This window comes from Actinoplanes sp. NPDC051388 (assembly GCF_055586225.1).
This window is the reverse complement of sequence record NZ_JBVJIP010000009.1, coordinates 150,394-207,253: the sequence shown is the minus strand read 5'-3', so window position 1 is coordinate 207,253 and position 56,860 is coordinate 150,394. Positions and strand designations below refer to the sequence as shown.

The window sequence follows — 56,860 nt, the reverse complement described above, 5'->3', positions numbered from 1 at the left end:
CGGCCGAGCAGGTCGTTGAGGTCGCCGAGCATCTCGGAGATGCGCGCCTCGGCCGCCGGGTCGTTGCCCTGCAGTGCCTGCTTCATGCCGGCGAACCGCTGCTCGACCACCTCGCGCCGCAGCCCGTCGAGGATCTGCTGATAGGTCTGCCGCGCCTCGTCACTCGCCCACTGGTATTCGGACAGCTCCTGCACGGCCTGGGCGGTCGACCGGGGCAGGTTGTCGAGGACCGCCTCCTGGAACCGGGCCTCCTCGTCGTCTCGCCCGCGCAACTCGTCGCGCTCGGCCGCGAGCGCCTGGTCGAGCAGCTGCTGCGCCCGGGTCACCGCGCCGTCGAGGTTGCCCCGGCGCAGCGCCTCCCGCCGCATCCGCCGTGCCCTCGCATAGAGGTCGTCCAGCCCCCGGCCCTCGCGCGGCCCCTGGCGGAGCAGGTCGCGCAGCGCGTCGCGCAGGCTCTCGCCGCCGAGCACCCGCTCGCCCACCTCGTCCACGGCGGCGCGCACGTCGTATGGCGGGGCGAGCGGGTCGGGACCGTCGCGCCACGCGCCGTAACGGAATCGATTGCCCGCCATGATCAGCTCCCGTAGAGGGTGCGGCCGTCGTCGGTCAGCTCCTTGGCCATCCGGCGGGTGAGGTGCAGCCCTTCGAGCACGAACTCGACCCCCGAGGCGGCCTCGCCCTTGCCGGGTGAATCGCCCAGTCCGAGCCGGTCGAGGACCTTGGCCAGGCCGGGCACCGTGCCGATCTGGGCCAGCAGCTCCTCGGCGGAGACCAGGTCGCCGGTCTCGATGATCGCGCCCTCGGACACCAGGTCGGTGAAGCCGGACAGGTCGAGGCCGGCCAGCCGGGCCCGGAACGTCTCGGCCGTGGCGACGCGCAGCAGGTGGGCCAGCACCTCGGTCTCCCGGCCCTCCTCGCCACTGTCGAACTCGACCTTGCCGCGCAGCGTGGACGTGACCGACACGGTGTCGCAGATGCGGGCGACCGCCTCGCGCTCGCCGCGCAGCCCGGAGCGGCGCAGCGCGGACGCGGCGACCGTCTCGGCGGCGGCGATCGCGAACCGGGCCGAGACCCCCGAGCGGGAGTCCACCGCCGGCGACTCACGGACGCCGCGGGCATAGCGCGCGAGCACCTCGATCAAGTGGTCGGGCACCGCCGCGGCCAGCGCCGCCTCCTGCCGGACCAGCGCGGTCTCCAGCTCGACCTCGAGCGGGTAGTGCGTGCGGATCTCGGCGCCGAAGCGGTCCTTCAGCGGCGTGATGATGCGGCCGCGGTTCGTGTAGTCCTCCGGGTTGGCGCTGGCCACCAGGAGCAGGTCGAGCGGCAGCCGCAACTGGTAGCCGCGCACCTGGATGTCGCGCTCCTCGAGCACGTTGAGCAGCGACACCTGGATGCGCTCGGCCAGGTCGGGCAGCTCGTTGACCGCGAAGATGCCGCGGTTGGTGCGCGGCACGAGGCCGAAGTGAATCGTGTCCGGGTCGCCCAGCGCCCGGCCCTCGGCCACCTTGATCGGGTCGACGTCGCCGATCAGGTCGCCGACGCTGGTGTCCGGGGTGGCGAGCTTTTCGCCATAACGCTCCGAGCGGTGCAGCCAGGCCACCGGCAGCAGGTCGCCCATCTCGGCGGCCTGCCGGCGGGACGCCGGAGTGAGCGGCAGATAGGGGTGCTCGCGCAGCTCGGAGCCCTCGATCATCGGGGTCCACTCGTCGAGCAGGTCGATCAGGCCGCGGAGCAGCCGGGTCTTGCCCTGGCCCCGCTCGCCGAGCAGGACCATGTCGTGGCCGGCGAGCAGCGCCCGCTCGACCTCGGGGAGCACGGTGTCGTCATAGCCGACGATGCCGGGAAAGCGGGGCGCGCCGGAGCGCAGCCGGTCGAGCAGGTTCTCGCGCAGCTCTTCCTTGACCGTCTTGAATTCGTGGCCGGCGGAGCGCAGCTCGCCGAGGGTGCGCGGAAGATCGGAGGGTGTTTCCGGGGTGATCGTGGTGTGCGGGTCTGTCACGTGATCGAAGCTACCCCCGCTTTGTGACGGGCAACGACTTGTCCACAGGCCGGAGGTTTTCCACAGGCCGGAGATTGGCCCTTTCGGGCTCGGGCGCCGGCACGGCAGGCTCTGCGGCATGGCGGAGATTCAGAGATGGGCGGCCTTCACGGCAGACCCGGCGGGCGGCAACCCGGCCGGGGTGGTCCTCGACGGCGCCGGGCTCGGCGACGCGGAGATGCTCGCGATCGCGGCCGACGTGGGTTATTCGGAGACCGCGTTCATCACCGAGGACCGCGGTGGCGGCGAGGTCCGGGTGCGTTATTTCAGCCCGCTCGCCGAGGTGCCGTTCTGCGGTCACGCGACGGTGGCGACCGCGGTGGCGCTGGGCCCGGGGCTGCACCGGTTCGTGACCAACGCCGGCGAGGTGCCGGTGACCGTCGACGACCGGGGGCGGGCCACCCTGGTCAGCGTCCCGACCAGCACCGCCGACCTGTCCGCGGAGGACCTGATCGCGTTGCTGGCGGCGCTGCGCTGGGAGGAGAAGGAGCTGGACCCCGACCTGCCGCCGCGGGTGGCCTACGGCGGAGCCCGTCATCCGGTGATCGCGGCGGGCACGCGCGAGCGGCTGGCGGAGCTGGATTACGACGTGCCCGCGCTGACCGAGCTGATGACCGCCCGCGACTGGACCACGATCCAGCTGGTGTGGCGCGAGTCGGCGGACACGTTCCACGTGCGCGACCCGTTCCCGGTGGGCGGGGTCTATGAGGATCCGGCCACCGGGGCGGCGGCCGCGGCGCTGGGCGGCTACCTGCGCGAACGCGGTGTCGAGGGTGTGCTGCACCTGCACCAGGGTGACGACCTGGGCCGCCCGGGCCGCCTGACGGTGACCCTGGTCCCCGGCGAGCCCGGCACCCAGGTCAGCGGAGAGGCGGTCCCGATCGAGCGTGGAGCCGGCCTGAGCTTTGTCAGGCCCTGATCGGGGGTGGAGTCAGCCGGGTGGTGAGGTCGTCGAGGCAGCCCGCGAGTTCGGCGGCGTCGGTCATTTCGTAGACGGTGGTGGCGACGTCTCCGGTCGCGATGTCGCCGACGATCAGCTCGGCCTCGCCGCTGGTCCAGACGATCAGCTGGGCCAGGTGGTGGACGGTGGTGCAGTCGACCCAGGCGGACGACTTGCCGCGGACGGGGCTGCGATGCAGCTGCCATTCGACCCCGGCTTCCCGCCACCCGGTGGCTCTGACGGCCACCGCGGCGGCGAAATCGTCGAGGTCCAGGTCCATCACGCTGGTGATGGTAGGACGGGAACGCGCGGTGAGGTGCCCGGGGAGAGCGGCGAGGCGCCCGGGAATGGCGGGTGAGGTGCCCGGGAAGGCGGTGAGGTGCCCCGGGGAAAGCGGTTGAGACCCCGGTTAGGCTTTTCAGCGCGATGAGCGCCACGATGATCGCCCGTAATCTCGCCGCTGGGCACGGCGACCGTCCTCTCTTCAGCGGCCTCGACCTGGTGGTCTCCCCGGGTGCCGTGATCGGCCTGGTCGGTGCCAACGGCGCCGGCAAGACCACCCTGCTGCGCACGCTCGCCGGGGTGATCCCGATCGAGGCGGGCACGGTCTCGCTGAGCCCGCCGACCGCGACGGTGGGCTACCTGCCGCAGGAGCGCGACCGGCGCGAGGGCGAGACGGTCCGCGACTTCCTCGGCCGCCGCACCGGCGTCGGCCCGGCGCAGCGGACCATGGACGTGGCCGCCGAGCGCCTGGCCGCGGGCGAGGCCGGAGCCGACGACGCCTATGCGACGGCGCTGGAGCGGTGGCTCGACCTGGGCGGCGCCGACCTCGAGGAGCGCGCCGAGCAGGTGGCCGCCGACCTGGGTCTCGCGGTCGACCTGGACCATCCGATGACCGCGCTCTCCGGCGGCCAGGCGGCCCGCGCCGGGATGGCGTCGTTGCTGCTCAGCCGCTACGACGTGTTCCTGCTGGACGAACCGACCAACGACCTCGACCTGGACGGCCTGCGCCGGCTGGAGGAGTTCGTCTCGGGCCTGCGGGCCGGCGTGGTGCTGGTCAGCCACGACCGGGAGTTCCTCACCCGCACGGTCACCGAGGTGCTCGAGCTCGACCTGGCGCAGCAGCGGGTGACCCTGTTCGGCGGTGGCTACGGGTCATATCTGGAGGAGCGCGAGCGGGCCCGGCGGCACGCCCGCGAAAACTACGAGGAGTTCTCCGACAAGCGCGAGGACCTGCTGGAACGCGCCCGCATGCAGCGCGCCTGGATGGAGAAGGGCGTGCGCAACGCCCGGCGCAAGGCCACCGACGGCGACAAGCACGTCAAGCACCACCGCGGCGAGACCAGCGAGAAGCAGGCCGCCAAGGCTCGCCAGACCGAGAAGCTGATCGAGCGGCTGGACGTGGTCGAGGAGCCGCGCAAGGAGTGGGAGCTGCGGATGGAGATCGCCGCCGCGCCCCGGGCCGGCGCGGTGGTGGCGACGCTGCGGGACGCGGTGGTGCGCCGCGGCGCCTTCACGCTCGGGCCGGTGACGCTGCAGATCGACTGGGCCGACCGGGTGGCGATCACCGGGGCGAACGGCTCGGGCAAAACCACGCTGCTGGGCGCGCTGCTCGGCCGGGTGCCGCTGGACGAGGGCACCGCGAGACTCGGGCCGGGCGTGGTGGTCGGCGAGGTGGATCAGGCGCGCGGGCTGTTCCTCGGCGACGAGCCGCTGATGCGGGCGTTCGGGGCGGCGGTGCCGGAGTTCGCCGACGCCGAGGTGCGCACGCTGCTGGCGAAGTTCGGGCTGCGCGCCGATCACGTGCGGCGGGCGGCCGGCACCCTGTCGCCGGGCGAACGCACCCGGGCCGCGCTCGCGCTGCTGCAGGCCCGCGGGGTCAACCTGCTGGTCCTCGACGAGCCGACCAACCACCTCGACCTGCCCGCGATCGAGCAGCTGGAGCAGGCCCTGTCGAGCTACCCGGGCACGCTGCTGCTGGTCACCCACGACCGGCGGATGCTCGGCGCGGTGCACACCGCCCGCCACCTGGAGGTGGTGGACGGCAAGGTCACGGGTTGACGGTGAGCGGCGGGCCGACGGCGCCCTCGTTGCCGCTGCGGTCCAGCCCGCTCAGGCAGTAGGTGCCCGGACCGGGCGCGACCACCTTCGTGCCGGCGCTGCCGGTCGCCAGCAGCGGCGCGGCGGCGCCGTCCACGCGATAGAGCGCCCAGGACGCCGGTTTCGACTCCCCCGGCTGCCAGTCGATGGTCACGCCGTTGCCGGCGGCGCGCGCCGCGACCAGCAGCGGCGCGGACGGCGGGTCGGCGGGCAACTGGCGCATCGGCGGCAGCAGCGCGGGACCGGCGTAGTGCGTCTTGCGGTAGCGGGTCACCGCGCCCAGCCGGTCGGCCCGGATCTGCTTGGCGCTGAAGTGCACGCTGCCGAGCACCGCGTACTTGTCGTTGAGCTGCAGCTGTTTCTCGATCTGGGCCGGGTCCCGCCACGGGCCCTTCTCGCCGACGCGGTAGTCGCCCTGCCCGATGTAGAGCTGCACGTCGGTGCCCTTGACCAGCTTCGCCCACCAGGGCAGCACCTTGACGTAGTCGGCCTTGTCGAAGCCGATCGCCCAGTACAGCTGCGGCACGATGTAGTCGAGCCAGCCCTCGCGGACCCAGGTGCGGGTGTCGGCATAGATGGCGTCGAAGCTCTCCAGCCCCTTCGAGTCGGAGCCGGCCGGGTCGGTGCGCGCGTTCCGCCAGATGCCGAACGGGCTGATCCCGAACTTGACCCACGGCTTGAGTTGCTTGATCCGCTGGTCCATCTCGCGCACCAGGGTGTTCACGTTGTCCCGCCGCCAGGCCGCGCGGCTCTGCCCCGGCTTCGCATATTTCTGGTACGACGCCGAGTCCGGGAAGTCCTCGCCCTCCTCGGGATAGGGGTAGAAGAAGTCGTCGAAGTGCACACCGTCCACGTCGTACTTCTGGACCGCCTCCAGCATCGAGTCCTCGACGAACCTGCGCGCCTCGGGGATGCCCGGATCGAAGTACAGGCGGGCCTTCTCGCCCTTCGGGTAGGAGATCGACCAGTCGCGGTGCTTGATCAGCGGGTGGTTCGGCGCAAGCTTCTTGAAGTCGGCGCCGGGTCCGTTCGGCCCGGGCTGGGTCCCCCGGTACGGGTTGAACCAGGCGTGGAACTCCAGATTTCGCGCATGCGCCTCGTCGACCATGAACTTCATCGGGTCCCAGCCGGGTGATTTCCCGTCCCGGCGCCCGGTCAGCCACTCGGACCAGGGCGCATAGGCGGACTGCCAGAACGCGTCCCCGCTCGGCCGCACGTGCACGAAGATCGCGTTGTGGTTCTGGGTCCGGGCCAGCTCGAGCCAGTCCAGATATTCCTTCTTCACCTGCGCCTCGGGCAGGCCCGGCCGCGACGGCCAGTCGATGTTGTTGACCGTGGTCAGCCACATGCCCCGCAGCTCGTGCGGCGCCCGCACCGGCACCGCGCCGCACCGGCCGGGTGTGCCACCGATCGGGCCGGCCGCCGCGGGGGCGACCGGCGCCACCGCCGGCGGGTCGTAGGTGGCCGCCCGGATCAGGCCGAAACCGATCGCGGCCACCGCGATCACCGCGACGACGACGATCGCGACGATGCGAACGGGAGGACGGCGCATGGCACCAGTGTGCCCTGCTGAGCTGAACGGCTCCGCGGCGCCCGTAGAGTCCACCGGGTGACCGTGATCGTGGTGGGTGCCGGCATCGCGGGCCTGGCCTGCGCCCGTGAGCTGCTGGATGCCGGCGTTCCGGCGCGAGTGCTGGAGCGGGGCCGGGTGGTCGGCGGCCGGCTGGCGAGCAAGCGCTTCGACGACCGGTACGCGGACATCGGCGCCGCGTACATCACCGCCGACGACCCGGCCTTCCAGGGCCGCCTGGACGGCTGGCGGGTGGCCGGGCTGGCGCACCCGTGGACGGACACCTTCGCCGTGCTCGAGGAGGGCCGCCGCGACCAGGCGACCGGCCCGATGCGCTGGGCGGCGCCGGGCGGGCTGCGCAGCCTGGCCGAGGACCTGGCCGCCGAGCTGGACGTGACGCTGGAGCACGAGGTCAGCACGCTGCCCGAGGCGGACGCGGTGGTGCTGGCGATGCCCGGACCGCAGGCCGCGCGGATCGCCGCTGTGGGCGTACCGCAGGAATGGTCTCCGGTGTTGACGGCCGTCCTCACCTATCCGGACCGGGCGTGGGCGGACTTCCACGGCATGTTCGTCAACGGTCACCCGACGATCGCCACGGTCTGTGACGACGGCGACCGGCGTGGCGACCGGGCGCCGGTGCTGGTGGCGCACTCGACCGGCGAGTTCGCGCGGCCGCGGCTGGACGGTCCGGCGGCCGCCGCGGCCGACCTCGAGCGGGCCGTCCGCGAGCTGCTGGACCTGCCGAAGGCCGGGTCGACGCGAGTGCACCGCTGGACCTTCGCCACGCCCGAAAAACAGGACGGGCCTTTCCACCGGCAGGGCAACGTCTATCTGGCGGGCGACGCCTTCGGGAAACCCCGCGTGCAGACCGCCTGGCTGTCCGGCCGGGCGGTCGCGAGGGAGATCATTCAGAGCACGGAGCGGTAGACCGAGAGCGTGTCCTGAGCGATCGTCGACCAGGAGAACTTTTCCACCGCGCGGCGCCGCCCGGCCAGGCCCATCTCCCGGGCCCGCGCCGGATCGGTGACCAGCTCGGTCATCGCCGCGGCCAGGTCGGATACGAACTTGTCCGGGTTGACCGGGGTGCCGGTGCCGTCGCCGACCTGCTCGATCGGCACGAGCAAGCCGGTCTCGCCGTCCGCCACCACCTCGGGGATGCCGCCGGTCGCGGTCGCCACCACGGCCGTCTCGCAGGCCATCGCCTCGAGGTTGACGATGCCCATCGGCTCGTAGATCGACGGGCAGACGAACACCGTGCCGTGCGTGAGCACCTGCACCACCTCGTGCTTGGGCAGCATCTCCTGCACCCAGATCACGCTGTCCGCGTCGCGGGCGTTGCGCAGCTGGATGGACAGGCCCTCGACCTCGGCGGCGATCTCCTTGGTGTCCGGCGCGCCGGCCAGCAGCACGATCTGCACCTCGGGCGGCAGGTCGTGGCAGGCCCGCATCAGGTAGGGCAGGCCCTTCTGGCGGGTGATCCGGCCGACGAACACCACGCTGGGCCGGTTCAGGTCGATGCCCAGCCGCTCGATCACGTCGGTGCCGCGGTCGGGCTGGTATTGCGTGGTGTCGATCCCGTTGTAGACGACCTTGATCTTCGACTCGTCCACGCTCGGATAGGCCGTCAGCACGTCGCGTTTCATGCCGCCGGACACGGCGATGACCGCGTCGGCGTTCTCGATCGCCACCCGCTCGCAGAACGACGACAGCGCATAGCCCCCGCCGAGTTGCTCCGCCTTCCACGGGCGCAGCGGCTCCAGGCTGTGCGTGGTGACCACGTGCGGCACGCCGTGCAGCAGCTTTGCGGTGTGGCCGGCGAAGTTCGCGTACCACGTGTGCGAGTGCACGATGTCGGTGCCCGCGCACCCGGAGGCCATCGCCAGGTCGACTCCCATCACCCGCAGCGCCGCGTTGGCGTCCGCGAGCTCGGCCGGCTCGGGGTAGGCCGTGACGCCCGGCTCGGAGCGTGGCGCGCCGAAACAGTGCACCCGGACGTCGGCGAGCGGATGCAGGTCGCGGGCCAGATATTCCAGGTGAACGCCCGCGCCGCCGTAGACCTCCGGTGGATACTCACGGGTGAGCAGGTCGACACGGAGAGATTTCGAACCGGGTTCGTTCACGTCTCTGAACTTAGCCCTTTCGGCTGGCGTTCGCGCAGCGAGAAAGTTAGCGTCCTTTCATGGCTGTCAAGGTGCTCGCGATCGTTCTGGCCGGTGGCGAAGGCAAGCGCCTGATGCCCCTCACCGCCGACCGGGCCAAGCCCGGTGTCCCGTTCGGCGGCATCTACCGCATGATCGACTTCGTGCTCTCGAACCTCGCCAACGGCGGGTTCCTGAAGATCGTCGTGCTGACGCAGTACAAGTCCCACTCGCTCGACCGGCACATCACCAAGACCTGGCGGATGTCGACGCTGCTCGGCAACTACGTGACGCCGGTGCCCGCGCAGCAGCGCCTGGGCCCGCGCTGGTTCGCCGGCTCGGCCGACGCCATCTACCAGAGCCTCAACCTGATCAACGACGAGAATCCGGACTACGTCATCGTCTTCGGCGCGGACCACATCTACCGGATGGACCCGAAGCAGATGCTGGACCAGCACATCGCCTCGGGGGCGGCGGTCACGGTGGCCGGCATCCGCCAGCCCAAGACGATGTCCGACCAGTTCGGCGTGATCGACGTGGCCGAGGACGGCCGCAAGATCAAGGCGTTCCGCGAGAAGCCCAAGGAGGTCGACGGGCTGCCGGACGCGCCGGACGAGATCTATGCGTCGATGGGCAACTACATCTTCAGCACCCGGGCGCTCTGCGAGGCGGTCACCCGCGACGCGCAGGACCCGGACAGCAAGCACGACATGGGCGGCAACATCATCCCGATGCTGGTGGCCAGGGGCGAGGCGAACGTCTACGACTTCCGCGACAACGCGGTCCCGGGCAGCACCGAGCGCGACCGCGGCTACTGGCGCGACGTGGGCACGCTCGACTCGTTCTACGAGGCCCACATGGACCTGATCGCCACGCTGCCGGTGTTCAACCTCTACAACATGGAGTGGCCGATCTTCACGAACTACGGCTCCTGGCCGCCGGCCAAGTTCGTGCACGGGTACGACGACCGTCAGGGCCGCGCCGTCGAGTCGATGATCTCCCCCGGCGTGGTGGTCTCCGGCGCCCTGGTCGAGCGGTCGGTGATCTCCCCCAACGTGCGGGTCAACTCGTGGGCGCACGTCGAGGGCTCGGTGCTGATGGAGGGCGTCCAGGTGGGCCGCCGCGCAGTGATCAAGAACGCCATCCTGGACAAGAACGTGATCGTGCCCGAGGGCGCCCAGATCGGCGTCGACCTCGATCGCGACCGCAAGTTCTACACGGTGTCCGACAACGGCGTGGTGGTCATCGGCAAGGGCCAGCAGGTGGAGCTCTAGCTAGCGTCGATCGCGCAGGGTCTGCGAGGGCGAGACCCCGAAACGCGACCGGTACGCGCCCGCGAACCGCCCGAGGTGGGTGAATCCCCACCGGGCGGCCACCTCGCTGACGCTCACCTGCCACGGATCCGCGCGGGTCAGCTCGTGGTGCACCCCGTCCAGCCGCAGCCGGCGCAGATAGGTCAGCGGCGACATGCCCAGGTGCTGCTTGAACGACTCCTGCAGCACCCGCACCCCGACCCCGGCAATCCCGGCCAGCTCGGCGGCGGTGAACTGGTGCCCGGGCTCGGCGTGCATCGCGTCGAGGGTGCGTTTCACGGTGCGCGGGCGGCGCGCCGCCGGCTCGTTCGAATAGGGGTGCTCGACCGTCAGCGCCAGCCCGCTGATCAGCAGGTCCTGCCAGATCCGGGCCATGTGCGGGTGGTCGATCAGGCTTTCCTTGCCGCGCATCTCCTCGAGCATCAGCCGCACCAGCGCGGCCCAGCTGCGCCCGGCGCCACTGCCGGTGGGGAAGCTCGCGCCCAGCGGCATCGGGGACGCCACCTGCCGGTCCAGGGCGGCGTCCACCTCGCGCTCCAGCACCGCCCGGTCCACCTTGACGCTGAGCAGCCGGCAGTCCCCCGACCAGGTCAGTTCGACCTCGCCGACCGGCTGCAGCACCACCGCGCAGGACGGATCGGCGGCCACCACGTGCCCGAGCTGGCGGGACTGCACCGCGCCGGTGAGCGGGGCGAGCACGTGATAGGCGGTCTCCAGATCGTTGGCGGTGACGTAGACGTCCCTGCCGTACCGGACCTCGCCGACGGTCAGCGGACCCAGGCGGATGCCGTCCGCAACGAAATCGAGCGTCCGGTCCGCCCCGAGCGGGCGGACCCGGACGCTCTCGTAGAACAAGCGGCGGCAGAACCGACCGGCCTCTTCCAGGTCGGTGGTCCGTAACGACGTGCGTAAGGGCACGCCGGCATCGTCGTCAGAGGACGCCATCAGCCGACTGTAGTACCGGTGTGACGCTCAGGCAGCCACCGCGATGGGCCATTCATATTCGGTCACCGCGCCCCCGGACACCTCGACCTCGTCGAGCACCGTCACCGGGTCCCGCCAGACCGAGTACCGGCCGGCCGGCAGGCTCTCGATGACCACGCTCCACCGCACCCCGCCGCGCACATAGCGGGCCCGGACCGCGGCGTGCGTGCGGATCGTCGGGTCGTCGACCGGGCTGACCTCGATCTCGTGCCCGTGCAGGCTGCCCGGCGTGTGGATGATCATGGCGCCGATGTCGCCGCCGATGTTCAGCACGACGGTGCCCTGGCCGCTTGGGGCCATTGTGTGGTGGTGGTGCACGCCCACGGTCATTATTGGGCTACTCCTTCTTCGGAGGCGTCGGGTTGTTGAACCCGTCGAACGGCGTCGGCAGATAGGGGAACTTGTCCAGCAGGTCGGCGCTGACGTCCTTGATGCTCAGCCCCTGCTCCACCAGGGCGGCCGCCTCGTCCGGCTCGAACTCGGCGTTGACCAGCGGCACGGTGACCCCGGCGATGGCGCGCAGCGAGATCGAGACCACGTCGTCGGCGATCCGGCGCCCGTTCGGGAAGCCGGCCAGGTCCGCGCCGAGCAACCCGAAGGGATTCTCCTTCTTGGACGGCGGGATCGCGGTGTTCAGCCGCAGCATGTCCGCCTGGACCTCGCCGGTGTTGTTCTGGAAGTCCTCGATCAGACCGTCCGGGATGCCGGTGAGCAGGATCGCCAGCAGGTCCGCGCGGGGCTCGCCGGCCTTGTTCAGCTCGGCCAGCTTGTCGAACACTCCGGGGTAGAGCACCGGCAGCAGCCCGCCCAGCTCCGGGGTGGCGACGAACTCGGCGAACCGCTTGTCCTCGCTCGGCGGCAGGCTGTTGAACAGGTCCTTCTGCGCCATCGGCACGATGACCTCGTTGAACAGCGGGTTGCCGAGGCGGGAGACCTGGGTCTGCGGGCCCACGTACACGTCGTCGTGGTCCTTGCCGCCCTGGCGCACCTGCACCTGCCGGCGGCTGGCCGAGGTCCACACGCCGATCACGGCGCCGGCGTCGCGCCCGCGCACCTTCTTCTTGCCGTCCTTGCGGACCATGTGCAGCGGGACCTGCAGCGCGATCGAGTGCACATTGGTCTTGTCGGTCGCGTTCACCGCCTTGCCGGCATAGTTGAACAGCTTCTGCCCGACCAGGTGCGCGTTCTGGAAGGGGCGCAGCGTGCCGAGGTCGAAGATCGAGCCGAGGTCCACGAAGAACGCGTCGGCGCGCTGGCCGGCGAACACCTTCTCGCCGGACTTGAGCTTGTGCACCGCGTCCTCGGCCAGGCCCTCGTAGTCGGCGATGGACAGAGTGCCGACGTTGCAGGGCGGGCACGGCAGCTTCTCGGCCAGCACAGTGTGCTTGCCGTGTGCGTCCACTTTGGTCACCGAGAAGAACTGCCGCCGGTTCCAGTTCTCACTGTCCAGCGACTCGATCGGGCCGGTGTTGTAGAGGAAGGTCTTGTCGTTGCGCAGCTCGGTGCGGAACCGGAACTGGTACGTGAGGTCCGGCCGGGCGTCACCGTTGGAGTCGATGTGGATCTCATAGAGCACGTCGTCGCCGAACTCGAAGAAGTTCGGTCCGCTGGCGGGCAACTGCAGCGGGACGTAATTGGCGATCAGCGTCACGGTGTCCGGGTCGTCGGGGCTGACGAACGCGTACAGGTCGGAGCTGTCCGCCACCGGATCCTTGCTGATCTCCGGCGCTTCACGATGGGAAGACACGTTGGGGGGTCCTTTGGGGGGAGAAGGGGAAAGGGGCCGCGGGCTCAGCCGCGCTTGGCGACCTTGAGCAGCTGCGCGGCCAGCTTGCGGTCGGTCAGGGTGAGCCGCGATCCGCCGGAGAACACGTCGAACGTGCCCTTCTTCGCGTCACGCAGGGAGATCACCAGAGGCTGACCGTCGCCGTCGCTGCCCTCTTTCTCACCGGCGATGCTCAGCCCGGCTACACCGGCAACTGAGGCGCCGACCCCCACGGTGGCGGCGACGGTGAGAACCCGGCGGCGGGACAGGCGGGTGCCGGTCCGGCTGCCGTACTGTGCACGACTCATGCTCGGCCTTTCGGTTGGGAAGGGGCGTGGCCTACGTCGTCGACGCCCATCAGTACGAAGCCCGAAGCGTTGTGGTTCAACGGTTCTGCGGTCGCCTGGGAATTTGCTGAGTACGCCGTCCGCGACGTAGCCGGAGGACCCCGAGGGTGCCCGTTACCGCCGCCAGCACCAGCAGGGCGCCGACCATGATGTGCCGTCCCAGGTCAGCGTCCTGCTCGGCGGTTTGCGGAGCCGCGACCGGCGCGGCATTGATCGTCTTCTCGGCAGCCGGTTCCTCGGCGGCCGGCGACGGCTCGGCCTTCTTCGTCGCGGCCGGCTTCGCCTTCTTGGTCGGCGCCGCCGCGGCCTTCCGCACGGCCGGCGCGGCGATGACCAGATCCGAGCACGAGTAGTAGGTGTCCGGCGTCGAGGAGTTCTCCCAGACCACGAAGAGCACGTGCCGCCCGCTGCGGTCGTTGGGCAACTTCGCGGTCATCCGATAGGCGCCGTCCCGCAGCGGCGGATCCTTGTCCACCAGGATCGCCTTGTCGGCCAGATCGTCCCAGCGCAGCTTCTTCCCGGGGTCGTAGCCCTGGGTGGTCAGATAGAGCCGGAACGTGCCCTGATGCGGGATCGTCGTCGCATACCGCACGGCGAGCGTCTCCCCCGCGTCCACTTTCGTGGCCGGCCAGTCGTCCCGGGCGACGTTCAGCCCGTCGTAGGCGTCCAGCCCGCCGCTGCACAGCTCGCCGTCCGGGATCAGCTCGCGGTCCCGGCCGTTGACGTTCGGCACGCGCAGGTTGTCGAAGCTGCCAAAGGGTCCGCCGTTCGCCTTCCGCGCCGCCTTGCAGGCAGCGGAGTCGGCGTCCGCGCCGCCCGCCTTGCAGGCGGCGGTCCGGCTGATCGGCTGGGTGGTGGCGCCGTGTGCGGAGGCGGGCAGGGCGGGCGCGAGCGCGGCCAGGGCGGTGAGGCCGGTGGCTGCCGCGAGCGCGCCGATGCGGGTGACGACGGACATGCCCGGGGGTACGCACGCAGCACGCCGGTCGTTCACCGGCCCGGGTGGTAATGCCGGAAATCCTGGGCGGCTGTGATTGCATGGCTTGCGTAATCGACAACAGGAGGACGCATGGACAAGCCCGACGTCGGCCCGATCACCGGTGAGCCGCCCGCCGAGCTCGTGATCGAGGACATCACCGTGGGTGACGGCGACGAGGCCAAGGACGGCCGGTACGTCAGCGTGCACTACGTGGGTGTCGCACACTCGTCCGGCAAGGAGTTCGACGCTTCCTACAACCGCGGCGAGCCGTTCCAGTTCCCGCTCGGCGGTGGCCAGGTCATCGCCGGCTGGGACAAGGGCGTGGCCGGCATGCGCGTCGGCGGCCGCCGCAAGCTGACCGTCCCGCCGGACCTGGGCTACGGCTCGCGCGGTGCGGGCGGCGTGATCAAGCCGGGCGAGACCCTCATCTTCGTGGTGGACCTGCTCGGCGTGCAGTGATCGGACGGCAGGCCGGCCGGGCCGGGGCGGGAGTGATCCGTCCCGGCCCGTCGCCGTTTCCGGACTCGTCACCCTGCGTGCTCCGGGGCAGTACCTCGTCCGGGTCGAACGGATCCCCGATCGGCATCATCGCGCCCTCTTCAGGTCGGCACAGCCGGTTTCGTCCGGCAGCAGCGGTCGGAACGTCACGGTCCACTGTTTGCCGCCGGAGGTCCAGGGCGTGTTCTGGCTCGCCCTGGCGGCGACGTCGAGGAGCTTGACCGCCTCGGCGCCCTCCGCGGTGACGCAGCCGATCGGCACGTTCGGGTTGAGATTGTCCCCCGGCAGGGCCGGCCCGGGCCAGGCCGCCGCGGGCGGCTGCGAGGGCAGTCCGTCGTCCGGCGCCGAATAGGGCTGGGCCAGCGCCGCCACCCGCTCCGGCCGATAGGCGGTGGACTGCGCGCCGCCGCCGAGCGCCCGCAGCCCCTCGGCGAACTTCACCAGCTTGGCCCGCGCTTCACGCTGGGCCGGGGTCAGCCGCGGGTCGTCCGGCGTCGCCTCACCCAGGGCGGCCACGCTGGCGCTGTACATCTGACCGTCGACGTAGGCGTCGATCCGGGTGTTCGGCGCGTCCGCCACGCTGGGCTGCCCGAAGTCGGCGTTGCCGCTCACCCCGGCCGAGCGGGCCTGCTGGACCAGGTCGAGCACCTTGGCCTCGTCGACCCGGGTGACCTGCAGATTGGGCAGGGCCGGGCCGGGATAGATGGCGATCTGCGGCCCCTCGGTGATGACCCGGCCGTCCCGGTAGACGCTGATCTCCGGGAGCCGGCCGACGATCCGGTCCGGCGGCACGAAGCCGCCCTCCTGACTCAGTCGCAACGCCAGTTCGCCTCCGCCGGGCCCGGCTGCGGCGGGCATCGGAGAGTTCACGTCGGGATCGTCGGCGGTGCGGGCACAGGCGGAGACGATCATCAGGGCGGCGAAGGACACCCACAGACTGCGGCGAACGGTCATGACCGGTACGACGATCGTGACCATGGCGGGGTTCCGGGTCAGTCGAAAACAATCGCGACTTTTCCGGACGTCCCGGCGTCCGCCAGCTGGTATGCCGCACCCGCCTCGGCCAGCGAGAAGCGATCGGTGACGGTGACGTCCGGGCGCAGCTGCCAGCGCACCAGATTTTGCAGCAGCTCGGACATGTTGCGCAGCGAGGTGACCCAGGAGCCGTGCAGGGTGATCTGCCGGTGGATCAGCTCCTGCGACACGTCCAGGGTGACCTCGCCGCCCTCCCCCACGAACGCGCACCGCCCCCACGTGCGGGTGCTGCGCAGCGCGAGCAGGCGGGCCGGGGCGCTGCCCGAGCAGTCCACGGTCGCCTCGCAGCCCTGGCCGCCGGTGAGCTCGGCGATCCGGCCGGCCGCGTCCGCGTCCGCCATCACGGCGTGGTCGACCAGGCCCAGGCGCCCGGCGATGGCCAGCCGCTCGGGCGAGATGTCGGTGCCGATGATCGGGCCCGCGCCGAGTGCCCGGCCCAGCATGCCGGCCGCCAGTCCGACCGGTCCCAGGCCGGTGACCAGCAGCGTGTCCCGCCCGGAGACGGCCAGCCGGAGCAGCGCCTGATAAGCGGTGCCGAACCCGCAGGACACCAGCGCGCCGTCCAGGAACGACAGCTCGTCCGGCAGCGGCAGGCAGGTGCGCTCCTCGGCCAGCAGGTATTCCGCGTGGCCGCCGTCGCGCTGCCAGCCGTACGCGGCGCGGTGCGGCGAGGTGCAGCCGATCAGGTATCCGCCGCGGCACTCGTCGCAGACGCCGCAGCCGGAGATGTGGTAGACCGCGACCCGGTCCCCCACCCGCAGGCGTTTGCAGTCCGGGCCGACGGCGACCACCTGGCCGGCCGGCTCGTGCCCGGCCACCACGTTCTGATAGGCCTCCGGCCCGTGCCCGAGGTGTTCCCGGTAGATCGCCCGGATGTCGCTGCCACAGATCGACGACGCCTTCATAGCCAGCAGCACCTGCCCGGACCCCGGCTCCGGCACCTCCTTCGCGATGTGCTCGACGGTGCTGTTTCCGGGCAGGCGAACGCCGTTCATGCTGGTCATGAGGTGGATCTTATTTCACCGAACCGAGGGAGAGGCCCTGGACGAGCTTGTCCTGGGCGGCGAACCCGGCCACCAGCACCGGCAGCGAGACCACGAACGCGGCCGCGCACAGTTGCGCCAGGAACAGGCCCTGGCTCGTCACGAAGCTGGTCAGGAAGACCGGCGCGGTCTCCGCCACGGTGGCGGTCAGCACCCGGGCGAAGAGCAGCTCGTTCCAGCTGAAGATGAAGCAGATCAGCGCGGTCGCGGCGATGCCGGGCATGACCACGGGCGCGATCACCGAGCGCATCGTCTTGACCAGGTTGGCGCCGTCCATCTGCGCCGCCTCGAGCATCTCCACCGGCACCTCGGAGAGGAACGAGCGCATCATCCACACCGCGATCGGCAGGTTCATCGAGGTGTAGAAGACGATCAGCAGCCAGATGTTGTCCAGCAGGCCGGTGTTCTGCGCGAACAGATACAGCGGCAGCAGGCCGGCCACGACCGGCAGCATCTTGGTGGACAGGAAGAAGAACAGCGTGTCGGTCCACTTCTTGACCGGCTTGATGGACAGCGCGTAGGCCGCCGGGATGGAGAGGATCAGCACCAGCGCGGTGGACAGGACGCTGGCGGTCAGCGAGTTGAGCAGCGGCGGCCACGGGCTCGCGCCGCCGGTGAAGAACTCCCGGTAGCCCTCCAGTGTGATCGGCACGAACACGGCGGGCGGGTTGGTCGCGGCGTCGGCCTCGCTGTGGAACGAGGTCAGCACCATCCACACCACCGGCAGCACGAACAGGATGCCGACCACCCAGGCGAGCAGGCTCAGCCACGCCCCGCCGCGGTCCTTCTTCTTGGGTACGGCGTCCGCCGGCGCCGTCGTCGCAACTGTGCTCATCGGCCCGAGTCCTCCTTGAACAGCGACGAGACGGTCCGCAGCGCGAACGTCGCGATGATGATCGTGCCGATCACGACGACCACCGCGGCGGCCGAGGCGCGCCCGTAGTCGTGGGCGTTGTAGAAGATCGTGTAGATCGTGTACGGCAGGTTCGCCGTGCCGAGCCCGCCGGAGGTGATCGTGAAGACGGCGTCGAAGTTCTGCACGATGTAGATCGAGCCGAGCAGCGCACCCAGCTCCAGGTATTGCCGCAGGTGCGGGAGGGTCATGCTGCGGAAGATCTGCCAGCTGCTGGCGCCGTCGATGCGGGCCGCCTCGATCACGTCCAGCGGCCGCCCCTGCAGACCGGCCAGCAGGATCAGCATCATGAACGGGGTCCACTGCCAGACCAGCGCGAAGATCACCGACCAGAGCGGCATGTTGCTGATCCAGTCGGGCTGCGGCGGGTCCGCGCCGAAGATCCCCCAGATCCAGGTGAGCGCGCCGTTGAACAGGCCGTACTCCGGGTTGTAGAGCGCGTGCTTCCAGAGCAGCGCGGCGGCCACCGGCACCACCAGGAACGGCGCGATGATCATGGTCCGCACCGCGCCCCGGCCGCGGAACTTACGGTCCAGCAGCAGCGCGATGCCCAGCCCGAGCAGCAGGCTGACCAGCACCACGCCCACGGTCAGCAGGATCGTGGTCCACACCGCGTCGCGCATGTTCACGTCGGTGAAGACCCGGGCGAAGTTGTCGAACCCGGCGAAGCCCCGCTCCTCCGGGTAGTACGCGTTCCAGTCCATGAACGAGATGACCAGCGTGGCGACGAACGGCAGCTGGGTCACGACGATCATGAAGATCAGGGCGGGCAGCAGCGGCGCGCGGCGGGCCCAGGCGGACGCGCGGCGGGCGGCGCCCTGGGGTCGGGGGGATTCGGCGGCGCCGACCTCGGTCTTCTCGGCCACGGATGTCATGTCCGGCCCCTCTCAGCCTTGCTCGCGCGACTTGTAGCGTTCCGCGACGTCCTCGGCGAGGCGTTGACCGCGATCCAGAGCCTCGTCGACGCTCATCTGGCCGGCGATCGCCGAGCTGACGTACTGGGAGACCTGGGTGCCCAGGTCGGTGAACTCGGGGATGTCGACGAACTGGATGCCGATCGCGGGCCGCGGCTGCACGCCCGGGTTGCGCGGGTCGGCGCTGGAGATGGCCGCCTCGGTGGGCTCGGCGAACGCGGACGCGACCTTCAGATAGTCCTGGTTCTCATAGGTCGAGGCGCGCTTGCCGGCCGGCACGCTGGACCAGCCGACCTGCTGGCCGACCAGTTCCTCGTATTCCTTGCTGGACGCCCAGGAGATGAACTTCCAGGCGTTGTCCTTCTTCTCGCTGGCCTGCTGGATGCTCCACGACCAGGCGTACAGCCAGCCGGCACTCTTGGTCTGCATCACCGGCGCGGCGACGTAGCCCATCTTGCCCTTGACCGGGGAGTCGTCGGCCTCCAGCGAGCCGGCCGCGCTGGTCGCGTCGTACCACATCGCGGCGTTGCCCTGGACCAGGTTGTTCAGGCACTCGGTGAAGCCGGCCTGGGGTGCGCCGACCTCGCCGTGCTCGCGCACCAGGTTGACGTAGAACTCGGTGGCGGCCTTGAACTCGGGGGCGTTCACCCGCGGGGTCCAGTCCTCGTCGAACCAGGTGCCGCCGAACGTGTTGACCACCGTGGTGAGCGGGGCGAACACCTGGCCCCAGCCGGGCTGCCCGCGCAGGCAGATGCCGGCCATCCCGGGTTGCTTGCCGTCCACCTGCGCCGCGATGTCCGCGACCTGGGTCCAGGTCGGCGCGGCCGGCATCTGGATGCCCTGCGCGTCCAGCACGTCCTTGCGGTACATCAGGAACGAGGACTCGCCGTAGAACGGCTCGCCGTAGACCTTGCCGTCGTCCGCGGTCAGCGACTGGGTCATCGGCGGCAGGATGTCGGCCTGGTTGAAGGCGGTGTCCGCGGCGATGTAGTCGTCCAGCGGCGCGATCCACTTCGACTTGGCGTAGATCGGGATCTCGAAGTTGGACAGCGAGGCCACGTCGTACTGCCCGGCCTGGCTGGAGAACTCCTGGCTGATCTTGTCGCGGACGTCGTTCTCCGGCAGCACGGTGAAGTTCACCTGGATGCCGGTCTCGCGGGTGAAGTTGTCCGTGGTCAGCCGCTGCAGGTCGATCATCTGCGGGTTGTTGACCATCAGCACGTCGATGCTGTTCGGGTTGTCCGATCCGCCCCCGCCGCCACCCCACCCGGCGCAGCCGGAGGTGACGATCAGGATCAGGGTGGTGGCCGCGGCGAGAACCGCGCGGACGCGTGCACGAGACATGAAGCCTCCCCAGCGTGGCGGACATCATCGTCACCGGCCGTTGAGGACTCGGTAACACACCGGTCATCAGTACATGCCTGTGATCCAGAGCGTGTCAACGGTCTGCGTCAATGGATGTCTAAATGATCCATTGACGTTCTTCGACGCGTTCAGACCACCCGCGCGGTCCGGCCGCGGACGTCCACCACGTCGCCCCGATGCAGCTGACGGCCGCGGCGCACATCGACCTCGCCGTTGACGAGCACGTCCCCGGAGGTGATCAGGATCTTGCCCTCGCCGCCGGTGTCCACCAGGTCGGCGAGCTTGACGAACTGTCCGAGCCTGATCATGTCTCCGTCGATTGCCACGTCGCGCATGACAGCCATCCTCCCGTACCGGAAAAAAGAAATGCGAACGGCGTTGAACCTTCCGCGACCGAGATCCGAACTACCCCTCGTGAGCCGAAACCTCATCACCACCCGCCGAGCGGGCGTGCTGGCCGCCACCACCGTGGCAGGCGTTCTCACCATGGCCTGCCCGGCCCTGGCGGACGTCAAGGTCGACCCGCCGAGCGCGCCCCAGGGCAGCGGGCAGAACGTCCACTTCACCGTCACCAACACCGGGCAGAGCGCGATCACCAAGGTGAAGCTCGTGATCCCGCCGCAGAACGCGATCGCCGAGGTCTATCCGCTGTCGGTGGACGACTGGGCGCCGCAGATCACCCCGCTGAAGCTGGCCACCCCACTGACCAGCATCCACAACGGCACGCCGGTGACCGAGACGGCGGGCGCGATCACCTGGATCGCGATGCCGGGCAAGGCACTGCCCCCGGGCCGGGCGGCCGATCTGGCCGTGGCGCTCGGGCCGCTGCCACTGACCAGTTCGATCACGTTCGGCATGGAGGCGACGTACGCGTCCGGCACCGGACCGGCACTGCCCTCGGCGACGCTGACGCTGACCCCGGCCGAGGCGGGCGCGGCCACCGGCCACCACGGCGGCGGGACCGGCGCCACCGGCACGGACACCGGCGCCGAGGACGCGGCCATGCTCGCCGCGCTGGCCGAGCAGACCGATGACGGGCCGGGATTCTGGTCCATCGCCGGGTGGGTGCTCGCCGGGCTGGCGCTCGTCGCGGCCGCGTACCTGATGATCCGCCGGCGGCCCGTCGAGGCCGAGGCCTCCGACGAGGCCGCGGAATCCTCAGATGCGGAGACCGACGAAGACAAGGAACCGGTCGCCGCGGGCGCGCCGCGGGTGACGTCCTGGAGTTATCGGGACAACTGAAGCTCCCCGCACAGGTGGGTGCGGGTGTGTCGTGCAATGCGCGTGGGGCGCGGGACACGACCGGCGGGTGGGGCCCAGGGCAAGGCCCACGACTCGCAGCCCTCGGGGCGGGAAGGTTCGGCTTCCCGCCCCGAGGCATGTCTTCCCGAGCTGAGCTTCGTCAGGTGGGCTTCCGCAGGTGGCTTCCTCAGGGGGCTTTCTCAGCTGACGGACACGTTTCGCAGGGTCTGCAGGGCGGTGATGATCTCGCGCTCGACCCGGCCCGATTCCTCGTGGCTGACCTGGCAGGTGCCGGCCGCCACGTGCCCGCCGCCGCCGTAGCGCAGCATCACCTCGCCGATGTCCACCGGCGAGGTGCGGTCGAGGATCGACTTGCCGCAGGCGAATACGGTGTTGAGCTTCTGCCGCCCCCAGATGATGTGCACCGACACCCGGGCCTCGGGGAACAGCGCGTAGATCATGAACCGGTTGCCGGCGTGGATGGTCTCCTCGTCGCGCAGGTCGACCACCACCACATCGCCTTCGACGTGGCTGATCCGGTGCAGCTGCTCGACGAACATCGCCGAGCAGTCCCGGTAGAGGTCGGCGCGCTCGGCCACATCCGGCAGCGCCAGGATGTCCTGCACGTCCTGGTGGTGGATGCAGGCGTCGATCAGCAGCATCATCAGCTGGTAGTTGGAGATCCGGAACTCGCGGAAGCGGCCCAGCCCGGTGCGGCTGTCCATCAGGAAGTTGAGCAGGGTCCAGCCCTCGGGACGCAGGATGTCGTCCAGCGAGTAGTCCGCCGAGTCGGCCTGGTCCACCGCCCGCATCAGGTCGTCGGAGATCTCCGGGAACCGCTCCCGGCCACCGAAGTGGGTGTAGATGACCCGCGCGGCGGATGGCGCGTCGGCGTCGATGACGTGGTTCGCCAGCCCGGCCTTGTTACGCAGCGTCTCCGAGTGGTGGTGGTCGAACACGAGGTGAGCGCGTGGGTCGAACGGCAGGTTCGTGAGGATGTCACGGTCGGTTATATCGACGTTCCCATCCTGGACGTCCTTGGGGTGCACGAAGGTGATGTCGTCGATCATGTCCAGGACGCGCAGCAGCACGGCGCAGACGAGGCCGTCGAAGTCGCTGCGGGTGACCAACCGGTACTTCACGTGATGCTCCCTATGCTTCCCTCGGCGTTACACCCCAATATGCCACTTTTGCGGCTATGGGCCTGGTCGCATTCCAAGGACGGGCCTGAACCGTGCAGGTCGATCGCTGCGTAAGGTTCAGTCAGACGCTTCAACCGGCCGGAGGACGATCAACAGCCATGGACACCGCCCCTCAGCTCACGCAGGAGCGCAGCGCCCCACCCGCCACTCTGGTGATCTTCGGAGCCTCCGGTGACCTGACCCGGCGCAAGCTGCTGCCGGCCGTCGAGAGCCTCGCCCGCCACAACCGCCTGCCCGGTGAGTTCGCCCTGGTCGGCGTGGCCCGCACGCCGATGACCGACGAGGAGTTCGGCAAGAGCGCGCTCGGTGGCAAGAGCCTGGCCGACAAGACGCAGCTGCTGGGCGGCATCCGCTATGTGTCGGGTGGTTACGACAACCCGGAGACCTACAAACGGCTCGGCGAGGTGCTCGACGAGCTCGACGCGACCCGGGGCACGGCCGGCAACCGGATCTTCTATCTGTCGACGCCCGCCGAGGCCTTCGAGCCGGTGATCAACGGGCTGGCGCTGGCCGGACTCAACCAAGCCAAGGAGGGGTCCTTCGCGCGGCTGGTGATCGAGAAGCCGTACGGGAAGAATCTGGCCACCGCCCATGAGCTGGACGGCATCGTGCACGCCGCGTTCGACGAGCACCAGGTGTTCAGAATTGATCACTACCTGGGCAAGGACACCGTGCAGAACGTGCTGGCGCTGCGCTTCGCCAACGCGATCTTCCAGCCCATCTGGAACCGCTCCTGGGTCGACCACGTGCAGATCACCGTGGCCGAGACGCTGGGCGTCGGCACCCGCGGCGGCTTCTACGAGCACGCCGGCGCGATGCGCGACATCGTGCAGAACCACGTGCTGCAGGTGCTCGCGCTGGCCCTGATGGAGCCGCCCGCGTCGTTCGACGCCGAGGGCCTGCGCAACGAGAAGGTGAAGCTGCTCCAGGCGATCCGGCTGCCCAGCAACCGGGACATCGCCGAGCTGGCGGTGCGCGGCCAATACACCCGCGGCGGCACCCGCGAGGACCTGATGGCGGGCTACCGCGACGAGACCGGCGTCGACCCGCTCTCGCGCACCGAGACCTATGCCGCGATGCGGCTGAACGTGGACAACTGGCGCTGGGCCGGAGTGCCGTTCTATGTGCGCACCGGCAAGCGGCTGCCCGCCCGCCTGACCGAGGTCGCGCTGCAGTTCCAGCGGCCGCCGCACCTGCCGATCCCGACGACACAGCTGACCGATCTCGAGGCGGACGCGCTGATCCTGCGGATCCAGCCCAATGAAGGCATCTCGCTGCGCTTCGGCGCCAAGGTGCCCGGTCACTCCTTCCGGGTGCGCACGGCGAGCATGGATTTCTCGTACGACAAGACGTTCCGCGAGGAGTCTCCGGAGGCGTACGAGCGTCTGCTTCTGGACGCGCTGCTGGGCGACCCGACGCTGTTCATCCGCACCGACGAGGTCGAGCAGTGCTGGCGCATCGTCGACCCGATCATCGAGCACTGGGGCAACGACCAGTCCCCGATCCCGACGTACGAGGCGGCGTCGTGGGGCCCGACGGACGCCGACCGCCTGATCGGCCGAAGCGGCCGCAAGTGGCGCAACGAGGTCTGACACCGGTGGGACTCCGGTTGCGCCGGCGGTCGATGATGCCGTGATGCGCAAGCAACGCTGGGTGATCATCGCGCTGGGAGTGGTGGTGGCCGCCGGGCTGGCGGTGGCGGCGTGGCTGTTCGGGTTGCAGGGCGTCGAAGTCGCGAGCTGGCTGGCCGGTGTGGCGGGCCTGGTGGTCGCTGTCGCGGCGATTCTGCTGTCGCGCCCGGCGGCCGGGCCGCCGCCGGCTTCCCCGCCGGCGTCATCCGCTGGGGTGACTGCCTTGGGCACGCGGTCGCTCGCGATCGGCGGTGACAACAGCGGAATCATCTCGACCGGCGACAACGCGGCAGACACCCAGCAGAAGTGACCCCGCCGCCTTGGCGTCATAAGCCGACGTCTCCTTCCGATCCGGTCCCGGTCGCACCCGACACCGAGTCGGCGACCGTCCAGATCGGTCACGACAACGCGGGCATCATCTCCATCGGCGCGGACGCGACCTGCAGCAGCGGATCGCCAACGCCACAGTGGTGCCGGCCGCGACCGGACGGGCCGGGTGCTGGTCACCAGCCGCCGAGCGACCGGATGGCCCGGCCAGATCCGGCCGCTGCGGCTGGACGTGCTCGACCCACCCGCGGCCGTGACCCTGCTGACCGGGTTGGCCGCGCGCGGCGTCCTGGCCTGGTATGCCCCCGAGGCAATCCCGCGCGCCCTGGTCCACGCCCTCGAGGACGACGAACCGGCGATCCGGCGCGCAGTAGGAGCTGAATTTCACCAATCGCTGCCGCGTCCTCGGCGACGACCATCCGCACACCCTGGTCTCGGCCAACAACCTCGCCAGCGTCTATCAGTCGGCCGGCGAGCTGGACCAGGCAATCCGGCTGTTCGACCAAGCCCTCTCCGACTGCCGCGAAGTCTTGGGCGAGGATCACCCAACCACCCGATTGGTTGAGCGCAACCGGGAGGCGGCCGTCACGCAAAGGGAAAACTAACGGCCGAGTCTGACTGGTTCCGCCGCGTTTCGGGCGGGAGTGGGCACGGGCGTGGCCGGGTGGGCGCATTGCCTTGGACGCGCAGCGGCCTTGATGTGGTCGCCCGGCACCTCGGCGTGAGCTGCGGTCCGCACCACCCACCCCGCTACGACCGGAATTCGATCTTCAGGAAGTTCTGGCCTGGAGGGTGAGAAGCGCCTGGTTGGCGTGTTCCTGCATGTTGGACTCGCTGTGGATGACGTCCAGGACTCGGCGGTCCGTGTCGATCACGAAGGTCATCCGGCGGGTGCTCAGCGGGCCCAATGGCAGCTTGCGGCGCACGCCCAGGGACTTGGCCACCGCGCCGTCGGGGTCCGAGAGCAGGGGGTAGTCGAAGTTGTTGAGGTCGGAGAACTGGCGCTGCTTGGCGACCGAGTCGCGGCTGATGCCGACGCGCTGGGCGCCGGCCTCGCGGAACTCCGTCGCCAGGTCGCGGAAATAGCAGCTCTCTGCCGTGCAACCGCTGGTCATGGCGGCGGGGTAGAAGAACAGCACCACCGGGCCGTCCTTCAGGAGCTCGGTGAGGCGACGCGGCTTGCCGTCCTGGTCCGCCAGCTCGAAGTCTTCGACGAGATCACCTTTGTCGGTCACGTCGAGCAAGGTTACTCGCGCGTTCGGTGGAACGTCGATCAAGGTCGGGCTTCGGCGCGCGAGGATTGCTCGCATAGGCTGTTAACCAGCCGTTGACCCTGCGACCCACTGTCCCCCGTCCGCACCATCGAAAGCGACACCGCCATGCAGGTCTCGGTCGCGCACCATCCACCGAACACGGCCGTTCTGACACTGCGCGGCTCACTCGACATCGACACCGCGCCCGCGCTCAAGGCGAACCTCGCCCGGCTTGTCGAACGGCCCGCGCCCCGGGTCGTCGTGGACCTGTCGGGGCTCGACTTCTGCGACTCGATGGGTGTCGGGGTGCTGGTCACCGCCCACGGCCGCGCGATGGAGCGCGGCGGGTGGGTGCGGCTGGCGGCGCCGACCGGGTTTCTCCGGCGGCTGCTCGACACGCTCGGGCTGACCGAGTATCTGTCGCTGCACCCGGACGTCGAGACCGCGCTGAAAGATTAGCCCGCGCGCACCTTCTCCAGGGCGGCCACCGCGGCGCCTCTGGCCCCGGCCATGTCCAGGTCGGGGACCAGCGCGAACTTCGCCGCGGCGGCCTGCTCCTGGCGCAGGTCGGTGTGCTCGCGCACGGTGTTGAGGAACCACTGCCGGAAGTGCGGCGCGGCTTCGACCACGCCGCCGCCCAGGAAGTACGCGTGCGGGTCGGTGAAGTTCGCAGCGATGGTGAACAGCTTGCCGATCGCCCTCGCCTGCTGCCCGAACACGGCCAGCGCCAGCGGGTCCTCCTTCTCGCCGTAGCCGCGCAGCAGCTTGGCCGCCTTCCCCAGCGGCACCTGGGCGAGCGGGTGGTCCGGGAACTTCGTCAGCCAGAACGGCAGCAGGTTCTTCTTGATGCCGGTCAGCGACGCGATGCTCTCCACGTCGCCCTCGAAGCCGCAGTTGCATTGCGGCACCGGCTGGCCGTCCTCGAGCACGCCGTGCAGCGGGATCTGCACGTGGCCCAGCTCGCCGGCCATCCCGGCGGCGCCGCCGACCACCTTGCCGGCCTCGACCACGCCGCCGCCCAGCCCGGTGCCGACGATCGCGGAGACCGAGCCGCGGTCCAGGGCGTCCGCGCCGAAGTGCCGGTGGTGCGCGTAGAGCGCGGCCGCGTTCGCGTCGTTGTTGTAGATCACCGGCAGGCCGATGCGCGCCTCCAGGGCGCCGCGGATATCGAAGCCGTGCCAGGAGACCTGGTTGAAGTTCGTCGAGCCCTTGGACGAGATCACGCCGTCGGCGCTGGCCGGGCCCGGTGTGTCCAGCCCGACCGCGCGCACCAGGGTGCGCGGGGTGCTGGTCATCGTGAGGATGCCGCCGAGCGCCTCGGCCAGTTGCTCGACCGCGGACTCCGGCCCGTCGGTCACCAGGCTCGGGTTCTCCACCAGGTGATCGACGAGGAACTGTCCCGTGGCGTCGAGGACGGTGGCGTTGTTGCAGGTCCCGCCGTTGTCCAGACCGACGACGACCCATGATGCGGGGGTGCGTACCGCTTCCATGTGATCCACACCACCGAGCGTACGTCCGGCGTGCCGTGCCCGGAACGGGTGCCCACGGATTGCGCATCGGTTGCCTCATCACGGAACCGCGATTCGCTGCTCAGCGCCGGTCGAACGTGCTGGCATGCAGATGCCGAAGACCTCGCGCCGGACCGTTCTCGCCACCGCCGCTGCCGCCGCCGGCGGCATCGCACTGGGCACCGGGAACAGCGAAGCCGCCTACGCCGCCGGGCCGGCCAACCTGCTGCACGACGACCAGATCGCGCACCTGCTGCGGCGGGCCACCTTCGGCGCCACCCCGGCCACCCTCGCCGAGGCCACCAAGCTCGGCGTGGCCGGCTGGCTCGAGCAGCAGCTCAAGCCGGCGGCGATCGCCGACTCCGTCTGCGACGGCGTGCTGGCCAAGCTGCCGATGGCCGGCGCGGACATCGCGACCGTGCGGGCCACGCTCAAGGTGCACTCGTACGAGTCGTTCCAGCAGCTCGGCCGGGCCACCGTGGCGCGGGCGATCTGGAGCAACCGGCAGCTGTTCGAGTCGACGGTCAACTTCTTCTCCAACGTGCTGCACATCGCGGCGCCGTCCTCCGGTGTCTGGGACAGCCGCGCCGACTACGACCAGAAGGTGATCCGCAAGCACGCGTTCGGCACCTTCGCCGACATGCTCAAGGCGTCCGCGAAGCACCCGGCGATGCTGACCTACCTGGACAACCGTTCGTCCACCAAGGCGCAACCGAACGAGAACTACGCCCGCGAGCTGATGGAGCTGCACACCGTCGGGATGATCTACAGCGAGGCGGACGTGAAGGCGGCCGCGCGGCTGCTCAGCGGGATGACGGTCAACAGCGCCGGACAGTACGCGTACACGTCGTCGAAGCACGCCACCGGCGCGGTGAGCATCCTCGGCTTCCAGCACGCCAACGCGACCGCCGAGGGTGGCGAGGCGGCGTCCCTGGCGTTCCTCGATCACCTGGCCAGGCACCCGGCCACGGCGACCCGCCTGGCCACCCGGATGTGCCTGCGGTTCGTGGCCGACGAGGCGCCGGCCACCCTGGTCGCCAAGCTGGCGCAGGTCTACCTGGACAACGGCACCGCGATCGCGCCGATGCTGCGGGCCCTGTTCACCTCGCCGGAGTTCGCCGCGTCGGTGGGCCAGAAGCAGCGGACGCCGTTCGAGGACCTCGCCGCCACCGTGCGGACGCTGGGCCTGACCCCGGAGAAGGACGGCGTGAAGTCGCTGGACGCGCTCTACAACATCCTGGTCGACGCCGGGAACGCGCCGCTGCGCTGGGCGCCGCCGAACGGCTTCCCGGACGTGGCCGCCGCCTGGGCCTCCCCGTCGGCGTTCCTGATGCGCTGCAACAGCCACCTGAACCTGGCCGCCGGCTGGTACCCCAGCCAGCTCGTCCGCCCCGCCGACCTGCTCAAGTCACTGGTGCCCGTGCTGCCCGCCACGTACGGCGCACTGGTCGACGCGCTGGCCGTGCGTCTCGTCGGCACCAAGCTGCCGGCCGCGCACACGGCCGCCGTGCTCAGCGTCGCGGGCAAGCTGCCGACGAGTTCTCTGAGCAGCACCGACAAGTCGCTCGCGGGCCATGCTCCGTACCTGATCGCGTTGGTCCTCGACGCGCCGACGTTCTCCCTGAGGTGATCGTGATGGAAACCAGCGGTTGTGACGAGATCAAGTCGCTGAGCCGGCGCGGCCTGCTGGGCCGCACGCTGGCGGTCGGCGGTGGCGCCGTGCTGGCCGGGCTGGCCGGCGAGGGCCTGTCCACCCAGATGGCGTTCGCCGCCGAGGGTTACGCCGGCGACACCCTGGTGGTGCTGTCGCTGCGCGGCGGCTTCGACGGGCTGTCCGCGATCGCCCCGATCGGCGACCCCGACTACTACAGGGCCCGGCCCAGCATCGCCCTGCCGAAGAGCCAGGTGATCGCGGGCGACGGCACGTTCGGGCTGCACCCGGCGCTGTCCCCGCTGCTGCCACTGTGGAACGCCGGGCATCTGGCCGCGGTGCACGCGGTCGGTCAGCCGGACCCGACCCGGTCGCACTTCGCCGCGATGGAGGAGATGGAACGCGCCGCGGCCGGCACCTCGGTGCGCACCGGCTGGCTGGACCGGATGCTCGGCGGCACCGGTGTGACCGCGCCGCTCGGCGGGGTGTCGCTCGGCAACGCCATGCCGAGCCGGCTCTTCGGCGGCCCGGCGAACGACGTCGCCATGGCCTCGCTGGACAAGTTCACGCTGGCAGGCGAGAGCACAAAGCGGCCGATGGCCGCGGCACTGCGCAAGATGTACGCGGACGCGCCGCCCCTGCTGGCCGCCCCCGCCGTGGCCGCGGACAACGCCCTGACCGCCGCAACCGGCCTGCGCGGCGTCGCCTACACCCCGGCCAACGGCGCCGTCTATCCGGCGACCCCGCTCGGCACCGCCCTGCGCGACGTGGCCCGCCTGATCAAGGCGAAGGTCGGCCTGGCCGCCGCCGCGGTGGACTCCGGCGACTGGGACATGCACGAGGGCCTGGGCAACGCCGTCAAGGGCGCCCGGATGTTCGACAACCTCTACGCCACCTCGGAGGCGCTCGCCGCCTTCGCCGCGGACCTCGGCCCGGACGGCATGAAGAACGTGACCCTGGTGACGATCAGCGAGTTCGGCCGCCGGGTGGCGGAGAACGGTTCGAAGGGCGTCGACCACGGCCACGGCAACGCGATGCTGCTGCTGGGCGGCGGAGTGAAGGGCGGCAAGGTCTATGCCGCGTGGCCGACCCTGGCGCCGGGCGCACTGGCCGACGGCGACCTGGCCGCGACCACCGACTACCGCGCGGTGATCGGCGAGATCCTGCAGAAGCGCTGCGGATTCGGGGCGCTGGACGGCGTGTTCCCGTCCATCGCCCCATCCTCCTTCGGACTGGCCGCTGCCCGCTGAGTGATCAGCGGGCGGCGCCCGCCCGCCGCTTCGTCCACACGTCGAACGCGACCGCGGTGAGCAGCACCGCGCCCTTGACGAACAGGACCGTCTCGGACTGCGCGCCGATCAGGCTCATGCCGTTGTTGATCACGCCCATGATCAGGCCGCCGGTGATCGCGCCGACCACCTTGCCGACGCCGCCCTGCACCGCGGCGCCGCCGATGAACGCGGCCGCGATGGCGTCCAGCTCGAACTGGTCGCCGGCGGTCGGGTTGGCCTGGTTGAGCCGGCCCGCGAAGATGACGCCGGCCAGCGCGGCCAGCACACCCATGTTCACGAAGATCCAGAAGATCACCGACTTGACCTTCACGCCGGACAGCGTGGCGGCCTGCAGGTTGCCGCCGACGGCGTAGATCTGCCGGCCGAACACGGCCCGGTTGGTCAGCACCGAATAGGCGATGACCAGCGCCGCGAGCAGCACCAGCACCCACGGCAGGTTCTTGAACCGGGCCAGCTGCACGATCACGAACATCAGCACGACCGCGGCCAGGGCGATCTTCATGACGAACAGCGGGAACGGCTCGACCGCCTGCTCATAGCGCAGCCGGGCGGCCCGGGCGCGCCACTGGGTGACCACGATCGCGGCCACCGCGGCGATCCCGATCAGGATGCTGAACAGGTCGGCCCCGCCCAGCGCGCCGAGCCCGATGTTGCCCAGATAACCCTCCGTGAAGCCGTTGGAGAGCGTCCGGACCTCGTCGGGGAACGGCCCGATGCCCCGGTTGCCCAGGATGGTCAGGGTGATCGCCCGGAACAGCAGCATGCCGGCCAGCGTCACGATGAACGCCGGGATGCCGAAGTAGGCCACCCAGTAGCCCTGCCACGCGCCGATCAGCCCACCGGCGATCAGCGTGATGAGCAGCGCGAGCGGCCACGGCATCCCGTTGTTGACCATCAGCACCGCGGACAGCGCGCCGCAGGCCGCGACCACCGAGCCCACCGACAGGTCGATGTGCCCGGCGATGATCACCAGGATCATCCCGATCGCCAGGATCAGGATGTACGAGTTCTGCACGATGATGTTGCTGATGTTCTGCGGCGCCAGCAGGTCACCGCCGGTGAGCACCGTGAACAGCAGCACGATCAGGGCGAACGCGATGTAGATGCCGCTCTGCCGCAGGTTCAGCGAGAAGCGGCGTGGCCCGGGAGCCCTGCCCTCCGGGATCGGGTCGACCGCGAGGTCGGCATTGGTGGGTGCGACGCTGGTCATTGCACCTGCCCTGCGGTCATGAGCGTCATCAGGCCCTCCTGGGTCGCGTCCGCCCGGGGCACCTCACCGGTGATCCGGCCGGCCGACAACGTGTAGATCCGGTCGCACAGCCCGAGCAGCTCGGGCAGCTCGGACGAGATGAGCAGCACCGCTTTGCCCTCGTCCGCGAGCCGGTTGATGATCGTATAGATCTCGTATTTGGCGCCGACGTCGATGCCTCGGGTCGGCTCGTCGAGAATCAGCACATCGGGGTTCGTGAAGATCCACTTGGACAGCACGACCTTCTGCTGATTGCCGCCGGAGAGCTTGCCGGTGATGCTCGCGACGCTGGGCGCCTTGATGTTCATCGACTGGCGGTACTCCTCGGCGACCTGATATTCGCGATTCTCGTCCACCCATCCGCTCTTGGCGAGCTTGCGCAGGCCGGCGGCGGACACGTTGCGCTTGATGTCCTCGATCAGGTTGAGGCCGTAGCGCTTGCGGTCCTCCGTGGCGTACGCGATGCCGTGTTTGATCGCATCACTCACCGAGCGCAGGTGGATCTCGCGGCCGTCCTTGATGATCCGGCCCGAGATGCCGGTGCCGTAGGCCCGGCCGAACACGCTCATCGCGAGCTCGGTGCGCCCGGCGCCCATCAGCCCGGCCAGCCCGACGATCTCGCCCCGCCGCAGCGACAGGTTGGCGCCGCGGACCAGGACCCGGCCGTGCTGGGTGGGGCTGTGCACGGTCCAGTCCTCGATCCGCATCACCTCGTCGCCGATCCGCGGCTCCCGGGGCGGGAACCGGTGATCGAGGTCGCGGCCCACCATGCCGGAGATGATCCGGTCCTCGGTGACGTCGCCGGCGGCCATGTCGAGCGTGGTGATGGTGCGGCCGTCGCGCAGGATCGTGACCCGATCCGCGATGGCCAGCACCTCGTTCAGCTTGTGCGAGATGATCACGCAGGTGATGCCCTCGTCACGCAGCCCGCGGATGAGGTCGAGCAGGTGCGCCGAGTCCTCGTCGTTGAGCGCGGCCGTGGGCTCGTCCAGGATCAGCAGCTTGACCTCCTTGGAGAGCGCCTTGGCGATCTCCACGAGCTGCTGCTTGCCGACCCCGAGGTCGACCACCGGGGTGACCGGGCTGTCCGTCAGCCCCACGCGGCGGAGCAACTGCCCCGCCGCCTGGTTGGTGCGGTTCCAGTCGATCATGCCGCGCTTGGACTGCTCGTTGCCGAGGAAGATGTTCTCCGCGATCGAGAGGTTCGAGGCGAGCGCCAGCTCCTGGTGGATGATGACGATGCCGCGGTGCTCGCTGTCCCGGATGCCGGTGAACCGGCACGGCTCGCCGTCGAATGAGATCTCCCCCTCGTACGAGCCGTGCGGGTACACCCCGGAGAGCACCTTCATCAGCGTGGACTTGCCCGCGCCGTTCTCTCCGCAGATCGCGTGGATCTCGCCACGCTCCACGTCCAGCGTGACATCTTGAAGAGCCTTCACCCCGGGGAAGGTCTTCGTGATGCCACGCATCGACAGGATCGTCACTTCAGGTCCGAGTCCTTGTAGTAGCCGGTCTCGACCAGGGCCTTCTCGTAGTTGGTCTTGTCCACGATGACCGACTCGAGCAGCATCGACGGCACGACCTTGACGCCGTTGTCGTAGTCCTTGTCGTTGTTCGTGGTCGGCTTCTGGCCCTTGAGCACGGCGTCGGCCATCGAGACGGTGGTCTTGGCCAGCTCGCGGGTGTCCTTGTAGATGGTCGAGTACTGCTCGTCCGCGATGATCGACTTCACCGACGCCAGCTCGGCGTCCTGTCCGGTGACGACCGGGTAGGGCTGACCGGCCGTGCCGTAGCCGTTGCTCTTGAGGGCGGAGAGAATGCCGATCGAGAGCCCGTCGTACGGGGACAGCACGCCCTGCACCTTGAGGCCCGAGCGGTAGGTCGAGGTGAGCAGGTTCTCCATCCGGTCCTGCGCGGTCTTCGGCTGCCAGCGCAGGATCGCGATGGTCTTGAAGTCGGTCTGGTTGCTGGGCACCTTGAGCGTGCCGTCGTCCAGGTAGGGCTTCAGCACCGACATCGCGCCGTTGTAGAAGAACGTGGCGTTGTTGTCGTCCGGCGAGCCGGCGAACAGCTCCACGTTGAACGGGCCCTTGGCGGAGCCCTTCGAGCCGTCCGCGTTGAGCACCTTGAGCCCGGTGAGCAGCGAGGTGGCCTGCTGCACGCCGACCTTGAAGTTGTCGAAGGTGGCGTAGTAGTCCACGTTAGGGCTGTTGCGGATCAGCCGGTCGTACGCGATGACCGGGATCTTGTTGTCCGCGGCGCTCTGCAGCTGGGTGGTGATCGCGGTGCCGTCGATGCTCGCGATGATGAGCAGCTTGGCGCCCTTGGTGATCTGGTTGTCCAGCTGGTTCACCTGGGTCGGGATGTCGTCCTCGGCGTACTGCAGGTCGACCTTGTAGCCCAGCGCCTCGAGCTGCTTCTTCAGGTTGTCGCCGTCCCCGATCCAGCGCTCCGAGGAGCGGGTGGGCATGGTGACGCCGATCAGCGCGCCGGCGCTGGTGCCGGCGGACGTCTGCTGGTCGACGGTCTTCTCGCTGGAGCCGCAGGCGGCCAGCGAAACGGCCAGGACAGCGGCCGAAGCCACCGCGGCCAGACGGGTGTACCTCATGTGAGTGCTCCTCTTATTTTTCGGGGGGCCGTGCAATCTACAGGGATCGGGCGAGTCGGTAGTAGGCGGCATTCCACCGGATACGGTCAGCGAACGCCTCGGTACTGGTGGTGGAGTCGATGAGCAGCAGTTCGGTCTGCAGCATGTCGGCGAAGTCGCGCAGCGTCTCGGTGCCCACCGCCATCGTGAGCACGGTGTGGTGCGGACCGCCGGCGGTCAGCCAGCACTCCGCCGACGTGCTCAGCGACGGCTTCGGCTTCCACACCGCGCGGGCCACCGGCAGCTTGGGCAGCGGTTCGTCCGGCGCGGTCACCTCGACCTCGTTGGCGACCAGCCGGAAGCGGTCGCCCATGTCGGCCAGGCCGATCGTCACGCCGGGGCCGGGGGCGGCGTCGAAGACCAGCCGCACCGGGTCCTCGCGGCCGCCGATGCCGAGCGGGTGGATCTCCGCACGCGGCCGCGCCACGGCGATGCTCGGGCAGACCTCGAGCATGTGCGCGCCGAGGATCTTCGGCTCGCCCGGCCCGAAGTGATAGGTGTAGTCCTCCATGAACGAGGTGCCCCCGGGGGCCATCGCCTTGACCGCGGCGAGCAGCGCGGACGTCTTCCAGTCGCCCTCGCCGCCGAAGCCGTAGCCGTCGGCCATCAGCCGCTGCACCGCCAGGCCGGGCAGTTGCCGCAGCCCGCCGAGGTCCTCGAAGTTCGTGGTGAACGCGCCGAAGCCGCCGTCGGTCAGGAAGCGGCGCAGGCCGGCCTCGATCCGGGCGGCATAGCGCAGCGACTCGTGCCGGTCGCCGCCGCGGGCCAGCTCCGGCGCCAGCTCGTACGCGTCCGCGTAGTTCGCGACCAGGGCGTCCACCTCGTCGTCGGCCACCGCATCGACGAGCGCGACCAGGTCGTTCACCCCGTACGTGTTGACCGAGACCCCGAACCGCAGCTCCGCCTCGACCTTGTCGCCCTCGGTGACCGCGACGTCCCGCATGTTGTCGCCGAACCGGGCCAGCCGCATCCCGCGCAGGTGCTGCAGCCCGGTGGCGGCGCGCCCCCAGCGGTTGATCCGCTCGACCACGGACGGGTCGCTCGCGTGCCCGGCGATCGTCTTGCGGGCCACGCCGAGCCGCGACTGGATGTAGCCGAACTCGCGGTCGCCGTGCGCGGCCTGGTTGAGGTTCATGAAGTCCATGTCGATGGACTCCCACGGCAGCGCCGAGTTGAGCTGGGTGTGCAGGTGCAGCAGCGGCTTGCGCAGCGCGTCCAGGCCGGTGATCCACATCTTGGCCGGGGAGAACGTGTGCATCCAGGCGATCACGCCGATGCAGGCCGGGTCGGCGTTCGCCTCCAGCATCACCTGGCGGATCGCGCTGCTGCTGGTGAGCGTGGGCTTGCCGACCAGCTCGGCGACCAGCCCGGCGTCGGTGAGCATGTGCTGGATCTGCTGCGACTGATCGGCGACCTGGTCGAGGGTCTCCTGCCCGTAGAGACCCTGACTGCCGGTGAGGAACCAGATCTGGGGTTTCACGCTCGTGGCTCCTGTCCGTAGACGGTCTGGTAGCGGTCGTACAGGGCGTCGATGTGGTGCTGCTCGATCGCCACCGGGGTGCCGAGTTGCCGGGAGATGTGCACCGTGCGGGCCACGTCCTCGAGCAGCACCGCGGACTTGACGGCCGATGTGGCGTCCGTGCCGACGGTGAACGGGCCGTGGTTGCGCATCAGCACCGCGGTGGACCGGCTGCGGCCCAGCGTCTCGACGATGCCGTGGCCGATCGAGTCGTCACCGATCAGCGCGAACGGCCCGACCGGGATGTCGCCGCCGAACTCGTCGGCCATCATGGTGAGCACGCACGGGATCGCCTCGCCGCGCGCCGACCAGGCGGTGGCATAGGTCGAGTGGGTGTGCACCACCCCGCCGATCTGGGGCATGTGCTTGTAGACGTAGGCGTGCGCGGCGGTGTCCGAGGACGGGTTGAGGTCGCCCTCGACCAGCTTGCCCTCCAGATCGGTGACCACCATGTTGTCCGGGGTGATCTCGTCGTAGGAGATGCCGGACGGCTTGATCACCAACAGATCGGCGCCGGGCACCCGGGCCGAGACGTTGCCGGCCGTCCAGACCACCAGCTCGTTGCGGGGCAGTTCGGCGTGCAGCGCGGCGACCTGCACCCGGAGCTTCGCGATGTCCTGGGCCAGGGTCACGCGGTCACCGCCCGGCGCTGGATGGCGCGCAGCTTGCGCATCACCTTGTTCCCACCCCGCCCGAAGTAGTCGTGCAGCTTCACGTACTCCGCGTAGAGCTCGTCGTAGACCGCGGAGGCCGCCGGGTCGGGCTGCCAGACGTCCGCGTTCTTGCTGCCCATGGCCGCGGCCGCGGCCCGCACGTCCGGGTACGCGCCGGCCGCCGCCGCCGCGTGGATCGCCGAGCCCAGCGCCGGACCCTGGTCCGACCCGATGGTGGACAGCGGCATCTTCAGCACGTCCGCGTAGATCTGCATGACCAGCGCGTTCTTCAGCAGCCCGCCGGCCGCGATGAACTCGTGGACCGGCACGCCGGCCTCGATGAACGTCTCGACGATGAGGCGGGTGCCGAACGCGGTCGCCTCGATCACCGCGCGGTAGACGTCCTCCGGCCGGGTCGCGAGGGTCTCCCCCACCACCAGCCCGGAGAGCTCGTGGTCGACCAGCACCGACCGGTTGCCGTTGTGCCAGTCGAGCACCAGCAGCCCGTGCTGCCCCGGCTTCTGCCCGAGGGCCAGGTCGGTGAGCTGTTCGTGGGTGTAGCCGGGCGGCACCACGTGGGCGAAGATGTCGCCGACCGCGCTCTGCCCGGCCTCGTAGCCCCACAGCCCGGCGACGATCCCGCCGTCCACCACGCCGCACATGCCGGGCACGACGTGCACCTGGTCGGCGTTCATCACGTGGCAGGTCGAGGTGCCCATGATGGCGACCATCTGGCCGGGTTCGAGGGCCTGCGCGGCGGCGTTGGTGACGTGCGCGTCGACGTTGCCGACCGCGACCGCGATGCCCTCCGGCAGCCCCGTCCACTCGGCCGCCTTTGCGCTGAGCCGGCCGGCCGCGTCGCCCAGCTGCCCGATCGGCTGGTCGAGCTTGGTCTCCACGAAGTCGGCGAAGTCCGGGTTGAGCTCGGCCAGGAACTCCCGCGACGGGTACTCCCCGTCCTGCCGGATGCCCTTGTAACCGGCGGTGCAGGCGTTGCGCACATAGTCACCGGTGAGCTGCCAGACGATCCAGTCGGCCGCCTCGACCCAGCGCTCGGTGGCCGCGTAGACCTCCGGGTCCTCCTCCAGCACCTGCAGGCCCTTGGCGAACTCCCACTCCGAGGAGATCAGCCCGCCGTAACGCGGCAGCCACGCCTCTTCCCGCTTCGCGGCAAGGGCGTTGATCCGGTCGGCCTGCGGCTGGGCGGCATGATGCTTCCAGAGCTTGACGTACGCGTGCGGCGAGCTGACGAACCGGTCGACCTCCGACAGCGGCGTGCCGTCGGCCAGTGCCGGGACCATCGTGCACGCGGTGAAGTCGGTGCCGATGCCGATCACCTGGGACGGGTCCACCTGGGCCGCGCGCAGGGCCGCCGGGACCGCCGTGCGCAGCACCTCGATGTAATCCTCCGGCACCTGCAGCGCCCAGTCGTGGCCGAGCGGGGTGCCGTCCGGCAACGTCTCGGTGAGGACCGCGTGCGGGTAGTCGTGCACGGCCGAGCCGAGCTCCGCGCCGTCCGAGACCCGGACCACGACGGCCCGGCCGGAAAGCGTGCCGTAGTCGACTCCGACCACGAATGCCGGCGGTGTGTGCTGCGTCATGAAGCCAGAGTGTGAGCGCTAACAATCAGTCGTGTCAACGGGTCTTGGCAACATTAAGGACACGAGGCGGAAACCGGCTACCCAACGCTGCCGCGCACCACCAGTTCCGGCGCGATGACCCGCCGGCCGGCCGCCGCGCCCGGGTCGTCGACCTGGGCCAGGAGCAGGTCGAGGCCGGCCTGGGCGACCGCCTCGAAGTCGGGGCGCACGGTGGTCAGCGGCGGAATGAAGAAGGCCGCCTCGGGCACGTCGTCGAAACCCACCACGCTGACGTCGCCGGGCACGCTGCGGCCGCGCTCGTAAAGCGCCCGGAGCAGACCCAGCGCCAGGTGGTCGTTGGCGGCGAAGACCGCGGTCACCTCGGGCATCCGGGCCAGCATCTGCCCGGCGGAGTAGCCCGCCGCGGCGGACCAGTCGGCCGGGATCAGCGGCGGCACCTCGGCTCCCGCCTCGAGCAGCGTCTGCCGCCAGCCCTCGATCCGGCCGGCCGCGTCGTACCAGTGCGCCGGGCCGGAGACGTGCCAGACCGTGCGGTGGCCCGCGTCGAGCAGATGCTGGGTCGCGGCCCGCGCGCCGGCCACCTGGTCGACGGTCACGAGAGCGTTTTCCCGGCCGGGATCGCCGTCGATGGTCACCAGCGGGACGCCGGACGGGATGTCCTCGAGGCCCTCGCCGGCCTCCGCGGTCGGCGCGATCACGATCACGCCGGCCACCCGCTGGTCGAGGTGGCGCTCGACGGCGGCGGCCACCGACTCCCGGTCGAGGTTGACCACGCTGGCCACGCTGACCGCGAAACCGGCCTCGGCGGCGGCCTGCTCGAAGGCCGCGAGCAGCGACGCCGGGCCGAACAGCGTGCTGTTGAGCGTGACGATGCCGAGCAGCTGGGATCGGCCGGTGACCAGGGTGCGGGCAGCGCGATTGGGCCGGTAGCCCAGCTCCGCGATGGCCGCGCGCACCCGCAGGCGGGTCTGCTCCTTGACGTTCGGATGACCGTTCAGCACCCGCGACACGGTCTGGTGCGAGACACCCGCGAGACGGGCGACGTCGGTCATGGCCGGGTCACGGGACCCCCTGATGTCCACCAACGCACCCTCAACCCCTCAAGAAAGGCCTGGAGAAGAGACTAACGCCGGGCCGGTCCCGTGACCCGTAGCCATATGTTAGCGATAACAGGACCAGGGTCAAGGATCGTTTGTTTCGCGTTCATGCTCGCCACGTAGAGTTCGAGCCGATGAACGCCGTGCTGAGCTCGGTCCCCGACGACGGGTTCGCCTCGCTGCGCCGGCCCGCGCGCCCGCGCAAGGAACGCTACGAGTTGGGACGCTCGTTGCGGGAGCGGGCACACCGGTCGGACACGGCTTTCTGGTCCCCGCCGGACGACCGGGTCGACCCGGTGGCCCAGCTGGTGGCCGCGCACGAGGGCCGGGTGTCCTGGCTGATCCCGGTGCGGGTGGGCCGCATGGTGGCCTCGCCCTATGCGTTCCTGCGCGGCTCGGCGAACATCATGGCGGACGACTTCGCGGCCCTGCCCCGCTCCGGCATCACGCCGATCATCTGCGGCGACGCCCACCTCGGAAACTTCGGGTTCTACGCGTCTCCCGAGCGCGAGCTGGTCTTCGACCTCAACGACTTCGACGAGGCGCACCCCGGCGCCTGGGAGTGGGACCTGCGCCGGCTGGTGGTCAGCGTGCACGTGGCCGGCCGGCAGAACGGCTTCCGGGAGAGCGCCTGCGCCGACGCGGTCGCGCACTGCGTGCAGGAATACCGCGAGCAGATCGGCCACCTCGCCGAGATGCCGCTGCTGGCCCGCTCGTTCGACCAGCTCGACGTGGAGAAGCTGCGCAAGGCGGCGACCAAGGCGAGCTTCCGGGACGAGATCGAGCGGGCCGCGCGGCGGGCTCGGCGGCGCACCAGCGACCGCGCGCTCCCCCGCTTCACCGAGCAGCGCGACGGCACCGCGCGGCTGGTCGAGGAGCCGCCGCTGATCACCCGGCCGAGTGACGAGGACCGCGACCGGCTGGCCGAGGCGCTGGACGGTTACCTGAACACGCTGCCGCCGCACTGGGCGCGGATCCTGGCCGGTTATCGGATCGTGGACATCGCGCACAAGGTGGTCGGGGTCGGCTCCGTCGGGCTGCGGGCCTATGTCGCGCTGTGCGAGGGCAGCAGTCCGGACGACGTGCTGTTCCTGCAGCTCAAGCAGGCCCGCCGGTCGGTGGTGGCACGCCACCTGCACGGCGACGCGGCCTGGCACCGGCACCAGGGGCAGCGGGTGGTGGAATATCAGCAGGCGCTGCAGACGGTCAGCGATCCGCTGCTGGGCTGGACCACGGTCGGCGACCTGCAGTTCTATGTGCGGCAGTTCCGGGACATGAAGGGCGCGATCCTGGTGGAGGACATGAGCGCGGGCGCGCTGGAGGACTACGCCGGGGTGTGCGGCTTCCTGCTGGCCAAGAGCCACGCCCGCACCAGCGGGGCCTCCATGATCGCGGGCTATCTGGGCGGCAGCGACAAGCTCGACGAGGCGATGAGCCGGTTCGCCCGGGCCTATGCGGACCAGGTCGAGAGCGACCACGCCCAGCTCGTGGACGCCGTCCGGCGCGGCGTGCTCCCGGCGGACGCAGCGTGAGCGGGCCGATCCGGCTCGACGCCCCGGCGCTGCTCGAGTTCTGGACCGAGCGCCACCTGTGCACGCTCACCACGCTGCGGGCGGACGGCTCGCCGCACGTGGTCGCGGTCGGCGCCACGCTCGACCCGGAGTCCGGGCTGGCCCGGGTGATCAGCTCGCGCACCTCGGCGCACGTCCGGCACGTGCTGGCCGGCCAGGCCCGGGTGGCGATCTGCCAGGTCGACGGCCGCCGGTGGAGCACGGTCGAGGGCACCGCCGCGATCCGCACCGAGCGCGACGCCGTCGAGCGGGCCGAAACGCTCTACACGGCCCGCTACCGCACGCCGCGGCCGAACCCGGCCCGGGTGGCGATCGAGATCACCGTGACCCGGGTGCTGGGCGCGGCGTCGCTCACTGGAAGCTGATCAGCTCCGGCACCGGCTTGAACTTCAGCACGTCCCGGGCCTGGTAACGCTTGACGTCCTCGTCGTAGAACAGCTTGTAGCCCAGATGAAACTGCTGCGGCCGGCGCAGCCGGTTCCAGGTGGCGTTCTTCTCCGACCGGGTGCCGAAACCGTCCACATGCTGCACCATCGCCAGGCCCGGCCGCTTCGCGATCCGCTGCACGTCCGGCAGCATCGATCCACGGAACTGATGCAGCACGAAGAGCTTCTCCGGCAGCCGGTTCGTCGAGACCAGACCGGACAGGTACGCCGAGACCTGGTTGACCTCGGCCGAGCCGACCGAGCCGATGGTCCGCCCCGGCACCTTGCCTTTGGGCATCCGCCACTCCGGGTCCAGCGCCAGCCCGACATGCGGCTGCACCAGGAACTTCTCCAGCCGTTTCGCCTGCGGCAGGAAACTGCCCCGGCCCGGCTGCAGATCCAGGATGACCAGCACCCGGTTGCGCCGCGCCTGGTCCACGTACTGCTGGATCTTCCGCTCGTCGATCATCTGGCTGTAGTCGCCGTCGCTGCCCGGCTTGGCCTGCGCCACGGTCGCGATCAACTCGTACGCCACCTGCACCTTGCGGTCGCCGGCGAAGCCGCCCGCGGCCTTGCGCAGCTTGGGCAGCATCTTGTCCGGGCTGCCCTCGCCGAGCACGCCGAGCGCGGCGTTGCCGGCCGTGCCGTAGTAGGCGACCACCCGATAGGACGGGAAGATCTTCGTGCCGCCCTGCGGCAGCTCGGCGGGCTTGGCCGGAGCCTTCTCGACCGGCTTCGGCGGCGCCGAGCTGGTGGTCACTTCGGCCGGTGTGGACGGTGGCTCCGACTCGTCTCCACAGGCGCCGGTGGTCACGGCGAGTGCCGCCACGATTCCAGTCAGGACAATTCGTCTCACATCCACCTCCGCTCGACAGCGGGCCACGTTACTTCAGCCCCGGGGCGATGGCGAGTTAGGTTGAAGCGGTGAGTGAGCTGCTCGAAGGGCATACGGTCGCGCTGGGCGGGCCGCGAGGGATGGCGGTCACCCGCACGCTGCCCGGCCGGGCGCGGCGGATGGTCGGGGCCTGGTGCTTCCTGGACGCCTACGGGCCGCAGGACCTGGCCGGGACGCCGGGGATGCGGGTCGGGCCGCATCCGCACATCGGGCTGCAGACGGTGAGCTGGCTGGTGCGGGGCGAGATCCTGCACCGCGACTCGCTGGGCAACCGGCAGGAGATCCGGCCGGGGCAGCTCAACCTGATGACCGCGGGGCGGGGCATCTCGCATTCGGAGGAGACGCCCGCGGAGAACTCCGGCGTGCTCGAGGGCGTACAGCTGTGGGTCGCCCTGCCGGAGACGGCCCGGCACCTGCCGCCCGCCTTCACCCACCACGCGGATCTGCCGATCGTGCCGTTCGGCGGCATGTCCGCGACGGTCCTGGCCGGCACGCTCGGCGAAGCGTCGTCGCCGGCCGCGACCTACACCCCGCTGGTGGGCGCGGAGATCACCCTCGCCGCCGGCTCGTCGGGTGAGATTCCGCTGCGCGCCGATTTCGAGTACGCCGTGCTGACCATCGACGGGGTCGCGGCGATCGGCGGTCACGACCTCAAGCCGGGTCCACTGCTCTATCTGGGCGCGGATCACACGACCCTCTCGCTGTCCGCCGACCAGCCGTCCCGGGTGCTGCTGCTGGGCGGCGAGCCGTTCACGGAATCCCTGGTCATGTGGTGGAACTTCGTCGGCCGCAGTCACGAGGACATCGTCGCCGCGCGGGCCGGCTGGGAGTCCGGCAACGCCTTCGGCGAGGTGCACGGCTACGACGGTCCGGCCATCCCGGCGCCGCCGATGCCGATCACCCGATTGGTGCCTCGTGCGCGGTATCGCACAAACTCCGCTTGACGGTGCTGGTGCCGGGGCGGATCGTCGGGGTATCACCCTTCGCCTGGAGCGCACCGTGACCATCCTCGACATCGGCCGGCTCGCCCTGATCATCGCTGCGCCCACCCTGATCGGGGCGGCGGCGATCACCGCCCCCCGGTTCTGCGCCTACATCTCCGACCGCTGGGCCGCCCGGCACGCGAACGACCCGGTGCCGATCGGCCCGCCCATCGAGCAACTGGCCGCCGACCTGCGCCGGCTGCTGCGGCTGCACGGCGAACTCACCGCCTCGGCGCACCTCGCGATGCGCGCCCACCGGTTGTGGGCGGTCGAGGCCGCGATCGCCACCCGCGGCATCGAGGCGGCCCGGGCGCTGGACGTGCCGCACCCGGAGCCCGAGATCCCCGGCGCGCTGAGCCGCACCGAACTCGCCGCGCTGCTCCACGACCTCGGCGAGGCCGGGATGGTGCTGCCGGCGAAGGTCGGCCCGTTCCTCGGGCCCGCCTGATCGCGGCGGTGCGGTCGGCCCGTCCTCGGGCCCGCCTGCCTCGGCCCGCCTGATCGCGGCGGTGTGAAAGGTGACGGTGGCGAGGTGCACCTCGCCACCGTCGGGACCCGGTCGGCGGACTTACAAACGGGGGCGACGGCCGCCGGCCGGGGAGTTGAGCGTCTCCAGGGTCCAGGAATCCAGGCGGCGCAGAGCGGACCGCAAGGTGGCGCGGACGGCGCCGAGGTCGAGGCGCGGCATGATGTCGCTCCTTTTCATTCGGTGTCGACGGGCCCGGGCCGGCACAGCGCCGGACCGCCCGGGGTGGTTCCGTCATCCACCGTGACAGCCGAGCGGCCAAGATCCGTGTTGCGGCGACGTGTCCTTCGACACGGCACCTTCTGATCTCCTGAGCCCACGATTAAGAATGGCTTAACCACGCCATTCTTTTGCCGGCGCGGTTAACCGCCCGGAAATGGGTTACTGTGCGCGCATTTCCGCGACCGCAGAGTACTGATCGCAGGTCGCGTTGAACCGACGCGCGGCGCTCTGCGTACTGTCCGTCGAGAGAGGCCCTCCGGGGTGTCTCCAACACAGGCTCCCGCGGCCGGTGAAGCGCTTCCCAGCGTGGTGGCGCCCACCACAAATCTGTGGTTAACGTTCCACATCGACCGCGCGCGGGGGCGAGGTGGCGGGCGGACCGAGGCACGGCAAGGACGGGGGGCGACGATGCGGCAACGGCGTTCCCTTATCGTCGCGGACTTGAGGTCCGCATGAGTTTCGAGGACGACGAATACTGGGAGGACGAGTACTCCCCCCATTCCCCGGTGGCCTATGCGGAGGACGGCGCGGTCGCACACGACCGATACTCCCCCACCATTCCGCCGGTTCGTCGTCCCCGGACTCCCGCCCAGGTCAGGACGTCCACCTGGGACGGAGAGGTGGAACCGCCGGCCATCGATCTCGACGCCCGGCCGCCGGACGAGCTCGCCGCGCGCCGGCGCAAGCGGACGTCCCGGTCGGCCACCCCGCCCGCCGGCGCGCCCGGTTTCGACGCCAATCGCCCGGACTGGCTCAACGACCCCGAGTTCGTGCCGACCGACGTGTCGAAGCCCGACCCGAACGCCTCGGACGTCGTCGACTTCAACCGGCCCGAGCTGGGCGCGAACTTCGACAATCCGGAATATCACGGACCCGAGCTCGGCAGCCGGGCGGTGCGGTCGCGGCGCGAGCCGGAGATCGTCGACTACCTGGACTACGACTACGACGACGACCAGTACGCGCAGGACGTCGCCCGGTACCAGACCGACGTGCGGAACGGGCGGGAGACCGACTTCGAGGACGGGCAGTCCGCGTACCGGGGTGACCGCGGTGGCGCGGCGCCGCCGTCGCGCGGGCCCGGTGGACGGGCCGCCGTGGTCGGCGACCACGGCGACGATCCGCGCCGGTCCTCGCGTGGCGGCGACCGCTCCGGTCGCGGCGCGTCCCGGGACGACCGGTATCCGGACGGACGGCCCGGCGACTTCGCCGCCCGCGACCGTGCGGCGCGCGACGATTACGAGGGCCGTGGCCGCGACGTGCGGCGCGGGCCGCGGGTGGCTCGGCTGGACGACGATCTGGACATGCGGCGCGGTGACTCCCGCGGCCGTGACGGGCGGCGCGCCGCGGATGATCGCGATCCGGGCCGGCGCGGGGGTCGTGGACCCGGATATGTGGAGGACGAGCGCGGGCGCGATCCGCGCGTCGGCCGCGAGGCCGCCCGGCTGCGCGGCGCGGAGATCGGCGACGACCGGCGGCGCGGCCCCCGGGACGACCGCGGCGCGGCCGCTGCCCGTGGGCGGGCCATGGTCGACGGGCCTGGAGACCTGCCGCTGGACGAGTCGCCGCGGCCGATCCACGGCGGGCGCGGGCGGATCACCGTCGAAGGCCTCGGCGACGGAGTGCTCGACGGTCCGATCTCGCCGGAGGGCTGGTCCGACGACCCGCGTCCGGTACGGCCGGGTGGCGGTCGCCGAGGTGCGCAGCGGCGTCCCGAGCAGCCGGTCAGCGGGCGGGCTCAGGTGCCGGAGCAGGACGAGGTGCTCGACCTCTACCGGCCGCAGGACTCCCGGCGCGACGACGGGGTGCGGCAGGACCGGTCGTCCGAGGTCATCCACCCGGTGGAGATCATCCGGCCCGGGAACTCGCAGCGGCCGCCGGAGATTCTGCGGCCGACGGCGTTCAAGGCGCCGGAAGTCGGTCGTCCGAAGCGGCCGGCCGGTCGCCCGCAGCCGATCGAGCCGCCGCGGGACCGCGTGGCGCCAGACATCGAGCGGGTCGGGCCGGACCGTCGCGGGGCGGACTCTTTCGAGTCGGATCGCCCGGGCCTGGACCGGGCCGGTTCGGATCGGGTTCGGTCGGATCGGCATGACCTTGATCGGGCCGGGTCGGACCGTCGCGGGGCGGACCGTGTCGAGGCGGATCGCTTGGACCTGGACCGGGCCGGCTCGGACCGTCGGGAGGCGGACCGTGTCGAGGCGGATCGCCTGGACCTGGACCGGACCAGCTCGGACCGTCGCGGCGCGGACCGCCTCGAGCCAGATCGGCTGGACCGGACCGGCTCGGATCGTCGTGGATCGGATTCGGGTCGGCGGGGTTCGGGCGGTGTCGGGTCGGGTCGCTCGTCCTCGGATCGCGTCTCGTCGGATCGGCGTGGGCCGGATCGCGACGGGTCGGAGCGGCGCTTCGCGTCGGATCGTGAGCGCGACGACCAGGCCGCTGCGGCCTGGGCCGGGAACGACGGCATCGAGGGCGACCAGCAGTCCGATCAGGACGGTGACGGCCCGCGGGTGCTGAGCAAGACGCCGCCGCCGGTCGCACCGCGGGTGCTGCACAAGGCGGAACCGCCGGCCGCACCTCGCGTGCTCAAGAAGGCCGAGCCGCCCGCCCAGCCGCGGGTGGTCAGCACGACCCCGCCGACTGGTCCGGCTCGTGTCGTGCCGGCCGCCGGTGTACCCACCACGCCGAACCAGCCGGGCCAGACGGCGGCAACGCCCGCCGCGCGCGACACCGCCGGGCCGCAGGCTCCGGCTGCCCGCGCCGCCGGGACGCAGGCACCCGGCTCGCGTGACACGGCGCGCCCGCAGGATCTGGGCGCGCGGGACATGGCCGGCCCGCATGGACAGGCCGCGGGTGCGGGTCTCGGGTCGCAGGGGCAGGCGCCGCTGGTTCCGCTCTCCGAGTGGAAGCCCGCGCCGATTGATCCGAACGTCGCGCCGCAGCAGCGCGCTCCCCGGCACGCGGGTTCCGGTGCGCAGCAGTCGGCGCCGCAGGTGCCCGCCGCGCCGCAGCAGCCTGACGCTTGGCACGGCGAGCAGCAGCCCGCGGCGTGGAACGGTGAGCAGCCGCAACAGCCGCCCGCGTGGCAGGGCGACCCGGCACAGCAACCCGCGGCATGGAACGGTGAGCAGCAGCCCGCTGCCTGGCAGGGCGGGCAACCGCCACAGTCGGCCGCGTGGCATGGCGACCCGGCGCAGCAGCCCTCAGGCTGGAACGCTTCGCCGGAGCACGAGTCGGCACGGCCCATCTCCGGGCAGCCGTCATCACCTGCGCCGCAGAGCTGGGACGGACCGATCCACCAGCACGGGCGCCCGGATTCGCCGCGCGTGCAGGCCTGGGACGCCGAGGGCCGTCCACTGTCGATGCCGCACCAGCCGGCGCCGCACGCCTGGCAGCCGCAGGGCTATGCGCAGGGTGCGCCGCAGGCTCCTCAGCAGCAGCCCGTTCAGCCGATGCCGGAACAGCCCGCGGCCCGCCAGGCCCCGGCGCCCACCGAGCAGCCCGGACGCGCGATCCCGCAGACGCCCGCCGGCTGGCAGGCGCCGCCCGCCATTCCGGTGCCGACCGAGCCGATCGGGCGGCCGCAGCAGCCCGCCGCTCGGCACGCGCCGCCGCAGGCACCGGACCAGCAGGACGCGCAGTCGGCCTCCGGCTGGCCGACGCCGCAGCAGGCACCGGGTCAGCAGGATGCGCAGCCGGCCGCCGGATGGCAGGCGCCGCCTGCTGTTCCGGCACCCGCCGGACGGCCCGGCCCGGTACCGCAGCACCCCGCGGGCTGGACGCCGCCGCAGGTGCCTGAACAGCAGAGGCCGACGCAGGCACCGGAGCAGTCCGGCGCTTCGCAGCCGCCCGCCTGGCAGACACCGACCGGTGTCCCGGCGCCCGGCGGTCGGCCCGGTGCGGTGCCGCAGCACCCCGCCGGATGGAAGCCGCCGCGGGTGCCCGAACAGCAGACTCCTCAGCAGGCGCCCGCCGCCTGGCAGCCGCCTCCGGCCGTGCCGACGCCGGCCGAATCGGCTGGTCAGGGTGCGCCGCAGCAGCCCGCTGCCTGGCTGGCGCCGCAGCAGCCGTCGTCGGCGCCTCGTGGGCCGGAAACTCAGGCGCCGGCGTCCGAGTCGCCGCAACCGGCCTCGTGGGCGGCGCCGCAGCAACCGGCGCGAACCGGGCCCGGGGCCTGGGCGCCGGAGCCGCTCGAGGACTCGCCTCGGCCGCCGTGGAGTGAAGTCACGCCGGTCCATGGTGTTCCGCGGGTCGTGCCCCGTGGTGAGGATGTGCCGGTCCGTTCGGCGCCGCGGCCGTCCGAGCCGGTCGAGCGGCGGGCCGAACCGCAACCCGTGCAACGGGTCCAGCCCGCGCCGCAGCCGGTGCGGCCGCCGGTCGAGCCGACGCGGGTCGGCACCCCGCGGGACGACGAGCCGCGGACCGTCGAGGAGACCGAGCTCCGCATTCCGCGCTGGGCTCCCCCGGCTCAGCCGCCGCGGGACACCCCCGCGCCGGCCGTGGAGAAGTCCGACGACCGTCCGAAGAGTGAGCGGCCGGCCCCGCCGACGCCGGTCACCCAGCCGATCGGGCGCCTGGTCATCGCCGGGCCGGATACCGAGAAGCGGCACTACGTCGACGAGGACGTGCAGGTCGACTGGTTCGGCGGTGGGGCGGCCAAGGCGGCTTCCGCGGAGGCCGCGCCCGCCGGGAAGCCGGCCGAAGCCGCTCAAGCGAGGGCCGGGCAGGCAGGAACCGCTCAGGCCGGAACCGCTCAGGCCGGAACCGCTCAGGCCGGAACCGCTCAGGCCGGAACCGCTCAAGCGGGGACCACGCCCCAGGCGCAGGGCGCGCAGGCAGGGGCCGGGCAGGCAGCGGGCGCGCCGGCGGAGACCCCTTCGCAGGCGCGGGGCGCGCAGGCAGCGGGCGCGCAGGCAGGGCGCTCGCGGCCGGCGGCGGCGGCCGAATCGGTGGGCGATGGCGTCGTCATCGACTTCGACATCAGTGGGCTCTTCGATGGTCGTGGGGTGACCGCCGAACAAGCGCTGATCGTCGCGCGGGCTGAGCAGGAAGCCGCCGAGAGGCACGCCGGCGGCCATCAGGCCGCCAAGCACCAGGCGGTCGACCACCAGGCCGCCGAGAACCAAGCTGCCGGAAATCGGGCCACGGAACACGAGGCCGCCAACGACCAGTTCGCGGCCTACCAGGCTGGAAGCCAAGCTGCGGGAAACCAGGCCGCGCAACACGACGCCGCCAAGCACCAAGCTGCGGAATACCAGACCGGCGCACACCAGACCGCGGACCACCAGGCCCCCGCACACCAGACCGCGGACCGCCAGACCGCCGCACGCCAGACCGCGGACCATCAAGCCGCCGCACACCAGACCGCGGACCACCAAGCCGCCGGACATCAGGCCGCCGAACTCGGAAACGTCACACCCGAAGCCGCCAGGCACCAGGCTGCGGATCGCGACGGTGCCGGACCTCGGGCCGCGGGGCTCGGCGAGGAACGGCCGGGCGTGGATCGGCGGAGCGCGGGCGCCGGTGACGGGGCCGAAGCGGCGTCCGCGGAGCGAGGGCTTGTCGCCGCGGGTGGGCTTGGCACGCCGGAGGCCGCCGGGGTCCAGCCGCTGTCCGCGGCGGACCTGGACGCGATTCGGTGGCGGCTGGACGGCGGGACGTTGCGCGAGGTGGTCGACGACCGGGACGCGCTGCGGGAACTGGGCGAACGGCTCGACGGGCCGCTCGCCGACGAGCAGGACGACGTGACCAAGGCCGGGCTGCTCAGCGTACGGGCCGAGGTCTACCGGCTGCTCGGGGAACTCGGCATGGCCGCGGCCGCGAGCCGGCTGGCGCTGGTGCACGCGCACACGTCTCGCGATCAGCGGTCGATCGTGATCGCGCAGGCCGAGCTGGCGCACGTGCTGCGGCTGCGGGGGGACTTCGGCGAGGCGGACCGGCTCTTCGAGGAGGCGGCCAGCTCCGAGACGCCGGAACCGCTGCGCAGCGTGGTGCACGAGAACGCCGGGCGGAGCTGCTTCGACCAGGGGCGGCACATGGAGGCGCTGGACCACTTCGCGCGGGCCGTGCGGCTCGGGCCCGAGGAGGACCTCGACCTGGTGGAGCGCATCGGGGTCAGTCTCGAGGCGATCTACATCCACGTGCTGCGGGACGGCTGGGGGCCGTACCCGAGAATGCGCCGCGAGATCATCGGCCCGGAACCGGACCCCCGGGATGCCGGGCCGCAGCCGCCGGCGGCGGCCGAGGTCAGCGAGCCCGCGAACTGACCGGCTCGGGGTCGGGCTCGGCCGGGTGGGCGGCGCTCATCGCGACCCGGCCGCGGCCCGCGCTCTTCGCCGTGTAGAGCGCCGTGTCCGAGGCCCGGACCAGGTCTTCGACCGTGCCGGCGTGGTCCGGCAGCACGGCCACGCCGATGCTCAGGCCGGGCGGGCCGGACGGCAGGGCGGTGTCGCGGGCGACGGCCGCGCGGAGACGCTCGACGGTGTTCATCGCCGCCCGCTGATCGGCCCGCAGCAGCATCACGAACTCGTCGCCACCGAGCCGGGCCACCACGTCCTCGGGCTCGGCGATCTCCCGCATCGCGTCCGCCACGAGTTGCAGGGCGTCATCACCGGTCGCGTGCCCGTACGTGTCATTGATGCCCTTGAAGTGGTCGAGGTCCAGCGTGACCACCGTGAGCGGGCGATCCGTGCGGGCCGCCCACTCCCCCGCGGCCTGCAGGGCCTCGTCGAAGGCGCGCCGGTTGGCCAGCCCGGTGAGCGGGTCGGCGAGCGCCTGCCCCTCGAGCCGGCGGCGCAACTGGTCGGTGCGGTCGCGCAGGGTGACCACCACGACCACGATCATGATCATCGCGATGGCCATGGCGATCCAGTCGGCGAAGGCGTTGTCCGCGGACAGGGCGACGATCACCACCAGGCCGTGGCCGGCCATCACGGCGGCGATGTTCAGATAGATCACGCGGCGGCTCAGGAAGTTGGCGGCGTAGAGGACCGGCCACAGGTAGAAGAGCTGGGAGCCGGTGGTGGCGTCCTTGGTGATCAGGTTGAGCCCGGAGATGACCGTGGTGGCGACCAGCGGGGCGATCCACCAGAAGAAGTCCGGCACCGCGTCCGGGCGGGACCAGCAGAGCCAGCCGCCCACGCCACAGGCGGTCGCCGCGACGAGGACCGCGAGCAGGACCGGCAATGGCTGATGGACCGGCAGCACGGCGCCGGTGAGGAAGATGAACGGCGAACCGGCCATCTGCAGGTAGGCGACCGCGCGCGAGGCGCCGTGGCGGTCGCGGATCTCGTACTTCATGAGCGGGTCACCTCCTCCCGGCTATTCTCAGCCACCATCGGCGGCTCGGCGGGCGGGTTGAGCGTTGGGCGGCATCGGGTGCCTCACTCCGCCAATCCGGACGCCTCAGGAGTCACTCCGTGCGCAGTGCCACCACCGGATCCAGGCGGCCGGCGCGCTGGGCGGGCACGACCCCGAAGATGATGCCGACCGCGGCCGAGACGCCGAAGGCCAGCGCGAGCGACCACCAGGTGATCGCGGCCGGCACCGGGGACAGCCGGTCGACCAGCAGGGCCGCGCTGATGCCCAGGGCCATGCCCAGGATGCCGCCGATCGTGGTCAGCAGCACCGCCTCCAGCAGGAACTGCACACCGATGTCGCGCGGCCGGGCGCCGACCGCCTTGCGCAGGCCGATCTCCTTGGTGCGCTCGCGGACCGAGACCAGCATGATGTTCGAGACGCCGACGCCACCGACCAGCAGGCTGATGCCGGCGATCGCGGCCAGCACCCCGGTCAGCACACCCAGGATGTCGCCCAGCACGCCGAGGATCTGCTCCTGGGTGACCGCGCTGAAATCGGTGTCCGGATGCTGCTCGACCAGGGTGGCGACCACCGCGTCACCGAGCGCGCCGATGCGCTCGCGGTCGGGAGCGCGGATCGCCAGCCCGTCGATGCGGTCGGTGCCGAGCAGGCGCTGCGCGGCGGTGACCGGCACGTGCACCTCACTGTCGCGGTCCACGCCGAGGCTCTGGCCGAGCGGCTCGAACGTGCCCGTGACCCGGAACCGGACGCCGCCGATGGTGATCTGGCGGCCGATCGGATCGCGCTCGCCGAAGAGCTGGCGGGCGACCGACGCGCCGAGCACCGCGACCCGGCGGCCGGTGCTCACGTCCGAGCGGGTGAAGTATCGGCCCTGGTCGAGCTTGCGGACGAACACCGTCGGCGTGGTCTCCAGGACGCCCTGCATGCTGGCGAAGGCGGTGCGGCTGCCGGCCCGGACGGTCTCGCCGGAGCTGATCGTGACCGCGACCCGGGAGCGGTCGCCGACCACCCGGGTGACCGCGTCGACGTCGTCGAGCGTCATGGTGGAGGTGGTCGGCGCGGCGCCGGCCTCGAGCCGGCCGGGCACCACCAGCAGCAGGTTGGAGCCGAGGCCCTCGACCTGGGACTCGATCTGCTGCTTGGTGCCGGTGCCGATGGCCACCAGCGCGACCACGGCGGCCACCCCGATCACCACGCCGAGCATCGTCAGGACGCTGCGCAGGCGGTTTGCCCGCAGGGCGTCGACCGCGACCCGCCAGGCCTCCATCACCCTCACGGCACGATCACGCCGTCTCTCATCACGATCTGGCGGTGCGCCCGGGCGGCCACCTCGCGGTCGTGGGTGACCAGCACGACCGCGACGCCGTCCGCGTTGAGGGACTCGAGCAGCGCCAGCACCGCGTTGCCGGTGGTGGTGTCGAGGTTGCCGGTGGGCTCGTCGGCGAGCAGCACGGACGGGCCGGTGACCAGCGCGCGGGCGATCGCCACCCGCTGCTGCTCGCCGCCGGACATCTGGTTGGGCCGGTGACCGACGCGGTGGCCGAGGCCGACCCGCTCGAGCATGGCCGCCGCCCGGGCCCGCCGCTCGCGCCGGCCCACGCCGCGGTAGACCAGCGGCAGCGCCACGTTGTCCTGCGCGGTGGTGCGGGCCAGCAGGTGGAACGACTGGAAGACGAAGCCGATGGTCTCGTTGCGCAGGCGGGCCATCTCGGCCGGGGTGAGCGTGGCGACGTCGCGGCCGCCGATCAGCAGGGTGCCCTCGGTCGGCCGGTCGAGCGCGCCGAGCAGGTGCATGAGCGTGCTCTTGCCGGAGCCGGAGGTGCCGACGATGGCCAGGTAGTCGCCCTCGTCCACGGTCAGCGACACGCCGCGCAGGGCGGGCACCGAGACGCCGTCCAGCTGATAGGTGCGGGAGACGTCCGTGGCCAGGATCGCCGCGGTCACGGCAGCTCCTGGCCGGCCCGCACCAGGTCGGCGCCGGACACCACGATGCGCTGCCCGTCGGAAAGGCCGGAGGTCACCTGCACCACGTCTTCGCCCTGCACGCCCAGCGTGACCGGCACCCGCTCGGCCTTCCCGTCGCGCACCGCCCAGACCGTGTCCTGTCCGTTGGTGTCGACCACCGCGGAGGCCGGCACGGTGACCGCGTCGGCCGCCTCACGAACGCGCAGCCGCACCACCGCGCTCATGCCGGGCCGGGGTGTCGGCGCCGCGCTGCCGTCGGCCGCCTCGCCGGCGCCGAGGTCGAGGCGCACCCGGTAGGACACACCGCCGCGGGCCGACGTGGTGGGCAGCAGGTCGATCGCGCGGACCGTCGCCGGATAGGTCGAGCCGGTGGCCGCGTCGAGCTCGACGGTGGCCGCGCCGCCGGTCCTGACCAGCAGCACGTCGGTCTCGTCCACCTCGGCGGAGAGCCCGAGACGGCCCACGTCGACCACGGTCACGATGGGGGTGCCGGCGCTCACCGGGCCGCCCTCCGGGACGGCGGAGTCGGCGCCGGCCAGGGCGGCGGCGGGCGCGGACAACCCTCCGCCGGAGGCCGCGGCCGGGTTGGACAGCAGGTCGGTCAGCGACGGCGTGCCGGCCTGCGGGGTGCCGCCCAGCTGGACCACGCCGGCGACCGGCGCTCGCAGGGTCAGCGCGTCGTCGGCCGCGACCGCCAGGTCGTAGGCCTGCTGGGCCTGCAACCGCTGGGCCGCGGAGAGCGAATTGAGCGCGGTCGACAGCCCCCGCAGACCCTGCTGGACCGAGCGGACCGCCTCCGCGGCGGCCGCGGAGGCCGCCCGGTATTGCTCCTCGGCCGCGTCCACCTGGGCCAGCAGCGCGGCCTTGATCTGCGGGTCGGCGATCTCGGTGGCCGCCTCACGGGCGGTGTCGAACGCCTTTCCGGCACGTTTGTCGGTGCCCCGCCCGACGGTCACGTAGTTGCCGGTGGAGGCCGACGGGCTCGCGTCCAGCGCACGCTCGGCGTCGGCCAGCCGGTCGGCCACCTCGGGTGAGTCGACGACCGCGAGCACGGAGCCCTTGGCCACCCGCTGCCCGGGCGTGACCCGCAGCTCGGCGAGGGTGCCGGCGGACGGCGAGGTGACCGTGGCGGCGGCCCGGGCGGTGACCGAGCCGGGCGCCTCGACGATCTCGGCGACCTCGCCGCGGGCGGCCGCGCCGAGGGCCACGCCGGACGGGTCGTCGCCGCACGACGCGGCGGTCAGCGCGGACAGCACGACCGCGGCGGTGAGCAGCGCGAATGATCGCGCAGGGCGGCGAGACACGAGCGCCACTCTAATCCGCGGGTCCGACAGAGATTTCCGGCCTGATACCCGATAGGCCTGTCGGTTATCCGGCGACGAGCTGGCCGAACCGCTGACTGTGCAGGTCAGGGATGGGTGCGACGGTGATGGTGAGGCTCGGGCCGAGACCCGGGTGCCAAGGGGGAGAAGATGCTCCGCGCCGACACTCTGACGGTTGTGCACCACGACGACTCGGTCAGCCTGTTCGAGAACGTCCGCTACATGCTCGGCCGCAAGGGCCTGCACGTGGTGATGGCGACCGGCGAAGAGATCGTCTTCCCGCAGCACGACGTGTTGACCACGCGTGCCGACACGGCCGCCACCACCTTCCTGGAGCAGAGCGAGTACGAGATCGCCGCTTAGGTTCCCGACCGCTTCCCGTACACCTTGACCCTGGTGCCGATCTTGCCGATGCCGTAGAGCTGCTTGGCGTCGGCCGACAGCAGGTTGACGCAGCCGTGCGAGCCGCGCCAGCCGTCGTGCAGGTAGGTCGTGGTCTGGTGCAGGCCCACGCCGCCGACGAACCGCTGCCAGTAGGGCATCCACACCTTGTACGGGTTGGACCATTCCTTTTTGGTGCGCTTGTTGATCTTGAACGAGCCGGTCGGCGTGCGGTGGCCCTTCATGCCGGTGCGCGTGACCGTCGGCTTGACGTAGACCTTGCCCTTCTTCATCACGAAGACCGTCTGGTGCGTGAGGTCGACGCAGACCGTGGTCGTCGTCTTGCTCGCCTTGCAGCTGGAGGTCTTCGTGCCGGCCAGGCGCTTGGCCACACCATGGGTGGTGGGCCCGGCGAGCCCGGCGACCGGACGGATCCCGTACCGGCTCTGGAACTTCTTGATCGCCTTGCAGTCGGCGGCGGACTGCTTGCCGTCGACGCTGACCGAGCCGAAGCCGCCCAGCTTCTTGAGGTATCCCTCGACCTGCTTCTGATACTTGCCGGTGGCACACGATGCCGCGGCGGCACGGGTGACGACGACCGTGGCCGCCGTCTGCGCGCGCGGCGCGGCACTGGCCGGCGAAGCGGCCACCACCAGGCTCGAACCGACGGTCACCGCGATGGCGAACGCGCCGATGCGCACGATTGTCCGCTGGACTCCCAATTCATCCTCCCCAGGAATGCGTTCGGACATCGAAGCACACGCAAGCATGAGGGCAGCTCATCCGGACAGCCATGGCACGAATCCGGGACCGAGTGAATCGTTACGCGGAAGATCCCTGGAAACCGTTGCGTAACCTGCACGAACCTTCTTGACTATGCGCGGTGAGGCTTCGCTCGGTCACGGTGCGTCAACTGACCGGTGCGTCAAGGAAATGAGGAGATCCATGTCAATACACTCCGTGGGATCGCGGTGGCGAACCGCGCTCGCCGGCACGGTCGGCGTCGGGCTGGTTCTCGGCCTGGCCGCCTGCGGCGACGACGGCGACAGCGGCGGGGACGAGACCACGCCCTCGGCGGCGGCCATCGACTGCGCGCAGTTCTCCAGCTTCGGGGACCTGAAGGGCAAGACCGTCACGGTCTACACCGGCATCGTCACGCCGGAGGACAAGCCGCAGATCGACTCGTACAAGCCGTTCGAGCAGTGCACCGGCGTCACCGTCAAATACGAGGGCGACAAGGCCTTCGAGACCCAGGTGCTGGTGCGCGCCAAGGCGGGCAACCCGCCGGACATCGCCTTCGTGCCGCAGCCGGGCCTGCTCAAGCAGCTGGTCGCGACCGGCAAGGTGGTCGAGGCGCCCAAGGCGACGGCGGACAACGTCGACAAGTTCTTCGGTGCGGACTGGAAGGCGTACGGCACGGTCGACGGCAAGTTCTATGCCGCTCCGCTGGGCGCCAACGTGAAGTCGCTGGTGTGGTACTCCCCCAGCGAGTTCAAGGACTCGGGCTACACCGTCCCGACGACGCTCGCCGAGCTCAAGACGCTCAGCGACAAGATCGTGACGGATGGCAAGAAGCCCTGGTGCGCGGGCATCTCCAGCGGTGAGGCCACGGGCTGGCCGATCACCGACTGGATGGAGGACATGATGCTCCGGCTCAGCGGGCCGGAGAAGTACGACCAGTGGGTCAACCACGAGATCCCGTTCAACGGCCCGGACTCGACCGCGGCGCTGGACGCGGTGGGTGGATACCTGAAGAACGACGCGTACGTGAACGGCGGCTACGGCGACGTGAAGAGCATCGCCACCACCACGTTCCAGGACGGCGGTCTGACGATCGTGGACGGCACGTGCTCGCTGCACCGGCAGGCCAACTTCTACGCGGCCAACTGGGACAAGGGCACCAAGGTGGCCGAGGACGGCGACGTCTTCGCGTTCTACCTGCCCGGCCAGGACGCCGCCACCAAGCCGGTGCTCGGCGGTGGCGAGTTCACCACGGCCTTCGCCAACCGTCCCGAGGTGCAGGCGTTCCAGACGTACCTGTCGACGGACACCTGGGCCAACGCCAAGGCCAAGATCTCGCAGGGCTGGGTCAGCGCCAACAAGGGCCTCGACCCGAACAACCTGAGCAGCCCGATCGACAAGCTGTCGGCGACGATTCTGCAGGACCCCAAGGCGGTCTTCCGCTTCGACGGTTCCGACCAGATGCCGGCCGCGGTGGGCTCGAACGCCTTCTGGAAGCAGTCGACCAGCTGGATCACCGGACAGGACACCAAGACCACGGTGGACAACATCGAAAAAGCCTGGCCCAAGTGATCTGAAGTAAACCCTGGACCGGGGGGGGGGGGGGGGGGCCGCCGGTTCCCTCTCTTCCCCAGGAGGGGGGGGGGTACGTTTTCTTTTTTTGGAAAAACATCCAAAAAAACCACCCAAACAACCACGGGG

51 protein-coding genes (1 of these 51 cut by a window edge) are annotated in these 56,860 nt (G+C 70.9%); 19 read left to right on the top strand and 32 right to left on the bottom strand.

What is annotated here, in order from left to right; genetic code table 11:
* Nucleotides 1-572: the 5' portion of a vWA domain-containing protein gene (locus ACZ6TI_RS23740; protein WP_465347312.1), read on the bottom strand. 1,393 nt of this gene lie to the left of the window's left edge; the window shows 572 of its 1,965 coding nt (coding positions 1-572); it begins with the start codon at nucleotides 570-572; its stop codon lies off the left edge, out of view.
* A 2-nt stretch (nucleotides 573-574) separates the two neighbouring features.
* Nucleotides 575-1,999 (bottom strand): sigma 54-interacting transcriptional regulator, encoded by a 1,425-nt coding sequence (locus ACZ6TI_RS23735; protein WP_465347311.1) that lies wholly within the window; start codon nucleotides 1,997-1,999, stop codon nucleotides 575-577.
* 118 nt (nucleotides 2,000-2,117) lie between these two features.
* Here ACZ6TI_RS23735 and ACZ6TI_RS23730 point away from each other — a divergent pair, with 118 nt between their 5' ends.
* The gene (locus ACZ6TI_RS23730) at nucleotides 2,118-2,957 is read left to right on the top strand and encodes a PhzF family phenazine biosynthesis protein (protein ID WP_465347310.1); all 840 of its coding nucleotides are present in this window, start codon (nucleotides 2,118-2,120) and stop codon (nucleotides 2,955-2,957) included.
* On the opposite strand, the gene ACZ6TI_RS23725 is transcribed toward ACZ6TI_RS23730, so the two are convergent.
* Entirely contained in the window at nucleotides 2,947-3,258 is a 312-nt protein-coding gene (locus tag ACZ6TI_RS23725; RefSeq protein WP_465347457.1) for a hypothetical protein, read from the bottom strand. The genes ACZ6TI_RS23730 and ACZ6TI_RS23725 overlap by 11 nt on opposite strands.
* A gap of 146 nt (nucleotides 3,259-3,404) precedes the next feature.
* Between ACZ6TI_RS23725 and ACZ6TI_RS23720 the strand changes: the two genes are divergently transcribed.
* Entirely contained in the window at nucleotides 3,405-5,039 is a 1,635-nt protein-coding gene (locus tag ACZ6TI_RS23720) for an ABC-F family ATP-binding cassette domain-containing protein (RefSeq protein WP_465347309.1), read from the top strand.
* On the opposite strand, the gene ACZ6TI_RS23715 is transcribed toward ACZ6TI_RS23720, so the two are convergent.
* Nucleotides 5,029-6,630 (bottom strand): glycoside hydrolase family 10-like protein, encoded by a 1,602-nt coding sequence (locus ACZ6TI_RS23715; RefSeq protein ID WP_465347308.1) that lies wholly within the window; start codon nucleotides 6,628-6,630, stop codon nucleotides 5,029-5,031. The genes ACZ6TI_RS23720 and ACZ6TI_RS23715 overlap by 11 nt on opposite strands.
* Nucleotides 6,631-6,693: 63 nt before the next feature.
* On the opposite strand from ACZ6TI_RS23715, the gene ACZ6TI_RS23710 reads away from it, so the two are divergent.
* The gene (locus tag ACZ6TI_RS23710; protein WP_465347456.1) at nucleotides 6,694-7,575 is read left to right on the top strand and encodes an NAD(P)/FAD-dependent oxidoreductase; all 882 of its coding nucleotides are present in this window, start codon (nucleotides 6,694-6,696) and stop codon (nucleotides 7,573-7,575) included.
* Here ACZ6TI_RS23710 and glgA read toward each other — a convergent pair.
* On the bottom strand, nucleotides 7,557-8,768 hold the full coding sequence (glgA, locus tag ACZ6TI_RS23705) for a glycogen synthase (protein WP_465347307.1): 1,212 nt from the start codon (nucleotides 8,766-8,768) through the stop codon (nucleotides 7,557-7,559). The two genes, ACZ6TI_RS23710 and glgA, sit on opposite strands and share 19 nt — an antisense overlap.
* Nucleotides 8,769-8,827: 59 nt before the next feature.
* On the opposite strand from glgA, the gene glgC reads away from it, so the two are divergent.
* Entirely contained in the window at nucleotides 8,828-10,060 is a 1,233-nt protein-coding gene (glgC, locus tag ACZ6TI_RS23700) for a glucose-1-phosphate adenylyltransferase (protein WP_465347306.1), read from the top strand.
* On the opposite strand, the gene ACZ6TI_RS23695 is transcribed toward glgC, so the two are convergent.
* The 5 genes from ACZ6TI_RS23695 to ACZ6TI_RS23675 form a co-directional block, all read right to left on the bottom strand.
* Nucleotides 10,061-11,044, bottom strand: coding sequence for an AraC family transcriptional regulator (locus ACZ6TI_RS23695; protein ID WP_465347305.1), 984 nt, complete (start codon nucleotides 11,042-11,044; stop codon nucleotides 10,061-10,063).
* Between the two features lie 27 nt (nucleotides 11,045-11,071).
* Nucleotides 11,072-11,413, bottom strand: a complete 342-nt coding sequence (locus ACZ6TI_RS23690; protein WP_465347304.1) for a phospholipase — start codon at nucleotides 11,411-11,413, stop codon at nucleotides 11,072-11,074.
* Between the two features lie 7 nt (nucleotides 11,414-11,420).
* Complete coding sequence (locus ACZ6TI_RS23685; protein WP_465347303.1) at nucleotides 11,421-12,830, bottom strand: DUF4331 domain-containing protein; 1,410 nt, start codon at nucleotides 12,828-12,830, stop codon at nucleotides 11,421-11,423.
* A 44-nt stretch (nucleotides 12,831-12,874) separates the two neighbouring features.
* Entirely contained in the window at nucleotides 12,875-13,156 is a 282-nt protein-coding gene (locus ACZ6TI_RS23680; protein WP_465347302.1) for a hypothetical protein, read from the bottom strand.
* 76 nt (nucleotides 13,157-13,232) lie between these two features.
* Nucleotides 13,233-14,150: a lytic polysaccharide monooxygenase gene (locus tag ACZ6TI_RS23675; protein ID WP_465347301.1), complete on the bottom strand. Its 918-nt coding sequence runs from the start codon at nucleotides 14,148-14,150 to the stop codon at nucleotides 13,233-13,235.
* Between the two features lie 111 nt (nucleotides 14,151-14,261).
* On the opposite strand from ACZ6TI_RS23675, the gene ACZ6TI_RS23670 reads away from it, so the two are divergent.
* On the top strand, nucleotides 14,262-14,630 hold the full coding sequence (locus tag ACZ6TI_RS23670; protein ID WP_465347300.1) for an FKBP-type peptidyl-prolyl cis-trans isomerase: 369 nt from the start codon (nucleotides 14,262-14,264) through the stop codon (nucleotides 14,628-14,630).
* A 126-nt stretch (nucleotides 14,631-14,756) separates the two neighbouring features.
* On the opposite strand, the gene ACZ6TI_RS23665 is transcribed toward ACZ6TI_RS23670, so the two are convergent.
* The 6 genes from ACZ6TI_RS23665 to ACZ6TI_RS23640 form a co-directional block, all read right to left on the bottom strand.
* Nucleotides 14,757-15,623, bottom strand: coding sequence for a hypothetical protein (locus ACZ6TI_RS23665; protein WP_465347299.1), 867 nt, complete (start codon nucleotides 15,621-15,623; stop codon nucleotides 14,757-14,759).
* Between the two features lie 38 nt (nucleotides 15,624-15,661).
* A complete protein-coding gene (locus ACZ6TI_RS23660; RefSeq protein ID WP_465347298.1) occupies nucleotides 15,662-16,708 on the bottom strand; it encodes a zinc-dependent alcohol dehydrogenase family protein in 1,047 nt (348 codons plus the stop codon).
* Between the two features lie 10 nt (nucleotides 16,709-16,718).
* Entirely contained in the window at nucleotides 16,719-17,582 is an 864-nt protein-coding gene (locus tag ACZ6TI_RS23655; protein WP_465347297.1) for a carbohydrate ABC transporter permease, read from the bottom strand.
* Nucleotides 17,579-18,535, bottom strand: a complete 957-nt coding sequence (locus ACZ6TI_RS23650; RefSeq protein WP_465347296.1) for a carbohydrate ABC transporter permease — start codon at nucleotides 18,533-18,535, stop codon at nucleotides 17,579-17,581. Before ACZ6TI_RS23650 ends, ACZ6TI_RS23655 begins: the two co-directional genes overlap by 4 nt.
* Nucleotides 18,536-18,547: 12 nt before the next feature.
* Nucleotides 18,548-19,918: an ABC transporter substrate-binding protein gene (locus tag ACZ6TI_RS23645; RefSeq protein WP_465347295.1), complete on the bottom strand. Its 1,371-nt coding sequence runs from the start codon at nucleotides 19,916-19,918 to the stop codon at nucleotides 18,548-18,550.
* Between the two features lie 149 nt (nucleotides 19,919-20,067).
* Nucleotides 20,068-20,274, bottom strand: coding sequence for an RNA-binding S4 domain-containing protein (locus tag ACZ6TI_RS23640; protein WP_465347294.1), 207 nt, complete (start codon nucleotides 20,272-20,274; stop codon nucleotides 20,068-20,070).
* Nucleotides 20,275-20,353: 79 nt separating this feature from the next.
* On the opposite strand from ACZ6TI_RS23640, the gene ACZ6TI_RS23635 reads away from it, so the two are divergent.
* A complete protein-coding gene (locus ACZ6TI_RS23635; protein WP_465347293.1) occupies nucleotides 20,354-21,181 on the top strand; it encodes a DUF1775 domain-containing protein in 828 nt (275 codons plus the stop codon).
* Between the two features lie 200 nt (nucleotides 21,182-21,381).
* Here the strand turns inward: ACZ6TI_RS23635 and ACZ6TI_RS23630 are convergent, their stop codons facing one another.
* On the bottom strand, nucleotides 21,382-22,323 hold the full coding sequence (locus ACZ6TI_RS23630; RefSeq protein WP_465347292.1) for an exopolyphosphatase: 942 nt from the start codon (nucleotides 22,321-22,323) through the stop codon (nucleotides 21,382-21,384).
* A gap of 158 nt (nucleotides 22,324-22,481) precedes the next feature.
* On the opposite strand from ACZ6TI_RS23630, the gene zwf reads away from it, so the two are divergent.
* From zwf to ACZ6TI_RS23615, 3 genes are all read left to right on the top strand, one after another.
* Entirely contained in the window at nucleotides 22,482-23,975 is a 1,494-nt protein-coding gene (gene zwf / locus ACZ6TI_RS23625) for a glucose-6-phosphate dehydrogenase (protein ID WP_465347291.1), read from the top strand.
* Nucleotides 23,976-24,036: 61 nt separating this feature from the next.
* Nucleotides 24,037-24,324: a hypothetical protein gene (locus tag ACZ6TI_RS23620; RefSeq protein ID WP_465347290.1), complete on the top strand. Its 288-nt coding sequence runs from the start codon at nucleotides 24,037-24,039 to the stop codon at nucleotides 24,322-24,324.
* A 394-nt stretch (nucleotides 24,325-24,718) separates the two neighbouring features.
* Nucleotides 24,719-24,946 carry a tetratricopeptide repeat protein gene (locus ACZ6TI_RS23615; RefSeq protein WP_465347455.1) on the top strand — a complete coding sequence of 76 codons (228 nt, stop codon included), beginning with the start codon at nucleotides 24,719-24,721 and terminating at the stop codon, nucleotides 24,944-24,946.
* Between the two features lie 165 nt (nucleotides 24,947-25,111).
* Here ACZ6TI_RS23615 and ACZ6TI_RS23610 read toward each other — a convergent pair whose 3' ends face one another.
* Nucleotides 25,112-25,576, bottom strand: coding sequence for a peroxiredoxin (locus ACZ6TI_RS23610; RefSeq protein ID WP_465347289.1), 465 nt, complete (start codon nucleotides 25,574-25,576; stop codon nucleotides 25,112-25,114).
* Nucleotides 25,577-25,720: 144 nt separating this feature from the next.
* Between ACZ6TI_RS23610 and ACZ6TI_RS23605 the strand changes: the two genes are divergently transcribed.
* On the top strand, nucleotides 25,721-26,053 hold the full coding sequence (locus ACZ6TI_RS23605; protein ID WP_465347288.1) for an STAS domain-containing protein: 333 nt from the start codon (nucleotides 25,721-25,723) through the stop codon (nucleotides 26,051-26,053).
* Here ACZ6TI_RS23605 and ACZ6TI_RS23600 read toward each other — a convergent pair.
* Nucleotides 26,050-27,084 carry an ROK family protein gene (locus tag ACZ6TI_RS23600; RefSeq protein ID WP_465347454.1) on the bottom strand — a complete coding sequence of 345 codons (1,035 nt, stop codon included), beginning with the start codon at nucleotides 27,082-27,084 and terminating at the stop codon, nucleotides 26,050-26,052. The genes ACZ6TI_RS23605 and ACZ6TI_RS23600 overlap by 4 nt on opposite strands.
* Before the next feature lie 124 nt (nucleotides 27,085-27,208).
* Between ACZ6TI_RS23600 and ACZ6TI_RS23595 the strand changes: the two genes are divergently transcribed.
* A complete protein-coding gene (locus tag ACZ6TI_RS23595; RefSeq protein ID WP_465347287.1) occupies nucleotides 27,209-28,732 on the top strand; it encodes a DUF1800 domain-containing protein in 1,524 nt (507 codons plus the stop codon).
* A gap of 5 nt (nucleotides 28,733-28,737) precedes the next feature.
* Nucleotides 28,738-30,003, top strand: coding sequence for a DUF1501 domain-containing protein (locus ACZ6TI_RS23590; protein ID WP_465347286.1), 1,266 nt, complete (start codon nucleotides 28,738-28,740; stop codon nucleotides 30,001-30,003).
* 4 nt (nucleotides 30,004-30,007) lie between these two features.
* On the opposite strand, the gene mmsB is transcribed toward ACZ6TI_RS23590, so the two are convergent.
* The 7 genes from mmsB to ACZ6TI_RS23555 all read right to left on the bottom strand — a co-directional run bounded on the left by mmsB (nucleotide 30,008) and on the right by ACZ6TI_RS23555 (nucleotide 38,766).
* Nucleotides 30,008-31,255 carry a multiple monosaccharide ABC transporter permease gene (gene mmsB, locus ACZ6TI_RS23585; protein WP_465347285.1) on the bottom strand — a complete coding sequence of 416 codons (1,248 nt, stop codon included), beginning with the start codon at nucleotides 31,253-31,255 and terminating at the stop codon, nucleotides 30,008-30,010.
* Nucleotides 31,252-32,763, bottom strand: coding sequence for a multiple monosaccharide ABC transporter ATP-binding protein (mmsA, locus tag ACZ6TI_RS23580; protein WP_465347284.1), 1,512 nt, complete (start codon nucleotides 32,761-32,763; stop codon nucleotides 31,252-31,254). The genes mmsB and mmsA overlap by 4 nt, the downstream gene beginning before the upstream one ends.
* Nucleotides 32,764-32,774: 11 nt before the next feature.
* Nucleotides 32,775-33,902: a multiple monosaccharide ABC transporter substrate-binding protein gene (gene chvE / locus ACZ6TI_RS23575; protein WP_465347283.1), complete on the bottom strand. Its 1,128-nt coding sequence runs from the start codon at nucleotides 33,900-33,902 to the stop codon at nucleotides 32,775-32,777.
* 37 nt (nucleotides 33,903-33,939) lie between these two features.
* Nucleotides 33,940-35,421, bottom strand: a complete 1,482-nt coding sequence (gene araA, locus ACZ6TI_RS23570) for an L-arabinose isomerase (RefSeq protein WP_465347282.1) — start codon at nucleotides 35,419-35,421, stop codon at nucleotides 33,940-33,942.
* Nucleotides 35,418-36,092: an L-ribulose-5-phosphate 4-epimerase gene (locus tag ACZ6TI_RS23565; RefSeq protein ID WP_465347281.1), complete on the bottom strand. Its 675-nt coding sequence runs from the start codon at nucleotides 36,090-36,092 to the stop codon at nucleotides 35,418-35,420. Before ACZ6TI_RS23565 ends, araA begins: the two co-directional genes overlap by 4 nt.
* Nucleotides 36,089-37,714, bottom strand: coding sequence for a ribulokinase (gene araB / locus ACZ6TI_RS23560; RefSeq protein ID WP_465347280.1), 1,626 nt, complete (start codon nucleotides 37,712-37,714; stop codon nucleotides 36,089-36,091). Before araB ends, ACZ6TI_RS23565 begins: the two co-directional genes overlap by 4 nt.
* A 77-nt stretch (nucleotides 37,715-37,791) precedes the next feature.
* Nucleotides 37,792-38,766 (bottom strand): LacI family DNA-binding transcriptional regulator, encoded by a 975-nt coding sequence (locus ACZ6TI_RS23555; protein WP_465347453.1) that lies wholly within the window; start codon nucleotides 38,764-38,766, stop codon nucleotides 37,792-37,794.
* 179 nt (nucleotides 38,767-38,945) lie between these two features.
* On the opposite strand from ACZ6TI_RS23555, the gene ACZ6TI_RS23550 reads away from it, so the two are divergent.
* Nucleotides 38,946-40,343 carry a DUF2252 domain-containing protein gene (locus ACZ6TI_RS23550; RefSeq protein WP_465347279.1) on the top strand — a complete coding sequence of 466 codons (1,398 nt, stop codon included), beginning with the start codon at nucleotides 38,946-38,948 and terminating at the stop codon, nucleotides 40,341-40,343.
* A complete protein-coding gene (locus ACZ6TI_RS23545; RefSeq protein ID WP_465347278.1) occupies nucleotides 40,340-40,747 on the top strand; it encodes a pyridoxamine 5'-phosphate oxidase family protein in 408 nt (135 codons plus the stop codon). The genes ACZ6TI_RS23550 and ACZ6TI_RS23545 overlap by 4 nt, the downstream gene beginning before the upstream one ends.
* On the opposite strand, the gene ACZ6TI_RS23540 is transcribed toward ACZ6TI_RS23545, so the two are convergent.
* A complete protein-coding gene (locus ACZ6TI_RS23540; protein WP_465347277.1) occupies nucleotides 40,734-41,636 on the bottom strand; it encodes a hypothetical protein in 903 nt (300 codons plus the stop codon). The two genes, ACZ6TI_RS23545 and ACZ6TI_RS23540, sit on opposite strands and share 14 nt — an antisense overlap.
* Nucleotides 41,637-41,731: 95 nt before the next feature.
* Between ACZ6TI_RS23540 and ACZ6TI_RS23535 the strand changes: the two genes are divergently transcribed.
* From ACZ6TI_RS23535 to ACZ6TI_RS23525, 3 genes are all read left to right on the top strand, one after another.
* Complete coding sequence (locus ACZ6TI_RS23535; RefSeq protein ID WP_465347276.1) at nucleotides 41,732-42,646, top strand: pirin family protein; 915 nt, start codon at nucleotides 41,732-41,734, stop codon at nucleotides 42,644-42,646.
* 55 nt (nucleotides 42,647-42,701) lie between these two features.
* Nucleotides 42,702-43,133 (top strand): hypothetical protein, encoded by a 432-nt coding sequence (locus tag ACZ6TI_RS23530; protein WP_465347275.1) that lies wholly within the window; start codon nucleotides 42,702-42,704, stop codon nucleotides 43,131-43,133.
* Between the two features lie 752 nt (nucleotides 43,134-43,885).
* Nucleotides 43,886-49,696: a hypothetical protein gene (locus ACZ6TI_RS23525; protein WP_465347274.1), complete on the top strand. Its 5,811-nt coding sequence runs from the start codon at nucleotides 43,886-43,888 to the stop codon at nucleotides 49,694-49,696.
* On the opposite strand, the gene ACZ6TI_RS23520 is transcribed toward ACZ6TI_RS23525, so the two are convergent.
* From ACZ6TI_RS23520 to ACZ6TI_RS23505, 4 genes are all read right to left on the bottom strand, one after another.
* Entirely contained in the window at nucleotides 49,677-50,729 is a 1,053-nt protein-coding gene (locus ACZ6TI_RS23520) for a GGDEF domain-containing protein (protein WP_465347273.1), read from the bottom strand. The genes ACZ6TI_RS23525 and ACZ6TI_RS23520 overlap by 20 nt on opposite strands.
* A 112-nt stretch (nucleotides 50,730-50,841) precedes the next feature.
* Entirely contained in the window at nucleotides 50,842-52,026 is a 1,185-nt protein-coding gene (locus ACZ6TI_RS23515) for an ABC transporter permease (protein ID WP_465347272.1), read from the bottom strand.
* Entirely contained in the window at nucleotides 52,023-52,694 is a 672-nt protein-coding gene (locus ACZ6TI_RS23510; protein WP_465347271.1) for an ABC transporter ATP-binding protein, read from the bottom strand. Before ACZ6TI_RS23510 ends, ACZ6TI_RS23515 begins: the two co-directional genes overlap by 4 nt.
* A complete protein-coding gene (locus ACZ6TI_RS23505; protein ID WP_465347270.1) occupies nucleotides 52,691-54,019 on the bottom strand; it encodes an efflux RND transporter periplasmic adaptor subunit in 1,329 nt (442 codons plus the stop codon). Before ACZ6TI_RS23505 ends, ACZ6TI_RS23510 begins: the two co-directional genes overlap by 4 nt.
* A gap of 168 nt (nucleotides 54,020-54,187) precedes the next feature.
* Between ACZ6TI_RS23505 and ACZ6TI_RS23500 the strand changes: the two genes are divergently transcribed.
* Nucleotides 54,188-54,400 carry a hypothetical protein gene (locus ACZ6TI_RS23500; RefSeq protein WP_465347269.1) on the top strand — a complete coding sequence of 71 codons (213 nt, stop codon included), beginning with the start codon at nucleotides 54,188-54,190 and terminating at the stop codon, nucleotides 54,398-54,400.
* Here the strand turns inward: ACZ6TI_RS23500 and ACZ6TI_RS23495 are convergent.
* On the bottom strand, nucleotides 54,397-55,140 hold the full coding sequence (locus ACZ6TI_RS23495; protein ID WP_465347268.1) for a L,D-transpeptidase family protein: 744 nt from the start codon (nucleotides 55,138-55,140) through the stop codon (nucleotides 54,397-54,399). The genes ACZ6TI_RS23500 and ACZ6TI_RS23495 overlap by 4 nt on opposite strands.
* 223 nt (nucleotides 55,141-55,363) lie before the next feature.
* Here ACZ6TI_RS23495 and ACZ6TI_RS23490 point away from each other — a divergent pair, with 223 nt between their 5' ends.
* Nucleotides 55,364-56,731, top strand: coding sequence for an ABC transporter substrate-binding protein (locus ACZ6TI_RS23490; RefSeq protein ID WP_465347267.1), 1,368 nt, complete (start codon nucleotides 55,364-55,366; stop codon nucleotides 56,729-56,731).
* The last annotated feature ends 129 nt before the right edge of the window (nucleotides 56,732-56,860 follow it).

Coding starts and splice junctions, on each gene's coding strand:
- ACZ6TI_RS23730 (WP_465347310.1), top strand. CDS start 2,118: ATGGCGGAGATTCAGAGATGGGCGGCCTTCACGGCAGACCCGGCGGGC.
- ACZ6TI_RS23725 (WP_465347457.1), bottom strand. CDS start 3,258: ATGGACCTGGACCTCGACGATTTCGCCGCCGCGGTGGCCGTCAGAGCC.
- ACZ6TI_RS23720 (WP_465347309.1), top strand. CDS start 3,405: ATGAGCGCCACGATGATCGCCCGTAATCTCGCCGCTGGGCACGGCGAC.
- ACZ6TI_RS23715 (WP_465347308.1), bottom strand. CDS start 6,630: ATGCGCCGTCCTCCCGTTCGCATCGTCGCGATCGTCGTCGTCGCGGTG.
- glgC (WP_465347306.1), top strand. CDS start 8,828: ATGGCTGTCAAGGTGCTCGCGATCGTTCTGGCCGGTGGCGAAGGCAAG.
- ACZ6TI_RS23695 (WP_465347305.1), bottom strand. CDS start 11,044: ATGGCGTCCTCTGACGACGATGCCGGCGTGCCCTTACGCACGTCGTTA.
- ACZ6TI_RS23690 (WP_465347304.1), bottom strand. CDS start 11,413: ATGACCGTGGGCGTGCACCACCACCACACAATGGCCCCAAGCGGCCAG.
- ACZ6TI_RS23680 (WP_465347302.1), bottom strand. CDS start 13,156: ATGAGTCGTGCACAGTACGGCAGCCGGACCGGCACCCGCCTGTCCCGC.
- ACZ6TI_RS23675 (WP_465347301.1), bottom strand. CDS start 14,150: ATGTCCGTCGTCACCCGCATCGGCGCGCTCGCGGCAGCCACCGGCCTC.
- ACZ6TI_RS23670 (WP_465347300.1), top strand. CDS start 14,262: ATGGACAAGCCCGACGTCGGCCCGATCACCGGTGAGCCGCCCGCCGAG.
- ACZ6TI_RS23665 (WP_465347299.1), bottom strand. CDS start 15,623: ATGACCGTTCGCCGCAGTCTGTGGGTGTCCTTCGCCGCCCTGATGATC.
- ACZ6TI_RS23660 (WP_465347298.1), bottom strand. CDS start 16,708: ATGACCAGCATGAACGGCGTTCGCCTGCCCGGAAACAGCACCGTCGAG.
- ACZ6TI_RS23655 (WP_465347297.1), bottom strand. CDS start 17,582: ATGAGCACAGTTGCGACGACGGCGCCGGCGGACGCCGTACCCAAGAAG.
- ACZ6TI_RS23650 (WP_465347296.1), bottom strand. CDS start 18,535: ATGACATCCGTGGCCGAGAAGACCGAGGTCGGCGCCGCCGAATCCCCC.
- ACZ6TI_RS23645 (WP_465347295.1), bottom strand. CDS start 19,918: ATGTCTCGTGCACGCGTCCGCGCGGTTCTCGCCGCGGCCACCACCCTG.
- ACZ6TI_RS23640 (WP_465347294.1), bottom strand. CDS start 20,274: ATGCGCGACGTGGCAATCGACGGAGACATGATCAGGCTCGGACAGTTC.
- zwf (WP_465347291.1), top strand. CDS start 22,482: ATGGACACCGCCCCTCAGCTCACGCAGGAGCGCAGCGCCCCACCCGCC.
- ACZ6TI_RS23605 (WP_465347288.1), top strand. CDS start 25,721: ATGCAGGTCTCGGTCGCGCACCATCCACCGAACACGGCCGTTCTGACA.
- ACZ6TI_RS23600 (WP_465347454.1), bottom strand. CDS start 27,084: ATGGAAGCGGTACGCACCCCCGCATCATGGGTCGTCGTCGGTCTGGAC.
- ACZ6TI_RS23595 (WP_465347287.1), top strand. CDS start 27,209: ATGCAGATGCCGAAGACCTCGCGCCGGACCGTTCTCGCCACCGCCGCT.
- ACZ6TI_RS23590 (WP_465347286.1), top strand. CDS start 28,738: ATGGAAACCAGCGGTTGTGACGAGATCAAGTCGCTGAGCCGGCGCGGC.
- mmsB (WP_465347285.1), bottom strand. CDS start 31,255: ATGACCAGCGTCGCACCCACCAATGCCGACCTCGCGGTCGACCCGATC.
- mmsA (WP_465347284.1), bottom strand. CDS start 32,763: ATGCGTGGCATCACGAAGACCTTCCCCGGGGTGAAGGCTCTTCAAGAT.
- chvE (WP_465347283.1), bottom strand. CDS start 33,902: ATGAGGTACACCCGTCTGGCCGCGGTGGCTTCGGCCGCTGTCCTGGCC.
- araB (WP_465347280.1), bottom strand. CDS start 37,714: ATGACGCAGCACACACCGCCGGCATTCGTGGTCGGAGTCGACTACGGC.
- ACZ6TI_RS23555 (WP_465347453.1), bottom strand. CDS start 38,766: ATGACCGACGTCGCCCGTCTCGCGGGTGTCTCGCACCAGACCGTGTCG.
- ACZ6TI_RS23550 (WP_465347279.1), top strand. CDS start 38,946: ATGAACGCCGTGCTGAGCTCGGTCCCCGACGACGGGTTCGCCTCGCTG.
- ACZ6TI_RS23525 (WP_465347274.1), top strand. CDS start 43,886: ATGAGTTTCGAGGACGACGAATACTGGGAGGACGAGTACTCCCCCCAT.
- ACZ6TI_RS23520 (WP_465347273.1), bottom strand. CDS start 50,729: ATGAAGTACGAGATCCGCGACCGCCACGGCGCCTCGCGCGCGGTCGCC.
- ACZ6TI_RS23500 (WP_465347269.1), top strand. CDS start 54,188: ATGCTCCGCGCCGACACTCTGACGGTTGTGCACCACGACGACTCGGTC.
- ACZ6TI_RS23490 (WP_465347267.1), top strand. CDS start 55,364: ATGTCAATACACTCCGTGGGATCGCGGTGGCGAACCGCGCTCGCCGGC.